Origin of the sequence: Ruegeria sp. 6PALISEP08 (assembly GCF_001238295.1) — a bacterium.
In the GTDB taxonomy this organism is placed as follows: domain Bacteria; phylum Pseudomonadota; class Alphaproteobacteria; order Rhodobacterales; family Rhodobacteraceae; genus Ruegeria.
The window spans coordinates 1-56,348 of the sequence record NZ_LGXZ01000008.1; the positions used below are offsets into that span (position 1 = coordinate 1).

A 56,348-nucleotide genomic window follows, 5' to 3' on the forward strand; every position below is an offset into this window, starting at 1 on the left:
GACTAAGTCCAACAACTCCACCATGCGAAGCGGATCGGCGATTTGTGTTTTCCAATCGTCGAACCTCTGCGCATCTTGAAAATAGGATAGTTCGGCAACAGGCCCTTCACCTGTGAACGCAGCTATTCGGCCAAACGTCCAAGCCGCAGATGCCCCATAGTTCAGTGGTGTCTGCTGCCGTTTCATTTCAGCATACCAATCTGCAATAGGGAGGATACCGGACTCCAACTCCAGAACGGTTGTTACGCCTTGCATCGCCTGCATACGCATGTCGCCCAAGTTCATGCCGTGTGCATGCAAATCGATGAACCCTGGCGCTACAACAAGATCAGTTGCATCGATCTCCACCGAACCTGCCATGGCAAACTCAGAAATGGCGGCTATTTCCCCGTCGTTTATTCCTAGATTTCGGATGGCGTCCAAACCTGTCTCAGGATCGATGACCCGACCGTTCGTTATTACTATATCGTAGGCCTGCGCTGAGCAGGTCGTGGCTATAACCACAAGAATTGAAGAAACGAATGTGCGGTACATGACCTGATCCTCCGTGTCCCCAGCGTAAGGCGATGAAGTATCAGATCAATTCAATATTTTTGCCCAGGTCTGTTTTGTCCGCATTGCGGATGTTCGCAACAATTTGGTGAACCTCTGCATCGATTCCAGACCTACAATGCAAAGTTAAAGGCATGCTGCACTTGCATCCGGCAACTCGCCGTCCAAAGCGTACATCGTCATTTTGCTCATCGAGCACAAAGCGCACGATGAAAAGATGGCCAATCGGTATCGGGCTTCTATTGCGGTTTCCAAACAGCGGCTACTCAATTGCGGTTTGAAATGTTGAGGTAAGTCGTTTGTTCAAACCGTGATGAGGCTCGGCTGAGGAACCGTAGTGCAACTCTGCCAAGGCAGCGATGTCATTGAAAATGACTACGGAGCCGCCCTCTTCATTCGCATAAACCAGTAGTTTTTGGCAAAAGGCATCCAAACCAATTGCCGGAAAGCCCGTCATTGCCACGCCACCGGGTGCTGGTCCGCCAAACAGTAAGAGAACTGCATCCGGCAGTTCCACCCCCAGGTGGGACGCTTCGGCCGCAAAATCGATTTCCCCAAACCAGACAGTATCGTCCTGCTGCATCACAGTCGCCCTGAGACGTTTCACTGCCTCTGTAACGCTGAGCTGAGATCGCAGTTCGATGATGCCATAGTTAGTATTCAATCCGTTGGTCGGCGCTGGTGCTGCATCTAAGTCCTTAAGAACTTCGAGCAACTTGCTCTGAAACGAATTCAACGCCTGGGTGTTATTCAGATCATGCCGAACTTTGATAAACTGAGAGTCTGTATAGACGATCTGCGGGCGACCATCCTGATCGAATGAGAGAACGCGAAAAGGAAGGTCCAGACCTGCTCGTACGTTCTCTTCCAGAATGGGCGTGTTTATCTCTGGATCAGAGAAAATGAGTACACGTGATGCTGGCATTTCTACGCCTTCAGCTTTGGCCAAGCGCGCGTGATCTATTGATGCGATTGGAGTAGCTCCCACTTCGACAACGGCAGTCTCAAGCTCTAAAAAGTTTTTGTCCACCGCAGTCTGGACAGATGACGATTGTGCCAGACCGGATGTCGAAACCGACGCTGTTGTAATCATCGAGAGAACAAAGAAAAACCTCAGCACTTTAACACTTCCTGTTTCATTGTACTTTTCTCAGGGAAACCGCCGCCAGAGCTGCAAAAGCTATCTCGGCCGCAAGATAAAATAGAAGTAGCCCGTTTGGAACTCCATCGATAAGAATGCTTAGCATGCGTCCAACGGCCAGTCCCGACATAAACAAAAACAGAACCCAAAGCGCAGGGCGATGTAATTCTGGTTTCGAAGCGGCCGCCAACCAAAACAACGCGTTTGCCAGGTAAAGACCCATAATCGCTCGGAACACGTGGGTTTGGTTCGTCCCTTCCACCGGAAATCCCAGCAAAACTGGGATCGAACTGCCGGGCATCAGACCGTAAGATAACGCAATTGGCACGAGGCCGACGGTAGCAAGCAGAAGGACCAATCTAGAACTCATGGAGGACTCCTTCTCGTAGTGGTTTCGCTTTTTTGCGAAATTCCTAGTCGGTTTTTTGGGGCATCCGATGATCCGAGCCGGATGCCCAAACAGCACTCAGAAAGGTATATTGTATGCCTCATTAACCTTCTGAGACATGACACCTTCGGTTGATGTCTATTCTTCAACTTAACCTTGGTTGGAAACCAGCTTCCCACTCGGAAGAATTCCTCTAAGGTTTCAAGATGTGCCTTTACCAGACTGGCGCTACTGCTGCTTTCGTTTGACCGAAATAATGCAGCCAGAGTGTTTTGGATGTCGTGCCGGTACATCGCGTGCCATTGCGTCCACGTTTCCGAGGTGCCGCAACGCTCCGTTGTTCAGCAACACGCCTCGCCCAGCATCATAACGGCGCTGTCCAAATCCACTGGCGACGCATTCCCAGTCTTGCTTGGCCGCCTCGTTGCGGAACCTTGGTAGGTCGTGCGGATCATGCCGCCCAGGTGTTGCTGCGACGTGATCGTGTTTCTTCGCATTGCTTTGGTGGGTTAAATGGTGGGTCACTTGTGTTGTGCCAGGTTGCTGGACAGTACCGGTTGTCGGCCTCGGCTTGGGGCGCATGATTGTCACGACGCCTTGTGGTTTCGGATGCCCTGGGACTGCCACGTGAGTTGCCGTAGGTTTTGGTGTCAACTGTGGAACCTGACCAGGAACCGCCGTGGGAACCTGATTGGGGGTTGCGGTTGGGACAAGCGGTGGTGTCGCTGTAGTGCCGCTGGGTTGCGGAACACGGCCGGGCACTGCGACCGGAATCTGGGTTGGTGTTGCAGTCGGGACGAGCGGTGGCACAGCAGTTTGACCGGTGGGCTGAGGTGGGACCTGACCAGGAACTGCGACCGGTATTTGGTTTGGTGTTGCGGTGGGCACAAGTGGCGGCACCGCTGTTGGGCCGGTTGGTTGAGGCGGAACCTGGCCAGGGATAGCTATCGGAACTTGATTGGGAGTTGCAGTCGGAACTTGCGGCGGCACCGCGGTGGGACCAGTAGCCAATGGCGGAACCTGATTTGGAACAGCTGTCGGAACCCGGTTTGGTGTCGCGTTTGGTGCCAGAGGCGGAGTTAGGGTCGGCGCTACTACCGGCGTGGGAACCTGACCGGGAACCGCTATTGGTGTCGCGATAGGAACTTGATTGGGAATCGCGTTCGGGACCGCGCCCGGCGCAAGGACTGGAACAGTAACGGACGTGGGCGTTTGCTGCGTTCCCTTAGGCGGTAACTGATTTGCCACCGGCTGAGTTGGGCCAGTAACTTGATTACCTGCCCCTTGCCCACCAGCCTGCCCGCATCCTTGGCTCGACTGGTGTGGGTTCCCTACGCCTCGGCACCACCCGTAGTGATTTCCGCGGGCAAAGACCTGAGTAGCGGCCAGTTCTGCAATTAGACAAGTTGCGGTAAGTACAGCAATTCGGTTCAGTTTCATAACATCCTCACCAACTTGTTGTCAGAGCAAGATACGCGCCAGGATCGCCAGAGTCGGTCAAAGGACCGTCTCTCAAAGGGACACCGACATATCCGGACAGGAATAGATTTTGCTTAAACTCAATGTCCAAACCCAGACCTGTCGAAGCCAGTGTAGCATTATCAACTTCAAAACTCGCAGGGTCATTGTTCGAGATGTACCCCACGTCGAAAAAGGCAAAGGGCGTTAAGCGATGTATGCTCTGGGAACTGGGGAAGTAGGAATGAGACACTTCGAAAATCGCGGAAATCCCGGAATCACCATCCACTTCGTCAAAACGATATCCGCGCAAAGCATAACGATCACCAAGGAAGTACTCTTCGACTGAGGGCAGCCGGTCTGTTGTGTACTGCCCCCAGATCTCGGTGCGCCAAGCTGTGTTGGGCGACAAGCCCGTTAGAGGGCTTTCGTATCCGACGCCGCCTCGTAGATGCCAGAACGAGGAGTCTCCGTCGTCAAAACTCGCGTCTGTCGTTTCATTGTCATTATCGCCAAAAGATAAGGTTAGCCCCGCTTCCAGAGCTTGTCCCTTTGGATAGTTTTGCCCGTAAAGATATGTAAGGCCAACGACACTCGCGTCACTGGATAGTGGAACGCCACCACTGACTGAGTCCGCTTTTGAAAGGCGATAGTCCAGCAGAAGATACCCATAACGGGCCACATCGCGGATCACGGGGTAACCCATCGCGACTGTGAAGTTCTCGCCGTCAATATCTGTTCTCGCAAAGTCCCCCGAGAGGTCACGTTTTGCGTTTATGTTCCCGTAGAAGATCTCACCGTACAGACCATTGCTGTTCAGCGGCGTGCGATAGGTAAGAGCGCCCCATAAAGAGTGTTCATCGTCTTTGTCCCAATTGTAATTGCCTGATCCTTCAAATCGCAGCAAATCCCCGACGGTCAGCGTTGAATAAAACTCTTGTACGACATAGAAGCTGAGCGCTTCTCCAAGCTCACGCGGAGGGTTGTCGAGTGTCGCACTACCGGCTTGTTTTCGCAGTGGCTCTCCCAATACTCTCAGCCGAGCACCAGCCTGATCCGGATAATCAAGTTCAGTCGACACGTCCAAGTCGGGTATGTCCTCGGCCAACATAACCGCCCGCTCAAATCGCTTGAGAGTTATTGGGTATGCGGTGGTGAGGGGGCGAAAGATCTTTTCTAGGGTTTGGAACGTGCGCGTATCTACGCCTTCAATTTCGATGGTTTGAATGCGCCCTTCATCAACAATTATGCTCTGCCCATCGGGACCGGGCCAGGCCTCAGCCAAGAAGTAACCGTCTTCTCGGTAGATCTGAGTGATCGTTGATGCGACCTCCACCGCTGTGATGCGTCCTGACCGATTGAAGGCCAATTGACCGGCAAAAGTTAACAGCTCATCCGCATCATACACCGTTACGCCGCTGACCGAGTGCTGGGATGCGATGTCCCAGGTTTGGGCAATGCTACTTCTTGGAACTGATGCAGTGGCCACAAGAGAGCAAATGATCGCAAAAACAACTGAGCTGAATACGCGCATTTTTGACAACCTTAAAGTGACTGAGCATGTTGAAGTCCAATGTTATTATGTGGTTCGCATGTGTGAACCTGACGCTACTCGAATGTATTGATGGGTGATGCTTTTAAGAAACACAGTGAACAGAACGCAGATTTACTTAATACGCCGCACATACGACGGCGCTCAATTACACAACCCGGCTTTTCAACAAGTTAGAGTAGAGAACTAGTAGGACAGCCCTCACAATTCCGGTTGCTCAAAAACATAAAGCCGCGATTTCTTGGCATCGTCTGTTAGGACATAGAGAAGCCCTTTGGTCTCATCGAGAGCGATTCCTTCGGGATGTTTAACTTCCTTTTGTTTGCCATCTTCTGTGAATGTCAAACTGATAGACTTTACGGACTTGGACTCTGGATTGTAGACGAAGATTTGACGGCCTTTGTCACTTACAATCCAAAGAGAACGTGAGGACGGGGACCATGCTAGGCCGCTCAAATCCAGTTCATCATCATCTACACGCTCGGAGATAAAACCTGCATCGCGGGCTAAAGGAATGATCTCAACAATTTCGTCTAGCGCTGGTGATACGACCATTAACAACCTTGGTTGTCCTTCAATGCCAATGAAGACCCGCCCCGATTCCGGGTCAACAGTGATACCTTCGGGTCCCTTGTTTAATGGGTTGCCGACGAGTAATTCAGCGGCGGCCGAGTAACCTTTAAGAGATGTGAGAGGTATTGTTGTCAATTGAATGGGTTCGGTTGGGTGAACGACTAGAATTGATCGGTCAGTTTCCTGAAGCAGCAAAATAGACCCGTCTTTTCGTGATGCGACGCCCTCCAGATCTGATCCCGCCAATAATGGCAGCTTGAAAGAGTTTCCTACTGCCCCGTCGATTCCAATTAGGTGCAGTTTAGGTTCAGCGTCGCTTACTGACCACAAGAAGCCTTCGGCGTTGGACAGAGACAATCCGGAAGGCTCCGAGAAGCCTTCCGATTTGTCCGCCACCTTGAATGAGTCGATGAGAGTCAAACCGGGACTTTCGGCGTAGGCGAGCTCGATCCATGCCAGAAATGCAACAGTAGCGCTTGCAAAAGAAGCCAGTGTTCCAAGCTTGGGGAAGCACCGTGAAAACCCAAGTTCCGACCGAAGCAGCTTGTGTTCTGACATTGGATTTTCTCGCGCTTGGACCACATCCCTGTATCAGCGTTCGTATCACAGTCCGGATGCGATGTCCGAAGAATGCATGGTAATCTCTTTACCTGATCCCGCCTGTTGCGATTGAATTGGACAAGATGTGCCTTTGGCGGCACGTAATCTGCTAGAGTAAGCAGGAAGGAAGTGAAGTTGATCAAGACTTTCCCCCTTGTGGCAGGGTTATTTATGGTGCTGTTGCCAAGTGCTGCGTTGTCACAAATCGACCCTGCTACGATGCTAGCAGGGGCTTCGGAATCGGAAATTCTCATCGAACGTCGATGGACGCAATTTCGTGGCCAACAGGAACTGTATTTCTTTATTCTCGATGTAGTAGTCACGATCATTCTGACTGGCTTGATCGTCTATCATCCGGTGAGACGCAAAGCTCGTAGAAGCGTCAGCGACATAGTTATGCCAAGGCTTTTCTTCCTTTATGCGCTTATCGGCATGGCTGTTGGATTCCTGGTTGTTCAACACGGGTCAATGATTGGTTTTGTTATCTTTGGTATCGGCGCGTTGCTTAGGTTCCGCTCCAATCTGGATGATCCTGTCGATACAGTCGAAATGATAATCGTAACGGTTCTTGGTCTTGCGGTCGGTTTGGGCTTGCCGTTGATGGCCACTTTGGTGGCGATTGTGTGTTGGTGCTTCATTTGGCTGGGAGGGCGAAACAAGGGCGTGGAAGTTTCGCTCAAAGCTTCAGATGAAGAGCACTCATTGAAAGTTAGCGGTGCCATTGAAGTCATGGCCGCAGACGCCGGCTGGAAGCTGGTCAGAAAACACCACGTTCCCGGAAAATCTCGCGTTTCATTGCTTTTCATCACCTCGGGTGGACTGACGGAAGCCCGGATCGAAGAGATGATAAATGATCTGGTCCCTGAAAAAGTCGAACTGAAACTCAACCTCTAGTCATTTCACAAGGTCTAAGCGTTTCAACACCGCATTCGGGGATCTGATCTCTTTCGGGAGCGACTTGAAGTTTACCGACCTTTCGAAGTCAGGGCCTCGATATACTGCTATCCCAAACTCTCCGTTCGGCTGGAACGTAACATGAGTGAAGCTGTGAGGTGATCTGGCGCTATCGCCAATAAGCCGCCGCGGACCACCTCCCAAACAAGCTTGAGAGACATAAGCCACACCGTCTTTCCAACCGGGGTAGAAGGCATGATGGTGGCCTGACAGATGCAGAACAACACCGCTTTCCAGATAGATTTTTTCAAGTGTTGGGTCACCGATGATTTCGCGTTCGCGCTGGATCGCGAACGGCCAAAGTGGGAGGTGACTGAAAGTGACAATCGGGTCTCCGTCTGCACCCAGTTCCTGTAGACGGTCCTGCTGGTCACCGGATAGGGGTCCTAGGGTCGTTGCATCCAGCGACGCAAACGTAATGCCCTGCATCTCAAATGCGTAAAAGAACGGGTAGTCATCTGAAACCAGGAAATCGACGTCTGGTTTTCTCGGAGTCCATTCCTCTGCGTATATTTTTCTTTCACGCTCGAACCCACGGTACGCAGAGGCATCATGGTTTCCTGGCGTGACTGCAAATGGAATGCTGGCAGCCTCTAAAGGATCTGATACAGCCTCGTGAAACGCCTTCCACATATCCCTGACCTGTTTGTCGGACAAGTTGGGAATGCGCTGTCCCGCAACCATATCTCCGGTCGAAATAACCAGATCTGGATCAATCTCAATTATGCGCTCAATCGCGTTTTCGACGCGGGCATCGTACCTTACCGAACCATAGCTTCCATTCAGATCCGATATGACGATGACATCCAACGCCGCCGCTTTGCAGGCGAGCAGAGCGGTCCAAATGAACACCGCAATAAGAGCAGAACACCTACGGTTCATAACAGTCCACAGCCTCTACCTCGGTGCCGTTTCTCAAAAAGAATACGACAGGATCCAAGTCGAACATCAAATCGCCATTTGAACAATTGCTCTGGAGGATGGACGTTGCCAGCGCAGTATTTTTGACAACTTGTGCAATCTGACTGTCTGACAACCCAAAGCTTTGCGATAGCCAGTCATAGACCGGGCCTTGGGTTTGAAGGTCACTATTCAATGTAACCAAGCGCCGGTACGTGCTTGGAGAGAAGTGGCGAATTTTCTCCAGCATTTGAGTAGATTTCGCGAAGTTGGCATACTCGACACGCCCGCCAGCATCGTTGTCGTTTAGATTGCTGCGACGGATCAATAACGCGTCGGCGGGAACATCTCCATCGTTTGGCTCATGGTGCTTGGCTTTCTTCTGCTTCAGTTTTCCGTCTTCGACCCAATACCAATAGGGTGTGAAGTCTATGTTTCCCACACGGTCCTGCTGGCTAAAGATGAAGTCGAGGAGAACAATTTCGGTGAGTTCTTGCATCCAAAATGCCATCTGTTGGTCGCTGACATCGGGACCGAGATCCTTGTTGATCATCCGGTCTCTTCGACCTTCTCCGACGCCCTCTGCAATTGCCTCTGACAATGGCCTAGAAGAACGCAAAGCTAAGAAAGCGGGAGTTTCCTGAAAATCGCGGTTCTGACCTTTTCCCCAACCAGATTTGCGGGTGCCGTTGATTTCTGAGCCATATCGATGCCCAGGACTATCAAGCAGAACACCATATATTTGCGTTCGATCTGCGGTGAATAGATCGTCGGTGGGCTGGTATGATTTCGGGTCAGAATCCGCAGCTGCGAAGACCCGCCAGCCTTCATGGTTCATGCGCCCGCCATGAGAGCCACCAGAAATCGCAAGGCCAGGCTCTGCGACCTCGGAAAAATGCGCCTGGGCGTCCATGCTGCGCCAAACGGCGACTGGAACTTTTACAGTCGTGTCGAAATATCTGGAGAAATGATAGTAAAGCAACGACGAGGTGGAAAACGTTCCACTGGTGCCCTTTTGGTTCATGGTGGATTTGAATTTGGCGATCCTGTCCTTGGCCAGCTCTTTTGCCGACTTGCCCTCCTTGCAAGCGTTTCTCTCGAACTCAGAGCGGTTCCCAACGTAGGGTCCTTCCGAAATATCGTAGACTGCCATTCCTGGGCTGGTGCTCCAGGTTTTTGGGCAAATGGCAATTTCGGAAGTATAGAAATCGATGTCGCAATAGGCCGTTTCTTCCTCAAGATCGCTTTTTTGATACGCGCCTGTTGGAACTTTTTCGATCCGAATGCAGCGTTCCGTAACACCATTGGGACTATCAAATGTCATGGCTTCACCGAGAACATCGTCGCTCGCCCACAAGGCAGTGGGTGCAATGAAAGCAAGTGACCCCAGAAGATTGAACCTCATTTGAATAGTCCTCCCGGTATCATTTAGGGCAAATCGCTGCCTGTTGTTCGGTGGAGATTTTCAACTTTGGGTCGACACTGAAGTTGGAAAATTTTGAGTCAATCCACTGGTCGCACCCGCCTGAACAAGGGGCTCCGTTTCGGGCATCATTCCAATATTCCTTGGCCCTTTCTTCTGTCCAACCGCAAAACTGAACGAGCGCCATCGCCGACAATGCACCTGAGGAATGAACGCCCCACATGCAGTGCACCAGAACAGGGCCCTTTCCAGGGTTTTTAATCACCTCGTGTATGGACGCCATGACAGCATCGGGTCGGGAGGATCTGGCGCTCTGATAGTCAAAGGATCCGTTTCCGCAGCTGGTGCGACCGTATTCAGTGTTTTTGCCGAAGTCGGCATAAAACCCTGTTGAAAACCCTTCACTGCACAGAGTTTCGCGTTGACCTTCACTTAGGCCAGTTCGATCCTTGTCGCCGCCCTTGAAACCGGATCGATACAACACTCCGCTTAAGACTGGGCGAAAGAAAGCGACACCATCAATGTCTCCGTCACCACCCTTTGAAAGCATTTGACTGTTGCTTGGACCGCCATTTCGACTGGTCACGTCAGAATTCGCAGCGGTTGCGAGAACACCAATGAATATGAGGGACGCCAAAAACCGCATGCCAAATCCTTTCTATTCTTGAACCTTTAATGCTCAAACTCTTGCGACCTGATAGTTTGTCGGAAAGGCTAGTTCATGACAACCATATCAAGTGGGCAAATAGCTTTCCGCTGTGAAACTTTAAATGGGCCACACGAGATTGATGATAACGACGACTACGAAGTAGGCTAGAACAACTTTCCAGTTCCATTGGTGCTTGTTTTCTTCGTTGATCACGCCAGCCGATTTCAATGCCAGGTTAGTGATGATTAAGGCGACAACGATGACCGCCGCGTGTGCCAGGTCGAATTGCAAGTTTGAGCTCCTTCTTTTGGATTTGGGATTGATGGAATTTTGTCAGCAGTCACTTGATGGCAGCATAGCTACATCTGAGTACCTTCCCTCGGATGTCGTGATCCGAGCACATGCACCAGTATCCTTGTTAAACCAGTACGAGGTCAGACCTTCGCTTCGGATGAGTTCAAATCCGAGACTTTGGATGCCCATTTCAGCTTGGCCCGCTCTTGCCCCTTCAAATGACGAAAGATCGCTAGCGCTGCCTACAGTTGGTGCACTTGCATCCACCGATCCGTCACTCTCGTCGCATGCTGCAAGCGCAGCAGTACACGCCGTGCCGATCACAAATAAGAACTTGGGTTTCATCTGTTTTTCCTAGCTTCTTTGGGAATACATTTCCGGGTTTCTGGTTGATCACCTATTCAATTCCGAAAATTACGTTGTAGCCGACGGAAGAGTTGCTGCGATTGATAACCTCCACAACATGATCACCAGATTGCCAAAGCTGCCCTCGATACTCCTTGTCCGCCGACATTAATCCCAACAGTTCAGAACCATCGGGGTTACGAATAACGTAGTCTAAGGAGCCATTTCGCGGGGCAACGCGGACGTAAAGAAACTGTTCGTTTTTTGCCCCGAGAACATATTGCTGTGACGCTCCGGGCGCGAGTTCACCAACGAGTTCGGCCCCGGTGGAACCAGCATCGAATTTGACACGTTGGCTACCAGTAGACCCGGCGGCGCCTGCCATGGCTCCACCGCCATCATCCATCGCTTCGACAACCGACATCTCGCCGATGCTACCATCCTTGTACGCGATGCAGCGCCAAAGTGTTCCGCCTGCGTCTCGTAGCATGACGAGCGTACCAGCTTCCGAGAACTGAGAGCTTTCAATCGTTCCGGATTGACCGTCTGGTCCACCAACCTGCCGCAAATGGTCGATACACGCGTCGTCGGCTTCTGATATTGCAAAAGCAGCTGTGCCCGCGATTGCGAACATGGGTGTGAGGAGCTTGAGTAAAACGAGTTTCATCAGATGGTTCCCTGTTGGCTTGTCCTTACTGTTTTGTTCCGTACAAAGCGGAACCTCATTTAGCTTCTCGTAACTTTGACAGAAACTCATCGCATGCCTGTGCGCTGCCGACGATCTCGCCTGTCGTTTCAATTCCTTGCAGAGATGCCATCTCGGAATTTACGCGATTGAGGATCTGATCCGCTTGCTCGGCGGTGATAAAGTTCTCGGCTTGTGCTCCTTTCAATGTGGTGCAGACACCGGCGGACAAGCCTGTCGCAACACCGACACCCACCGCGGCCCCGCCACCCAACGTCATAGCCCCAACCACGCCAAGGATGAGCCCGATCACAATTCCCAAGATCACTTTTCCCATGTTTTCCTCCCTTTTGGTGAGACAGAGGTCCGCCTTCATTTCTGGTGTAAACTGCGAGCCCACCAGCAAATGAAAACCAGCGCCAAAATGTTGAGCACCGGTGCAATCGCCGCGAACCATGGCTTGGCGGACTCCGAAACTAAGTCCGCTACAAGTATCCAAGGTAGTCCCAACGGCAGTAGGAACGCTCCGGACAAAGGGTCTCGTTCCTGTCCCAACCAGCCAAATGTGCCCGTCAAGAATGCAACCAACGCCAACAGGTACAGGACCGAGAATACGATGATGGTGGTTCTACAAACCAAGTCGAGCCTCAGAAGACCAAGTGCGACACGCCTGTTTCAGCGCGGCCCCGAAGCCGCTCTACGGTCTGTCGGGCGAGCATCACGACATGCGCTTTCCCATTCTTCGACCTGACGGCGGGCAGTGTCCAGGTTCCAGTATCGAAATCGACTTCATCCCATTCCATGGACGAGACCTCGCCGATCCTTGCAAAGGTCTCCAACTGGATTCGAAGGATCTCGCCGTGCTGCCCCAGTTGATCGAGACCACGGACGTAATTGCGGAGTTCGCGCGTTCCTGGGGTATGCTGACGCGGGTTCCTCTTGGGTAGCGTCACTGCCCCAACGGGATTGGGATGATCCGGAGGCAGCCAGGTGCCGTCAAGGGTGGATATCTTTCGCGTACGCCCACTGGCCACGTTGAACATGGTAGAGAGCACCGAGCGGACTTTCTCCGCTTCGCGCAAGGCGCCAGCGTTGACGATGTTGGATAGGACCGCCTTCGCTACTTCGTGGTCGAACTCCACCGCAGGAAGATCCTCATAGTACGGCAGAACAAACTTGCCCAAGAGGCGTTCATCCTCCTTAGACGACGAAGCGGCTTTGGTCACTCGCGCATAATCCGCGATGTAACGCTTGATCAAATCGCCCATGGTCAGGGCACTAGGAGATTTAGATGTGGCGACAGTTGGCACATTACCTTCAAGCCGCTGAGCTCGCAGCCCCCGCCACGTCTCTCGCGCGTCGGCCGTGGACATAGCGGGGTAGCGGCCAAACTGAAATTCAATCTGTTTCTTGGTGTCAGGATGCTCGAACCGGTAGATCCAGACTTTCCCGGTGCGCTTGCCGTGACGCATCAGCAGACCGGGTCTATCCTTGTCGACGAGTTTGCCGCCAATCGTCAGTTGGCGGTACTCCAAATCAGACACATCAGTCACGCGTTCACCTGCTGCCAATGCAGCTGCCTTTCTAAGGAGCTCGCGCAATTCGCCTCGGACACCCGTGTCCAACGCGGCTTGGATGTGATTTGAAGCACGTTCGCGTGCTGATAGGTTCTTTTCACGCATTGCCGGGCTTCCTAAATAGTTCGGCGATGTCGGGGCCAGCCGTTGCAGTGGCTGATCCCACTAAGAACCTAAGGTTTCTTCCAGGTTTTTTCCAGATTTGGCTGCATTGTCGTGCCCAAACACGCGCAAACACGCACTGCGCGCGCAATACAAATAGCCCCGGGCAACCTCAGTATTTCAGCGGATTAAGTCATATTTTATTGAGGTTTGGAGTGGTGAGCCGTGCAGGATTCGAACCTGCGACCCACTGATTAAAAGTCAGTTGCTCTACCAACTGAGCTAACGGCCCACTCTTTTGCTGGATCTTTTAGATCCGTGGCGCTCTTTAAGGCAATTCCCTGATCAGGTTCAAGCCCTTATTTTACGCCTCGTTTCACCATCACAACTTGTGTTTCCGGCGACCCGATAGGCGGCCTAATTAGGCAGGTGTCGCAGGGGGGTCAACCCCTTTTTTCAGGATTCTGCGCAACAGGGTGGATTCATGTTCTGACCGGGGTTATATCGCCGCTATGCAACAGAGACTCGATACCGGTTTGCCCTTCATGAAGATGCATGGGTTGGGAAATGACTTTGTCATCGTGGACGCGCGCGGCCGCGATTTCCAGATCACCCCGGCTCTCGCAAAAGGAATCGGGCATCGACACTTTGGTGTGGGTTTCGACCAACTGGCCGTAATCGAAAATGGCAAAGCGGACGCGCATCTGGTCTTCTACAATTCCGATGGATCGACCTCGGCCGCCTGTGGCAATGCCACACGCTGCATCGCGCGGTTTCTGATGGATGAGGCTGGAAGCGGGGAGCTAACTTTGACCACCGAACGTGGAACGCTCTACGCGCAAGATGAGGGCGAAGGGCTGACATCGGTCAACATGGGGTCACCCCAGCTGAAATGGGACGAAATCCCATTGGCCGAACAGATGGATACGTTGGAACTGCCGATTGAAGGGGCGCCAACGGCAACCGGCATGGGCAACCCCCATTGCACATTCTTCGTCGAAAACGCCGAGGCGATCCCGCTGGCGGAGTTCGGCGCGCGCTATGAATACCATCCCCTCTATCCTGAAAGGACCAATGTGCAGGTGGCGCAGATTACAGGGCCGGACCGCATCCGAATGCGGGTGTGGGAACGCGGAGTAGGCATCACCCTCGCCTCCGGCTCTTCGTCTTGTGCAACAGCCGTCGCCGCGGCACGGCGCGGGCTAACCGGTCGTAAAGTTCAGATCGACCTGGACGGCGGTACTCTCTGGATCGACTGGCGCGAGGACGGAGTCTGGATGACCGGGCCAACAGCCCATGTCTTTTCGGGCACGCTGACACCGGAATTCTTGAGGTCGCTGGGATGAACCCGCCCAAGTTTACCACTCTGGGCTGCCGCCTGAACGCCTATGAGACCGAGGCGATGAAAGAACTGTCGCAGCAGGCGGGTCTGACGGATGCAGTGGTGGTGAACACATGCGCGGTCACAGCCGAGGCTGTCCGCAAAGCCCGGCAAGAGATTCGCAAGCTGCGGCGCGAAAACCCCCACGCCCGTCTGATCGTCACGGGCTGCGCCGCCCAAACGGAACCCGAGACCTTTGCCCAAATGGACGAGGTCGATGCGGTCATCGGCAATACCGAGAAGATGCAGCCCGACACCTGGAAAGGTATGGCAGCCGATTTCATTGGCGAGACCGAGTCAGTTCAGGTCGACGACATCATGTCAGTCACCGAAACGGCCGGCCACCTGATCGACGGCTTTGGTACACGTTCACGTGCCTATGTGCAGGTCCAAAACGGGTGTGACCACCGCTGTACCTTTTGCATCATTCCCTACGGCCGGGGCAACTCGCGCAGCGTGCCCGCAGGTGTTGTGGTGGATCAGATCAAGAGGCTGGTCGACAAAGGCTATAACGAGGTGGTTTTGACCGGCGTTGACCTGACCTCTTGGGGGGCCGACCTGCCCGCTCAACCCAAACTGGGCGATCTGGTGATGCGCATTCTCAAGCTGGTGCCAGATTTGCCACGCCTGCGGATCAGTTCGATCGACTCGATCGAGGTCGACGAGAACTTGATGCAGGCTATAGCGACCGAGCCACGCCTGATGCCGCACCTGCATCTGTCGCTGCAACACGGGGATGACCTGATCCTGAAGCGGATGAAACGCCGCCACCTGCGCGATGATGCCATCCGATTTACTGAAGACGCGCGGAAACTGCGCCCTGATATGACCTTCGGTGCGGATATCATCGCGGGCTTTCCAACAGAGACCGAAGCGCATTTCGAAAACTCGCTCAAGCTGGTCAATGATTGTGACCTGACATGGCTGCACGTATTCCCGTATTCCAAACGCGACGGCACACCAGCTGCGCGGATCCCACAGCAGATAAATGGGACCGTCATCAAAGACCGCGCCGCCCGACTGCGCGCGGCCGGAGACGCTCAGGTATCCAGGCACCTGTCGGAACAGTTCGGCAAGACCCATCACATCCTGATGGAAAACCCTCATATGGGCCGGACCGAGCAATTCACCGAAGTAACCTTCGACACGCCTCAGCCCGAAGGTCAGATCGTAATCACGGCAATCACCGGACAGACCGCGACCCAGCTTACAGCCTGATCCACCTTCATCTGGCCAAAAATATCTCGGGGATGAATTGGCCGAAGGCCAAGAAGGGGCTGGCCCCTTTGGCCCAACCTCAAACAAAAACCCCCGCAACCTGACGGCGCGGGGGTTTCGATTTCTATCTCCCGAAAAAGATCAATCTTCTTTGCGAAGCTTGCCTTTATGCGGTGCCCAAAGGCGCTTGTTAACCAGATAGAGCAGCACCGAAAGTACGGTCAGGAAGATCACGCCAACAAAGCCAGCGTTCTTGCGCTCCATCATCTTCGGCTCGGCCGCCCACATCAGGAAGGCTGAGACGTCTTCCGACATGTGTTCGACAGAGTTTGAATGTCCGTCAGCAAAGTCGACCTGTTCGTCCGATAGCGGCGGTGCCATCGAAATCCACCCGCCGGGGAAGGCTTTGTTTTCGTAGAGGACAGAGCCTGCCTCTTCTTTCTCTTCACCGGTGTAGCCGTCCAGCAGCGAGGCGATGTACTCGGCACCGCCCATGCCTTTTACCAGTTGATTGATGCCCAGACCGTAAGGCCCGTGGAAGCCCGCGCGGGCCTTGGCCATCAGGCTCAGGTCCGGTGCGCCAACACCGGTATTGGCCGGGAAATGGTCTGTCGGGATTGCCGGGCGGAAGTCGTCCAGCTCAGGGTCGAACACTTCGAAGTTTTCTGCTGCATAAGCGATAACTTCTTCTTCCGAATAGCCCAGCGCTGTCAGATCGCGCAGAGGTACATATTGCAGGCCATGGCAGGCGGCACAGACCTCGGTATAGATCTGCAGGCCGCGCTGCAGCTGATGTTGATCCCAGGTACCGAAGGGGCCTTCGAACGAGAAGGCGAAATCTTCAATATGCTGCTCACCGCCGCCTGCCGCAATGGATGCAGCAGGGGTCAGGGCCAGAGCAAACGCGGCGCCGATTGCAAGTTTCTTGAACATGTTTCCGGTCCCTCTTCTTACTCGGCCGGCGTGGCGTCGGCGTCAGCCTTGCCATAATGCGCGTTGAAGTCTTCTTCGATCGTCTCGGGCTGTGCCAGAGGCTTCTCGATCACACCGAGGATCGGCAGGATCACGAAGAAATAGGCGAACCAGTAGGCGGACGCGATCAGCGAGAAGGTCGCATAGGGCTCTTCCGCAGGCATCGCACCCAGCCACATCAGGGCAAAGAAGTCGATGATCAGCAGGTAGAACCACCATTTGAACATCGGACGGTACTTGCCCGAACGCACGCTCGACGTGTCCAGCCAGGGCGCCAGCGCCATAGCCAGGATCGCACCGAACATCGCGATCACACCAAAGAACTTGGCGTCGACGATGCCGCCGGTGATGAAGCTGGCGAACTGAACAACCCAGACCTCACCGGTGAAGGCCCGCAGGATCGCGTAGAACGGCAGGAAGTACCATTCGGGCACGATATGCGCCGGTGTCACCAGCGGGTTGGCTTCGATGTAGTTGTCCGGGTGGCCCAGATAGTTCGGCATGTAGCCGACGATGGCCCAGAACACGACCAGGATAACGGCCAGCGCGAACAGGTCCTTGATCACGAAATATGGCCAGAACGGCAGCGTGTCTTTCTCGGCCTCGGCTTTCGAGCCACGGCGAACCTCAACACCTGTCGGGTTGTTGTTGCCGGTGGTGTGGAAAGCCCAGATGTGCACGATCACCAGCGCCGCGATAACGAAAGGCAGCAGGTAGTGCAGCGAGAAGAAGCGGTTCAGCGTGGCATTGTCCACCGCGGGTCCGCCCAGCAACCAGGTCTGGATCGCTTCGCCGACAAACGGGATCGCGCCAAACAGGCCGGTGATAACAGTCGCACCCCAGAAGGACATCTGACCCCAGGGCAGAACGTAGCCCATGAAGGCAGTGCCCATCATCATCAGATAGATCAGCATACCGATGATCCACGTGATCTCACGCGGGGCTTTGTACGAACCGTAGAACAGGCCGCGGAAGATATGGATGTAGACCGCAACAAAGAACAGCGAAGCGCCATTCATGTGAATGTAGCGCAGCATATAGCCGCCATTCACGTTGCGCATGATGTGCTCGATGCTGGCGAAGGCCAGATCGACATGTGGGGTATAGTGCATCACCAGAACGATACCGGTGACGATTTGCAGCGCCAGGCAGAAGGCCAGGACGATGCCCCAGATCCACCACCAGTTCAGGTTCTTGGGGGTTGGGATCATCAGGGTGTCATACAGCAGGCCGACGATCGGCAGACGGCTGTTCAGCCACTTCTCGCCGTTTGACTTCGGCTCGTAGTGATCGTGGGGAATTCCGGACATAAACTGGGTCTCCCTTAGCCGAGTTTGATGGTTGTTGCGTCGACCCACTCAACAGGCGGGACAGGCAGGTTCTCAGGCGCGGGGCCTTTACGGATACGACCGGCAAGGTCGTAGTGCGAACCGTGGCAGGGGCAGAACCAGCCACCAAAGTCGCCAGCATCTCCCAGAGGCACACAACCGAGGTGCGTACATACGCCCATCTGAACGATCCAGGCACCTGCCGCTTCGCCTTCGGGCGAAGGCATCACGCGGTTGGCGTCAGTTGCAGGTGCATCCGGATTCAGGTTGAAGTTCCGTGCCAGCGGATCAGGCAGGTTGCCAACGGCTTCCTCGTCCTGCTGCTGCGCGTCGGCAATCTCGGCACCAGTGCGGTGGCGGATAAAGACGGGTTTGCCCAGCCACTTAACGGTCAGCTGTGTACCCGGCTCGACCCCGCTTACATCCGTGCGGATCGACGACAGCGCCTGCACGTCTGCTGACGGGTTCATTTGGTTGATCAGGGGCCATACGGCTGCACCCGTCGCAACGACACCTGCGCCGCCAGCGACGTAATACAGGAAATCTCTGCGGGTGCCTTCGTGGTCTTCTGCGTGGGACACGAGGTTATCTCCGGTTGTCTGGCGCCCGCGGACGGGCAAAAAGCTCGCGCACCGCGTGAAAGCGGCGTCTTAAACGCGCTTACTATCGGGGAGAATAGTGTTCGTCCAGCGTTCATAAACGCGCAATACGCCGCATGTGCCGCTTCATATGGCTACCGGAGCTGTTTTTTTGGTGAATCTCGCGCTCAACTTTGTTCGTGAGCTCGAATCAGGCCAGCTTGATTCGATTGCCAGCGCATGCCCTCAATACGTTCTAACAGGTATGTATTTTTCATTTTGTGCACCACTGATTTGCGCGTTGGATGCTCACAATCAAGCCGGCAGGAACTGGATTGTTTTCAGGAAAATCATATTCCCGAAATAGATGATTTAAATTGCAAATTGTGCACTTTTACTTCGTTGCACTTTTTGCGCGAATACAGGACAGCAGGCAAAACGCGCGAACTCCAGTAAGGAGACCCCCCATGTCAAAAACCCTCCTGGCCACTGCTGTGTTTACATTGGCCCTATCCAATCAGGCCCTTGCCGCAGGTGATCCCGAAAAGGGAAAGGCGATGTATAACCGCTGCTCCTCGTGCCATGCCATCATCAAGGACGGAGAAGTGCTGGTCAAAGGTGGAATCACCGGGCCGAATCTCTATGGCGTTATCGGGCGAGTCGCCGGATCCGAGAACGACTACCGTTATGGTAGTGAACGCTTGCCGGTTGGAATGTTCACCGATGACATGATCCGCGCCGGTGAAGAAGGTTTGGTCTGGACCGAAGAAAACATTGCGGCCTACTCCAAAGACCCGATCGGGTTCATCAAGGACTACCTCGATGACGATACCGCCCGCCCAAACATGAGCGTCAAGCTCAAGAAGGGTGCAGAAGATATCGCCGCGTATCTGGCGACGTTCAGCCAGTAACGCAGGCGCGGCTGCGGATGCCTTAGCCCGGTGGGCGGGTGGCCACCATACTGGGTCGCTCGCCAAATTCCGCAAACCAGGTTGCAAGCGCATCATTGCCCTCGCGCCAACCCCGCGCATCGTGGCGCAGATCCAGATAGCCCAGCGCGCAGCCGACAGCGACCTGCCCCATGTCCAGCGGGCCGGACAAATGCGCCATCCAGCGCTGGTTCAGAACCGCGCAAGCACGATCGATCTTGACCCACTGCGACTCGATCCAGGCGTTCCACTTTTTGTCTTCTGGGCGCAGACGATCCTCGTAAGTCATCAAAAGGGCCGCATCCAGAATCCCATCGGCCAGCGCCTCGAGCGTCAGAACGTCCCAACGACCAGCATTCTCAGGATAAAGCTTTCCGCCGGAACGGGCATCCAGAAATGCGCAGATCACGCGGCTATCGAACAATGTCGGACCATCCGGGCGTTCCAGCGCCGGAACTTTGGTCAAAGGCGCCTTGCTGACCAGCGACTCAGCCGGTGCAATCGGCGTTCCAGCCACCGTCTCCAGCTCAACATCTTCAAGCTGATCTGTTTCATGCAGCAAAACCATGACTTTGCGCACATAGGGCGACGTCAGACTGTGGTAGAGTTTCATCGGCGGACTCCCTGTTTGCGCCGACCTTACAGGAGGTCCGCAAAAACAAAAGACTACACTTTACCGACGGCTAAGCCTTGTGCATCAACTCTTGCAGAGCCGTCAGTTCGGACCCGACCCCCGAGGACGCAACCTGTTCAGATGCCCGGGCGCGCGCATCATCGGTCTTGTTCTGGCTCAACTTCCATGTGCCCTGAATATCCTCGACCTGCATTCGGCATGGCACGATCATCCGCATCATCTTGGTCAGAGCCTCGTCTGACATCTTGCCCGTACCCCATGGCAGTTTAGGCAGCAGGCGCTCTTCAAAGAAAGCCGATTGCCTGTTCAAAAGATCCAACATCTCGTCCTGTGGACGCAGCTCCAGCTGCCCGGTCAAATGCACGGCCACGTAGTTCCAGGTCGGAACCTGATCCTCCACCTCATACCAATCCGGCGAGATATACCCATCTGGCCCTTGCACCGCGATCTTGACGTTTTTCGGCGTGCGCAGCGCCCGCACGATGGGATTTGAGCGTACAAGATGCAGCTCGACCACCCGACCATCATCTGACAAAAGAAACGGCACGTGGCTCAACAGGGGGGCACCAACCGCAGATAATGCCAGCACGCCGAATCCTCGGTCACGTGCAAAATCAATGTGGCGCGCGCGGTCCTCGGCGCGGAAGGCGGGGTTCGGGTGCATGGTGGTCCTCCTGTCAAATCTGTTGCAGACAGGGTCCGATCTATGCAAGGTCCAACTTGTTCTCAGGGCGGGGCGAAATTCCCCACCGGCGGTATGCGGGCGATGATCCGTAAGCCCGCGAGCGGCCCCGCAGTGTCTACGATCCGAAAAGTGGAAACCGGTTTTCGGACAAATTGTAGAAGCACCAAAGGGTGTCAGCAGATCTGGTGAGAAGCCAGAGCCGACGGTTACAGTCCGGATGAAAGAGAACGTGTGAGTAGCGCCGCCCAGCGGCGTGCTTGCCCGTGATCGCCTTGGGTGACGTGTCATACCGTGCTGGCGGTAAAAAGTGAGAATCGATTTTCGCGACCGCCAGCAGGCCACCAAACTGAAAGGAGATCATGATGACACACACCCGCTATGCCTTCATCAAAGCCAACTGGCATTCCGATATCGTCGACCGCGCGTTGGATGGGTTTTTGGAGCTCATTCCCGCCGATCAGGTCGATGTCTTCGATGTCCCCGGCGCGTTCGAAATGCCCCTGCTGGCCCGCGACCTGGCCCAAACCGGCAAATACGCAGCCGTTACCTGTGCCGCTTTTGTCGTCGATGGCGGCATCTACAGGCACGATTTCGTCGCACAGGCCGTCGTCGATGGATTGATGCGCGCTGGAATGGACACGGGTATACCCGTCCTGTCCGTCTCGCTGACGCCGCATCAATATCAGGAGACCGACCACCACAACGCCATCTACCGCGACCATTTCGTTCAGAAAGGGCGCGAAGCGGCTCAGGCCGCGCTGATGATCGCAGACACCCGCGCGAAAGTCGCGCAGGCCGCCTGAGCTTCATCTTTTCCCAAATACTCAAATGCGCCGCCCACCGGGCGGCGTTCACGTCATCAAAGGCCAAATCCGCTTGAGGCCGGGGGCCTTGCCCGCTAATCACAACCCTCAAAGGAGTACACCCCATGTCGATGAACAGCTTTGGACATCTTTTCCGCGTCACCACTTGGGGTGAAAGCCACGGCCCTGCTTTGGGCGCCACGGTCGACGGGTGCCCTCCGGGCGTTGCAATCGACGAAGCCATGATCCAGCACTGGCTGGACAAGCGCAAACCGGGGCAGAACAAGTTCACCACCCAACGGCGCGAACCCGATCAGGTGAAAATCCTCTCGGGCGTGTTTGAGGGCCAGACTACTGGCACACCCGTCCAACTGATGATCGAGAACACCGATCAACGGTCGAAAGACTACGGTGATATCATGGACAAGTTTCGTCCGGGCCACGCCGATATCACTTACTGGCAGAAATACGGGATCCGCGACTATCGCGGTGGCGGGCGCAGTTCGGCGCGGGAAACCGCGTCACGTGTCGCCGCTGGAGGACTGGCACGCGAGGCGATTAAGCAGATTGCGCCCAATGTGCAGATCTCGGGTTACATGACCCAGATCGGACCGCATAAGATTGATCGCGCTAAGTTCGACTGGTCTCAGATCGAACAGAACCCGTTCTGGACGCCCGACGCATCAGCCGCAGAAGATTGGGCCGCGTATCTGGACGACCTGCGTAAGTCCGGCAACTCAGTCGGTGCCGTAGTCGAGGTCGTCGCGCGTGGTGTCCCCGCCGGGATCGGTGCGCCAGTATATGCCAAGTTAGACACTGATCTGGCCGCCTCGATGATGTCCATCAACGCCGTCAAGGGCGTCGAGATTGGCGAAGGCATGGCTGCCGCTGAACTGACAGGCGAAGCCAACGCGGATGAAATCTTCATGGGCCAGAATGGTCCACAATACAGCTCGAACCACTCCGGTGGCATTCTGGGCGGTATCTCGACCGGACAAGACATCGTGGTGCGTTTCGCGGTCAAGCCGACCTCGTCAATCCTGACAACACGAAAGACAATCACGAAATCGGGCGAGGAAACCGAGATCATTACCAAAGGCCGTCATGACCCCTGCGTTGGTATCCGAGCCGTTCCAGTGGGGGAGGCGATGATGGCCTGCGTGATCCTCGACCACCTGCTGCTGCATCGTGGCCAGATCGGAGAGAACCGTGGACGGATCGGCTGATCTGCGCACGCGCCTGCGGGCGGTGGTCGCGCACCGCATGGAAACCGATCCGGCCCATGATCTGGCCCATCTGGATCGTGTTTGGACCAACGCGCAGGCCATCGCGGATAAAAAAACCGATATGTCGGTTTTGCTGGCCGCAAGTTATCTGCATGATCTTGTAAATCTGCCAAAGGACGATCCGGACCGGCATCTGGCCTCTCGCAGATCCGCAGCGATATCAGAGCCTATTTTGGCGGAACTAGGATATAATTCGACCCAGATCCGTGCCATCCAACACGCGATCGAAGCCCATAGCTTCTCGGCCAATATCATCCCAAAAACGGCCGAAGCGCGCATTCTGCGCGATGCAGATCGACTTGACGCCTTGGGTGCCATCGGTATCGCCCGTAACTTTTCCGTCTCCGGTGCTTTGGGGCGCACACTTTATGATCCGGCAGATCCTTTTGCCCAAAACCGGTCTCTGGACGACCTGCATTTCTCACTCGACCATTGGAAGGTCAAGCTGCTGTCCCTGCCCGGTGACATGCTGACCGAGACCGGAAGGCAGATTGCCGAACAACGCACCGAGCGTATGATCCGCTTTCTTAAAGAATTCGCCGAAGAAATCGGCAATTCCCTGCCTCAATCCTGGGTGAATAACTAAACCCAACCGTTGATCTTTGTCCGCCAAAGGCGCAGGTTCGCGCCGATGACAAAACCCTTAACATCGCATCGACCTCTGCTGGCAGTTACGCTGAAACTGGGCGCTCTGTTCCTTTTCACGTCGATGTCCGCCGTGGTCAAAGCGCTATCGGACGAGTTTCCTCCGGGCCAGTTGGTGTTTTTCCGTTCCCTGTTTGCGATTCCTGTCATCATTGTTTGGCTCATCGCGCGTGGAGAGTTGTCCAGAGGCTTTGTGGTCAAGAAACCCATGGGCCATTTCTGGCGCGGTGTTCTGGGAACCGGCGCCATGGGGCTTACTTTCACCGGCCTCAGCTTGCTGCCGTTGCCCGAAGTGACGGCAATTGGTTATGCCACGCCAATCTTCACCCTGATTCTGGCTGCTGTGATGCTGGGAGAACGGATTCGCCTGATCCGCATCGGCGCGGTGGCTCTTGGCCTGTTAGGGGTCCTGATCATGATTTGGCCGCGCCTGGGCAGCACCGAGATGGAGGTCGCCGCCACCGTCGGCGCGCTGTGCGTTTTGGGGGCTACTATCGCTCGGGCTTTTGTTCAGATCCATATCCGGCAATTGGTCAAAGTCGATCATCCTGCAGCAATTGTCTTCTATTTCTCGATGACCGCGACGCTACTGTCGGCGCTGACAGCGTTCTGGGGGTGGTCAATGCCAACGTGGAATCAGGCTCTAATTCTGGTCATGATGGGCCTGATCGGCGGGGTTGCGCAGATTCTGGTCACGTCCTCTTACCGCTTTGGTCAGGCTTCGATGCTGGCACCTTATGACTATGCGACCATGCTGTTTGCGATTGTGATCGGCTATGTCTGGTTTGACGAACTTCCAACGCTTGCAATCCTGATCGGGGCTGCATTGGTAATCGCCGGCAATGTCGTTGTGATCTGGCGTGAACACCAGTTGGGGCTCGAGCGCGGCAAGGCCCGGTCGGTTACGGACCCCAAAGCGTGACTTTACCTTTTGTAATCTTCCCCTAGGTTGGGCCGGACAATCAAAGAGGTTCCCCCATGAGCGACACGCAGGATCACAAGGAAAAGATGCAGAAGGTGCAAGCCAAGCACCGCAAGAAAGTGTCCGAGGCGGTCGACCCCGGTCGCGGTCTGGTTTTGATCAACACCGGCAAGGGCAAAGGCAAATCTTCGGCCGCCTTTGGCGTGGTTATCCGTGCGCTGGGCTGGGGCCAGAAGGTCGCCGTGGTACAATTCATCAAAGGCAAGTGGAAAACAGGCGAGCGCCGCTTCTTTGAGGAACGCGATCTGGTCACATGGCACACGATGGGTGAAGGTTTTACCTGGGATACGCAGGATCGCGAGCGCGACATCGCCGCCGCAAACGCCGCTTTCGACAAGGCGCGCGCCCTGATGTCCAGTGGCGAATACGATCTGGTTGTACTGGATGAGATCAACATCGCCCTTCGCTATGAATACTTGACAGTAGAACAAGTGATCGACGGCCTGAACGCGCGGTCGGACAAGACCAGTGTGTTCCTAACTGGTCGTGATGCCCCACAGGCGCTGCGAGACTATGCTGATCTGGTCACTGAAATGACCGAAGAAAAACACCCGTTCCAGGCGGGGATCAAAGCACAGCGCGGCGTAGACTTTTGATCTGTATCTGACTTAGGCCTTCTGGAGCACGTCAATCAGCCAAAGCGGCTCAGGGTCGTTTCAAGAATCTGTCTAAGCGAGGCACGTGGGGTAAGATCACCAACTTCTGATCTTTCAGGCGGCGTCGCTTCGACATTGTCGCGGCGCGGCTTTTGGCGGTCGACATAGGCGCAATAGTCACTGTCGCAACAGGTGCATCCACACGAAGCCAGTGCGTCATGGCGTGCCATTAATTCATCTAGAGACTCGCGCATTTTAACCTCGTTCTGATCAGACAGAGTCGTTTCCGGAGCGGCGGCAGGCTCTCACCAAGATCATGCTAAGCCTGCAAACCACCCCGAAACTTTGAGCTTGATGGTACATCATCTGGCGCCGCCTGCAACCTGACTGTTTTAGTCGGAATTTTCAAGTCAAAAAACACCCCGAAAATAACTCGGGGTGCTAGACAGGTTCGTACCGGAAATCAGAGCGCGCGATTTTGCGGGTCCAGCGTAACCGACCACAGTTCGGTATCTGCCCGGTCCATCAGGCGAACCGTCATCTGCTCGGTCTCGCCATCGATGTCCACCAGACCAAAGAACTGCAGACCTTCACTGGGCGGCAGGTTTACCCCCTGCCCCTCGGCGGGTGCTTTGACGAATTTGACCTCGGGGCCGAATGTGCCATCCAGCGCGTTTGGACCGAAAGTTCCCGCGTGCAGCGGGCCCGAAACAAACTCCCAAAACGGCTCGAAATCCTGGAATTGAGCTTTGTTAGGGTCATAGTAATGCGCAGCGGTATAATGCACATCCGCCGTGAACCAGACCGTGTTGGTGACGCCAGCCGTTTTGATGAAACGAAGCAGATCAGCGATCTCCAACTCGCGCCCCTTGGCCGGTCCACTATCACCGTTTGAAATCGCCTCTGCTCCGGCCTGTTCTTTCCAATTGTCCCAAACGATCAGCCCAATTGGCATATCCGAGGCAATCACCTTCCAAGTCGCTTGCGAAGACGCCAGCTCTTGCTTGAGCCATGCCAGTTGTTCGATGCCCAGAATGCGGGACTGTTCTGTGATATCATCCTCCATCGACGGTCCGTTCGGACCACGGTAGCTGCGTAGATCAAGGAAGAAGACGTCCAGCATCGGCCCGTACGAGATCTTGCGATACACACGCCCGGGCTCTGCTGGCGTGATGCGCAACGGTGTCATTTCGTGGAAGGCGCGCCCGGCGCGCGATTGCAGAACATGCACCGACTTCTCGGTGTACCGATCATCCGAAATCAGGTCTTTTGCATCAGACCAGTTGTTCACAACCTCATGGTCATCCCACTGGAAGAAGGTCGGGCAAACGGCGTTCATGGCGCGCACATGTTCGTCCATCATATTGTATTTCCACTGAGCGCGGAATTCGTCCAGCGTTTCGGCCACTTTGCGTTTCTCGTCGATCAGGGTCGAGTTCTTCCAGATCAGCTGGCCGTCCTTCTCGACCTCATCCTTCATAGGGCCATCGGCATAGACGGTGTCGCCTGAGTGAATGAAGAAGTCCGGCTTGTGCTGTGCCATGGTTGCGTATGTGCGCATACCTTCATCATCAATACCCCATCCCTGCCCAGCCGTGTCACCGGACCAGGCAAAACGAACGTTGCGGCGTGAAGTCGGTGCGGTGCGGAATTGCCCAATAATAGGCTCTGATACTGTATTGATGTCGCTCAGATCGGCGGCAACGAATCGGTAGAAAATGTCCTGATCTGACGGTAAACCTTCGACCAGGCGCTTGATGGCAAAATCGCTGTTCGGAATGGCATCCATCGGCGCGAGTTTGCGGGCGTCCGCAAAGCTTTCAGTAGTCGAAACTTCCATCATCACGCGAGATGGTCGATCAGTGCGGGTCCAGATCATGCCCGATGTCGTATCGACATCGCCAGATTGAACACCGTGTGTGAACACGGGGCGCGATGCGGCACGGCTGATGGCTGGCATGGCCAGCGATGCAGCAAAGGCGGTACTGCCTGCCAGAAAAGAACGGCGGTTTGGGCGAAAGATCTTGGTCATAGTGGGGCTCTCCTGTCTGATGACCGATTCCTCGATCACGCGATTGGTGCACCAATATGAGCCGCCGGTTTGTAAAACCGGCGGCTCAGTTTCTTGACACTATCATGATGATACCATGACTGGTGTGGAAAACGTCGTCAGGCGGCGACTTCCTGCTCGGGCGCGCTGAGCGAGATAACCAGCACCACAGCCGCACCGTTCAGCCAATAGAATGCAGCATCCAAACCTGAGAAACCCAGAACGCTGGGCGCAAACAGGAAGGTGATCCCGACGATCAAGTCTACGGCCAGATGAAACTTGTAAGGCAGGACACGCCAGATACCCAGATGGTGATCTGTGAGAACTGTGAGAACAAACGCGGCTACGCCAGTGACAACCGAAAGCCACAGAGCCAACGGGTTAGACTGACCCAACCCCAGCAGGAACGGCAACGTCATCAGTGCAATGGCAACCGGGTAATCCAGATAGGCGTGGACAGAGCGGGTAACGAAACGCAGGGACATAAGAGCTTCCTTTTCTCAATCAGTGATGAAAAGAAAGTAGGAAGCCTGACCCGAACGTTGCATTCCTGATCGTTTCAGAAAACATGCAGATCGTTCAGAAAACTCGGCGTATTAATGCGTGGCGCGGTACACCGCCGGTGACAACCCAACCTGTTTCTTGAAAACGCGCGAAAACGCGGCTTCAGAGGCATACCCAACCTCGGCCGCTGCATCCGCCACGTTCCAACGCGCCTCGGTCAGGCCGTGGCAGGCGATCTGCATCCGCCAGTCCGTGAGGTACTGCATCGGTGTTGTCCCCATCTTCTCAGCAAAAAGCTGAGCAAAGGCAGTGCGCGACATACCGGCTTCTCGTGCCAAAGACGCAACGCTCCAATCCTCGGCCGGGGCTTGGTGGAATGCGGTCAGGGCCCGCGAGATGCGCAGATCAGCAAATCCTGCCAACGCGGAATCCTGTGGGCTCTGACGTTCCAGATAGGCCCGGATTGCCTGAGCAAACAGAACTTCGGACAGTTTCAAAGCGATCAGATCCCCGCCAACCCTTGCGCCTGAAACCTCAGAGCCAATCATACGCAGGGTCGATTCCATCCACGACCCGGCCTCTTCGCCATAGTTTTCTAACAGAATATAGGGCGGCAAGCGGTCGATCAGCATGTGCCCTGCGCCCTTTCGTCCGGCTGGGCCAGTGAACGAGAAATGACCGCAGATCAGTTGCGTATCCCGTTCTTCATCATGACCGCCATAAACCAACACACCGTCGCCCGTGTAACCCGCAATCTCCAGCACCTGCTCCAGAGGCAACGCATCCAGCGGCTTGACCTCGGCACATAGCAACGCGTGTGGTGCGCCGTGTGGGATCAATATCAGATCCCCCTGCCTTAGCCGCAGGGTTTCCCCTGTGGTAGAGACGTATACCTTGAGCTCGCCACGCTGCACAAAATGAAACCGGGCCACGTTTTCGAACCCCGGCACCTGAATGCCGAAGGGTGGTGTGAACGATGTGCGGAAGTAAAACGTGCCTCGCAAGGACAGGCGGGTGAGAATATCGCTGAGAAGGTCCAACATGCGCTGAACATACGTGATCCGGGCAATTCGTCCAGATCACCGGACGGATTGCACAATAATTTGCACGTTCTGCAACAAAACCCCCGCCTTGGCGGGGGTAGAACGCTTACGAGCGGACCAGTTTCTCGTAATCTTCCGCGATGTCGCGTGTCAGGTCGCCGACCTCGAATGTGTACTCACCAATCTGCCCAACAGGCGTGACTTCGGCAGCCGTACCGGTCAGCCAGCATTGTTCGAAGTCAGCCATTTCCTCGGGCTTAATGCGGCGTTCGTGCACTGTGATGCCCTTGTCTTTCAGCATCTGGATGACAGTCTGTCGGGTGATGCCATTCAGGAAGCAGTCGGCCAGAGGCGTGTGAACCTCGTCATCTTTGACGAAAAACACGTTCGCGCCGGTGGCCTCGGCCACATATCCGCGCCAATCCATGAACAAAGCGTCCGAGCATCCCTTGGCTTCGGCCTTGTGCTTCGAGATGGTGCAAATCATGTAAAGACCTGCCGCCTTGGCGTGAACCGGGATGGTTTCAGGGCTGGGGCGTTTCCATTCGGCAATGTCCAGCTTTGCGCCCTGCATCTTGGCATCGCCATAGTAAGCCCCCCAAGGCCAGACCGCGACTGCCATGCGCACTGGGTTCTTGGCCGAGGCCACACCCATGTCTTCGCCGGATCCGCGCCAGACCAAGGCACGTATATAAGCGTCTTGCAGACCGCTGGCTTTCAGGACTTCTTCCTTGGCTGCTTCGATTTCATCAATCGAATAGGGCATTGGCATGTCCAGCGCCTCGGCCGAGGCAATCAGGCGCTCGGAATGTTCGCGGCTTTTGAAGATCTTGCCGTTATATGCGCGCTCGCCTTCAAATACGGACGATGCATAGTGCATTGCGTGGGTCAGAATGTGCACAGTGGCGTCGCGCCAGGGCACCAACTTGCCATCCAACCAAATGGTGCCATCACGATCATCATACCCCGCCATGCGAAACCTCCTGAACCGGGTTGAATTTGCGATTGTTGCGCCGATTAAGTCCGATGCGGACATAATATTGCGCAAAAACTGCGAGTCGATACCGCTCTACTCTTGGAATGTCAATAACGCTGACATAAACTAGGCCACGAGTAACGAATGAGGCGTACCATGTCCGACATCCGCCCAGCCCCGCGTTATGGGGGCGAGAGCCTGTTGTTTTTGACCGATGAACAATTACGACAGGGGATCGAGGCCATGTTCTTCGCCTATCGCGGCTTCACCGCGGATCCTGATCGTATCCTCGCGGAATTGGCCTATGGTCGCGCCCACCACCGCGCGATCCACTTCATCAACCGCGCGCCGGGCACTACGGTCAACAACTTGTTAGCTATCCTTGGCGTGACAAAACAGTCTCTAAACAGGGTTTTACGAAGCCTGATCGAAGATGGTCTGGTGGAAAGCCGCGTGGGCACGGTGGACAAACGCGAACGCCACCTATTTCTTACAGAAAAGGGACAGGCGCTGGAAACCACGCTGTCAGATGCTCAGCGCTCAAGAATGCGCGCCGCTTACAAGGATGCCGGCCCCGACGCCGTGACGGGTTTCCGCAAAGTGCTTGAAGCAATGATGGATGCTGATATGCGTCATGCTTATACGAAACTTCGGGATACGACCTCATGAGCGATATGGACGCCCATCTGCTGATTGTTGACGACGACGAGCGCATTCGCGATCTGCTTAAGAAATTCCTGATGCGAAACGGGTTTTTGGTCACCGCAGCGCGGGATGCCGCCCATGCGCGGCGGGTCTTGTCGGGCCTGGATTTCGACATGATTGTCATGGACGTAATGATGCCAGGCGAAGACGGTGTCAGCCTCACAAAATCCCTTCGTGAGACACACAGCACCCCCATCCTTCTATTGACCGCCAAAGGGGAAACCGAACACCGGATTGCGGGGCTTGAGGTCGGGGCGGATGATTATCTGGCGAAACCGTTCGAGCCAAAGGAACTGTTGCTGCGGATCAACGCGATTCTACGCCGGATGCCAGAAACTCCAGCCGAGGAAACGGCGGCAAAGATCCTTTACCTCGGCCCGATCCGCTACGACATTGAGCGGGGCGAAATGTGGCAGGAAGAAGATCCGGTACGGCTGACCGCGACAGAGAGCCAGTTGATGAAGATTTTCTCGGCCCAGCCCGGCGAGCCGATCAGCCGCGCGAAGCTGGTCGAGGATCTGGGGCGCGACAAGGGTCAGGCACAGGAGCGCGCGGTGGACGTTCAGATCACGCGCCTGCGGCGCAAGATCGAACAAGACCCAAAGCAGCCACGCTATTTGCAGACCGTGCGGGGCGCAGGTTATATGCTGGCGCCGGATTGAATGTGCCGCTACGCGGCGTGTTCAGGCCTTCGGCGAGGATATTTTTAGCCCGATGAAGATGGGATTCCAATGACAACTGCCCTTCTGACCCATGCCGATTGTCTGGGCCATATCACTCCTGAGGGCCACCCAGAACGGGTGGCGCGCTTAGAGCATATATTGCACGCCCTGGAGGGGTTGGACCTGAAACGTGTGACGGCTCCGCTGGCGGCTGATGACGATCTGTTGCGGGTGCATCCGGAAGGTTATGTTCGCGATATTCGATCCACACGCCCTTCGGACGGGTTCGCACAGATCGATGGGGATACGTTCATGTCACCGGGCTCGGTCGATGCGGCCTATCGTGCAGCAGGTGCGGTGGTGCGGGCTGTTGATCTGGTGCTGAGTGGCAACGCGTCGAACGCGTTCTGCGCCATTCGCCCACCGGGACACCATGCAGAAACCGAGACAGCCATGGGGTTTTGCCTGTTTGGCAATGCCGCCCTGGCAGCGAAACATGCGCTGGACCATCACGGGCTGAACCGGGTCGCCGTCGTCGATTTCGACGTCCATCACGGTAATGGAACGCAGGATCTGCTGTGGGACGAAGCGCGCGCTCTGGTGATCACCAGCCAACAGATGCCTCTCTGGCCCGGCTCGGGTCGCCGGGACGAGACGGGTGTTCACGACACGGTTTTGAATATCCCCCTGGCACCGGGCAGCAGCGGCACCGAGATGCGCGCAGCGTACGTGTCTCAGGCGTTTCCGCGGTTGCGGGCGTTCAACCCTGACCTGATCATCATTTCCGCCGGATTCGATGCCCATCAGGACGACCCGCTTGCCAATCTGAACTGGTCCACCGGTGACTTTGCGTGGATCACAGCCGAGCTGTGCAAGATTGCCGATGAGGTTTGTGAGGGCCGTATCGTCTCGACTCTGGAAGGCGGGTATGATCTGAACGCATTGGCCGAGGCCACACGCGCCCATGTGGAAGAATTGATGAAGGCAGCACGATGACCGATACCCCAGTTGAGCAGATGACATTCGAGCAGGCCATGAAAGAGCTTGAGGCCGTTGTGGGCCAGCTTGAACGCGGCGATGTGGCGTTGGATCAGTCGATCGCGCTTTATGAGCGCGGAGCGGCCCTGAAGAAACGGTGCGAAGACGAGTTGAAGCGGGCTGAAGAGAAAGTGGCCGCGATCACTCTGGATGCCACAGGGCAACCCACCGGGACCACGCCTGTCGAAGGTCAGTAAATGTTCCCCGAAAGACTGGCGCAGGATGCGGCGCGCATTCAGGATCACTTTGATCTGGTTCTGGGTGCGCTGGACGACATCAACGTAACGCGAGCCATGGCCTATGCCACACAAGGCGGCAAACGGTTGCGCGGGTTTCTGGTGCAGGAAAGCGCGCGTTTGCATGATGTGGATGAGGGCCGCTCGATCTGGCCTGCCACGGGGATCGAAGCGCTGCACGCCTATTCTCTGGTCCATGATGATCTGCCCTGCATGGATGATGACGATCTGCGACGTGGGCGACCCACAGTTCACGTGAAATGGAACGAGGGGATCGGCGTTCTGGCCGGCGACGCGTTGCAGACCCTGGCGTTCGAGTTGTGTACTCGGCCCGAAGTAGGCGATGCTCAAACGCGTGCGGATCTGGCTCTGACGCTGGCTCAGGCCAGCGGAGCACTAGGCATGGTTCTGGGTCAGGCGCTGGACATTGCCGCGGAAACAGCGGCCACGCCTTTGACGCTGGAACAAATCACCCGTTTGCAGGCGGGCAAGACAGGCGCGCTGATCGAATGGTCTGCCTGCGCAGGTGCGCGGTTGGCGCAGGCTGATCCGGCCCCTCTGCGCGACTATGCGCGGGCCCTTGGGCTTGCCTTTCAAATTGCCGATGACATCCTGGACGTCGAGGGTGATGTCGTAAAAGCCGGAAAACGGCTGCAGAAAGACGCAGACGCGGGCAAGGCGACCTTTGTTTCGCTTCTGGGTCTCGAGGCGGCCAAAACCCGCGCGGCAGAGCTGGTTGAAACGGCCTGTGCTGCGTTGGACGGGTACGGTGCGTCAGCAGAAACCTTGAAGGACGCCGCCCGCTTCGTTATTGCCCGGGACAGTTAAGCCAGGAACGCGCCACATGTCTGACCGACCAAATACGCCCTTGCTGGACCTTGTGAACCGCCCCGCGGATCTCAAGCAGTTCTCGGACGCTCAGTTGAATCAGGTGGCGCAAGAATTGCGGGCCGAGACGATCTCGGCCGTGTCCGTCACCGGCGGGCATCTCGGGGCTGGTTTGGGCGTAGTCGAACTGACAACGGCGCTGCACGCTGTGTTCGATACGCCGCGCGACAAGATCATCTGGGACGTCGGTCATCAGTGCTATCCCCACAAGATCCTGACCGAGCGCCGCGACCGTATCCGCACCTTACGGATGAAGGACGGGTTGAGCGGATTTACGAAGCGCAGCGAAAGCCCCTATGACCCCTTTGGCGCGGCACATTCCAGCACCTCGATCAGTGCAGCTCTTGGTTTTGCCGTGGCCCGCGATCTGGGCGGTGTCACACCTGAAGGTCTGGGTGATGCGATTGCCGTGATCGGCGATGGTTCAATGTCCGCAGGCATGGCATTTGAGGCGATGAACAATGCGGGCCATCTGGGTAAGCGACTGATCGTCATTCTGAACGACAATGAGATGAGCATTGCACCACCAGTGGGCGCCTTGTCCAACTATCTGTCCCGTATCTACGCGGAAGAACCGTTCCACGATCTGAAAGCTGCCGCAAAAGGCGCAGTCTCGCTTCTGCCCGAGCCATTCCGCGAAGGTGCCAAACGCGCCAAGGAAATGCTGAAAGGCATGGCCGTCGGCGGTACGTTGTTCGAAGAGCTTGGCTTTTCTTACGTCGGCCCCATCGACGGGCATGATCTGGACCAATTGCTGCCGGTGCTGCGCACCGTCAAGGCGCGGGCGACCGGCCCGATCCTGATCCACGTTCTGACGAAAAAGGGCAAGGGCTATGCTCCTGCCGAGCAAGCCCGCGACAAGGGTCATGCAACGGCAAAGTTCGACGTGGTGACGGGCGAGCAGAAGAAGGCACCGTCCAACGCGCCGTCTTATACGTCAGTCTTTGGCAAGACTTTGGTGGAAGAGGCCGCACGCGATGACAAGATCGTCGCCGTGACCGCCGCCATGCCGGACGGCACCGGACTGAACCTGTTTGCAGAACGCTACCCGTCGCGCTGTTTCGATGTTGCGATTGCCGAGCAGCATGGGGTGACGTTCTCGGCCGCGCTTGCAGCTGGTGGTATGAAACCGTTCTGTACCATGTATTCGACCTTCCTGCAGCGCGGTTACGATCAGGTGGTCCATGATGTGGCGATCCAGCGTTTGCCAGTACGCTTCGCCATTGACCGCGCAGGCTTGGTAGGCGCCGACGGTGCTACCCATGCCGGGTCGTTCGATATTGCGTATTTGGCCAACCTGCCGGGCATGGTCGTCATGGCCGCCGCGGACGAGGCTGAGCTGATGCATATGGTGGCAACAGCCGTTGCATATGATAAAGGCCCCATCGCCTTCCGTTATCCGCGCGGCGAAGGCGTTGGTGTGGACCTTCCCGAACGCGGAGACGTGATTGAGATCGGCAAGGGCCGCATGATCCAGAAGGGCGCGCGCGTGGCATTGCTGTCTTTCGGAACGCGGTTGGCCGAGGTGCAGAAAGCCGCAGAATCCCTCGCGGGCAAAGGCATCACCCCAACCATCGCCGATGCCCGCTTTGCCAAGCCGCTGGACCGCGCGTTGATCCTGGATCTGGCCGCCAACCACGAAGCGCTGATCACCATTGAAGAAGGTGCAATCGGCGGCTTTGGCAGCCATGTCGCGCAGCTTTTGGCGGATGAAGGCGTTTTTGATCAAGGGTTGAAGTACCGTTCGATGGTCTTGCCCGACACCTTCATCGATCAGGCCAGCCCAGCGGACATGTATGCAGTGGCCGGTATGAATTCCGAGCAAATCGAAGCTAAGGTTCTGGACGTTCTGGGCGTGGCATCCATCGGAGAAAAGCGCGCCTGAGCAGAACCAAATTGCCTCAAGCCTTTCTTACCGCAACGAGAACCAGGACTCTTTGGGTTGCTGCCGTTGGAAGAAATTTGGGTTGGCACACCCTTTCAAAATCGTTGACGAACCGAACCGCATTCGTACACGCTCTATAAAGTGTACTGGTCACAAATTGACCAACAAAAGAATTAGAAAACCGATACGAAATTTCATTCATTGATGGGATAGCCAATGGGTCAAAGACATTTTTCTACTGCCATTGTGATGTTGGCGGTTTTTTCATTAACTGCCGCCTGTGACGACGGACCAAGTAAAGAGAAATCAGTTACAAAGGTAAGCTATTCAGGTACTTTCAATACCATCAGTGGCAAGCTGTCTGACGGGAGCGATTTTGACGGCGTCGCCTGGTGGCTTCCGGGCGCCTACAGAGGCAATTTTTGCCTTCAGACTTCAAACGCCGTGTGTTCCGGGAAGTTTTCTGCCAGAGCGTCTCGTGTCATCTCGGGTGAGTTCGAATGTTCCGATATGACCACCGGATCCTACCGAACGGAACGCATCGAAGAAGGCGCCTTTCTGGAACCTGTTCAGGCAACGGGCGTATTGTCCGACGGTCGGACCAGCACCGCAGTTTTTGCACCCCGCCAAGACGGGTCAGGCGAGACTCTCTGCTTCCAATGACGCGAAAGCCAAGGGCATTCCTGGCCGCGTTATTTGTTAAAATGCGATAGGCCAATTTGCTAAGACAACTGGTGCCGCTGAAGGGACTCGAACCCCCGACCCCATCATTACGAATGACGTGCTCTACCAGCTGAGCTACAGCGGCACCGAAATCACCCGCAACTGGTGATAACGGGTGCGATGGCTCGTTTAAACCGTCAGTATGGGGCCTGCAAGCCCACTTGCACGCGTTTTTATGTTGGTATGCACTGACCGTCGCCATCTGTTCAGATCGCGACCGATCCAGCGAAAGGCAATCCCGGACTGTGAAATTTTTGTAACGGTTCCGAAGTCGAATTGACTCAGCTTCATTATTTCAATATTTGATGAAATATGATAAAAGAGATTACCGATCAACTGGCCATCCTTGGCCACCCGCAACGCATCACCGTGTTTCGCATGTTAATGCGACGGTTTCCTGACACTGTTCCCGCAGGCGAACTGGCGGCAGAGCTGGGTGTCAAACCCAGCACCATGTCGAACTATCTGAATGCGTTGCAAAGGTCAGGGCTGGTCAAGCAGGAGCGATCCGGGACGTCTCTGCTCTATTCGATTGAAATGAAGAACGTGCAGCAAATGCTCGATTTCCTGATTGTGGACTGCTGCCGTGGCCGACCTGATCTTTGCATGCCTTCAACCAAGGGAAGTGACACCATGACTGACCGGAAGTTCAATGTGCTGTTCATCTGTGTTGGCAATTCCGCCCGCTCGATCTTTGCTGAATCCCTGCTGCGGGACATCGGCGGTGATCGGTTCAACGTCTATTCCGCCGGAACGCGGCCATTTTCCGAACTGAACCCGTTTGCCGTCCAGGTTCTGCAAGACAAGGGGCATGACACCTCGGTGCTGCGGTCGAAGAATGTATCCGAGTTTTCGGGACCGGACGCGCCTTATCTGGATTTTGTTTTTACGGTCTGCAATCAGGCCGCCAACGAAGAATGCCCGGCGTGGGACGGCCAACCGATCAGTGGACACTGGGGGATGGTTGATCCGGTCAAAACGGACGGCACCGACGCCGAGAAGAGCCTGGCCTTCCAAAACGCTTACGGCGGGCTGAAGCGTCGGATTCAAGCCTTCACATCTTTGCCGGTCGAAAGTCTTGACCGGATCGCACTGCAATCGGCCGTCGACGAAATCGGGCGGGCGCCACTCGAGGACACGAAATGACGACTTATGCACTGAACGGCCTTGGCCGGGTGGGAAAATTGGCCCTGAAGCCTTTGCTGGAACAGGGTGCAAATATTGCCTGGATCAACGATGCCGTCGGTGATCCAGAGATGCACGCGCATCTGCTGGAGTTCGATACAGTGCATGGGCGCTGGGACGCAGAGTTCGGCCATGATGCTGACAGCGTCACAGTAAATGGAACCCGCCTGCCCTTCATAGGTACAAAAGACCTGACCGCACTGCCGCTGGACGGTGTCGACGTGGTGATCGACTGCACCGGCGTATTCAAGACCGAGGCCAAGCTGGCTCCGTACTTTGATGCTGGGGTTAAGAAGGTTGTTGTCTCAGCCCCGGTCAAAGACGGCCCGACGGCCAATATCGTCATGGGTGTGAATGACAGCACCTATGATCCAGCGACCCATAAGATCGTGACAGCAGCGTCCTGCACCACCAACTGTCTGGCGCCTGTCGTCAAAGTGATCCACGAAAATCTGGGCATCCGCCACGGGTCGATGACCACGATTCACGACGTGACCAACACGCAAACGATCGTTGACCGGCCTGCAAAAGACTTGCGGCGCGCGCGATCAGCACTGAATTCTCTGATCCCGACCACCACCGGCTCGGCCACCGCCATCACGCTGATCTATCCGGAACTCAAGGGACGCTTGAACGGTCATGCGGTACGGGTGCCGCTGTTGAACGCCTCATTGACCGATTGCGTGTTCGAAGTGGAGCGCGAAACCACGGTTGAAGAGGTCAACGCCTTCTTCAAAGCCGCCGCCGAGGGTGAGTTGAAGGGCATTCTGGGCTATGAAACCCGCCCCTTGGTTTCGACTGACTATACCAATGACGAACGCTCCTCGATTGTCGATGCACCGTCGACCATGGTTGTGAACGGGACGCAGGTGAAAATCTACGCGTGGTACGATAACGAGATGGGCTATGCGCATCGACTGGTGGATGTCGCATTGATGGTAGGGTCATCGCTGTGACACAGCGGCCCGAAGGACTGTCGGCCTATATCGCGGTTACGGCGGCCTATTGGGCTTTCATGCTGACCGACGGTGCACTCAGGATGTTGGTGCTGCTGCACTTTCACACCATGGGCTTCTCTCCGGTTCAGCTGGCATATCTGTTTGTACTTTATGAGATCGCCGGGATTGTCACCAATCTGTCCGCAGGCTGGATAGCAGCGCGGTTCGGATTGACCTCGACCCTTTATGCGGGGCTGGGGTTGCAGGTGGTGGCGCTGCTCGCGATGACGCAGCTTGACGCGAACTGGACCGTCGCAGCTTCGGTCACCTTTGTGATGATGGTGCAAGGAGCCAGCGGAGTGGCCAAGGATCTGGCCAAGATGTCTTCGAAATCGTCGGTCAAGCTGTTGGCTCCGACCGAAGGCGGCGGTTTATTTCGCTGGGTTGCGGTCCTGACGGGATCGAAAAACGCGGTCAAAGGGCTGGGATTCCTGTTGGGGGCGGCCATGCTGGCAACGCTGGGCTTCATGACGGCAATCCTAGTCATGGCAGCCGTTCTGGCGTTGATCCTGTTCGCAGTTATCCTGTTCATGCCGGCGGGCCTGCCGAAGGGACGCAAAGGCGCAAAATTTTCCGAGGTTTTTTCGAAATCCGCCAATGTGAACTGGTTGTCTGCGGCGCGCGTCTTTCTGTTCGGCGCACGAGATGTCTGGTTTGTGGTTGGCATCCCAGTCTATTTTTACGCGGTCCTGTCAGACGGCACAGAAGAAGGCAATCGGGCCGCGTTCTTCATGATCGGGACATTTATGGCGGTATGGGTCATCCTCTACGGCGCAGTGCAAGCCAGCGCGCCGAAGATATTGCGTGCAAGAGACCGAACCGAAAGTGATCTAATCCGTGCCGCGCGCAGCTGGGCGGCCATCCTATTCTGTGTTCCCGCGGCTCTAACATTGGTTGTTTCGCTGTCAGATAGCCCAGAGACTTGGCTCACCATAACGCTTGTAGTTGGCCTGTTGATCTTCGGTGGCATCTTCGCAGTCAACTCATCACTGCATTCTTATCTGATTCTGGCCTTCACTCGGTCTGAGCGCGTGACGATGGATGTTGGCTTTTACTACATGGCGAATGCGGCGGGTCGGTTGGTTGGAACCGTACTGTCCGGCCTGACTTATCAGGTCGGGGGGTTACCCATGGTTCTCGGTACCGCAACCGTTATGGTTGCCCTTGCCGCGCTGACGTCCGGCAAACTCACAGATCAAACTTACAAGGCGCTTTCATGAGCATTTTCGAACGATATCTCACGATCTGGGTTGCGCTTGCCATGATCGGTGGCGTCCTGATCGGACAAGCCGCGCCGGGCTTGGTGCAACTGGTCGCAGGGGCCGAAGTCGCCAGCGTCAACCTGGTTGTCGCCGTGCTGATCTGGGCGATGGTCTACCCGATGATGGTCAACGTCGATTTCGGCGCAGTCGCCGGGGTTGCCCGCCAGCCACGCGGTTTGATTGTGACACTGGTGGTGAACTGGCTGGTCAAGCCCTTCACCATGGCTCTGCTGGCCGTTCTGTTCTTTGATTATGTCTTCGCGCCCTGGATCGCGCCTGAAGACGCTGCCCAATACACGGCTGGTCTGATCTTGTTGGGGGCCGCACCCTGCACCGCCATGGTGTTCGTCTGGTCACAACTCACCAAGGGCGACGCAACCTACACGCTGGTTCAGGTCTCGGTCAATGATCTGATCATGGTCGTGGCCTTTGCCCCGATCGTAGCCTTTTTGCTTGGCGTCACCGATATTGAGGTTCCATGGCAGACGCTGGTTCTGGCTACGGTTCTTTATGTCGTACTGCCGCTGATTGCCGGACTGATGACCCGGCGTGTTTTAGGCTCTAAACAGTCAATTGAATCCTTCTCGGCCCGGGTGAAGCCATGGTCTGTAATAGGGTTGATCGCGACAGTGGTTATCTTGTTCGGCCTGCAGGGTCAGACGATTTTGGCCAGACCGATGGTCATCGTGCTGATCGCCGTGCCCATTCTGATCCAAAGCTACAGTATTTTTGCCGTCGCCTACGGCGCCGCTTACGTGCTGAGAGTCCCCCATCGGATCGCAGCCCCCTGTGCCATGATCGGGACGTCGAACTTCTTCGAACTGGCTGTGGCCGTTGCGATCAGCTTGTTCGGTCTGAACTCCGGAGCAGCGTTGGCGACCGTTGTGGGGGTTCTGGTCGAAGTACCAGTGATGTTGTCCCTTGTTGCTTTTGCCAACCGCACACGCGCGCGTTTTCCAGAACCAGTAACAAGGTAAACTTGGCGACCCCGGCAGGATTCGAACCTGCAACCTGCCCCTTAGGAGGGAACCGTTCATAGCGCTATTCCTTCTTTGATTTCTTGCTCTTGGGTGTTTGTACAGTGTCCGGTTGTACGTGGTTTGTACGAAAGCGGGCCCTGACATCTGCCTCATCCGTCTCCGCATGGGCGTAAATGCGCATGGGCAAATTGGGGTCAGACCAGCGCCCAGCTTTGGCCGCTGTGACCGGATCGACTCCTTGGCGCACGACCAATTCAGTGAAGAATCCGTGCCTTCCGGCTGGGTGCGCTGACAGGTACGGGATGCCCGCGCTTTTGCAGATCGTTTTCCAGCGCGTGTTGTAGCCTGTGGAGCTTCCGTAACCAAAGACACGGGGCTTCATGAACTTGCCGGTCTTGCGGTTCTTGGGACGCTTGGGCGGCAAAGCCAGGAGTTCGTCCATCATCTGAGGCGACACCGTGATCCAGCTTTCTGGGTGGCCCTTTTGCGCCTTTACCCTGACCTTGTTCTCGGCGGGTCGCAGATCATCAGGCTCAATCGAAACAGCCTGGTCGATCCGTGCCGCCGTCTCGAACATGAACCGGACCAAGGCGGCGTTGTACGGATCGGCGGCCCGACAGAAGGCCTCGATCCATTCCTTGTCAGCAGGCGTACGTTCAACACGACTCAGCTTTCCTCGCCGCTTGTCCTGGGCGATTCGCTCGAACTTGTCGTAAGGCTTCACCCTGATCAGCGGTGTCCCCTCTAATTCGTGTGCGTTGTTGATCACGGCACTCGCTGGCGTCACGATCTCGCGCCACCAAGTGTCCGTCGACGCCTTCGGCTTCAGCTTCGGCCCCAGCCCCTTCAAGAGCGCCCCAGAAATCGCACCCAAAGGCATGTCACCGATCTCTTGAACAATCGGGATGAGTTGCTTGGCGGTCTTCGGGGATGCGTTGTAGATCATGATTGCATCCGAAAACGTCTTGCTCGGCTCGTCGCCCACCACATGGCGACGTATCTGCAACTCAGTTTCGCGGTTTATCCAGTCCCGTGCGCCCGCTTCTGTAGATGCCTTAGTGCTTCGCCGGTATGGGCCTGCGATTGGCCTGCCGTTGTACTCGACCCAGCCCTTTGCCCAGTAGACGCGGCCCCTTTTGTAGATGTGGAGCGGCATGACTGGCCTCCTTCAAATATCGTGTCGATCTGCGCTGGCGTGATCAGCATCGTCCGCCCTAGACGGTAGAATGCGCCCGTGTCATTCGCCCTCTCACGCAAAGTGCGCTCGGAGATATCAATCCCCATGCCAGCCATGACCTCGACCCATTGCGCCGGTGTTTTACCAAGTCCCAGGATTTGCGAGCTGTCTGAGTTGTCGGTCTCTGCCATTTCAGTCGTCCTTGTCCGCTAGGGTTGAACTCAGGGATACGCATAGAATCGCTTGTTTAGTACCTTCTGACGTGTTCAGATGGGTTCAGTCGGGAATATGCGTCATTTTGTGCGATGTTTATACAAAATTGCGCTGCCGTCAATTGGGAAGTCTGAATGGCACATGAAGATGCTGATTTGTTTGCAGAGATTGGTGCACGCCTAGCCATCTCACGTAGCGAAATCGGCGTTTCGCAGGCCGCGATGGCGGAGGCGATTGGCGTCTCGCATCGGGCCTATCACAGCTACGAAAAAGGCAAACGCGGCATCCCTGTCGAAGCATTGGTCAAGATGCACAGCCGATATGAGGTTGACGTTTCCTGGTTGCTGCTCGGTACGAATTCAATCCGCGCCGGTCATGACTTCGAAGCACTGAAAAGGATCGAGACCTCGCTCGATCAGTACCTGGTAGGCGCTGGCATTGGCATCAAAAGTGAGAAGCGCGGGGCTATCGTTGCGCGCTGGTATGAGTCCCATGTCAAGGGGCGGGAAGTAACGGATGATGACGTTCACACTTGGGTCGAATTCGTAAGGGAATAGTCACGTGAAGAAACCAAGCAAAAACTGGCTGATGTTAAAGCGCGCAACGTTAGAACGCGTCCAGCGTGCCGCCATCGACCCGCTGCAACCCCTCTACACTTCGTTTGCCATTCTGAGTGCCATTTATCTGGGTGGGGTAGGCCGTTTTACCTTCTTCTCCGTGCGTGACGGCGATTACTCTTGGTTTGATGCTGCGCAGGTTGTTTCGACGGCCTTGTCTGGATTACTGCTGCCAGTACTTGCGGGGTCAGTCGTCATTTTGTGTTTCGTTTCGAAGAGGATCGAGCAACTTCTCCGCGAGTGTGACCGCCCCTAATTTCACTAGTTTGTCCATTGAACCGCATCGCCTCCGCCAGTCTTCATTTCTTGGGCGGAAGATGGTCGGATTTGGTGGTCGGCCCTGTTGCACGATAGTTTTGGGCTCGTCCCGCTCCCTTTTAGTAAGGAAAGGTTAAACCGCTCGTGGTCGATTTCGTTTCACAAGAAAAACGCAGCAAAATCATGCGAGGAGTAAAGAGCGTCGACACAAAGCCCGAAATGCTTGTGCGGCGCGCCTTGCACCGGCTGGGCTACCGTTTTCGCCTACACAGGAAAGACCTTCCCGGAAGGCCAGACATTGTTTTACCGCGACATAATCTGGTTGTGTTTGTGCATGGATGCTTCTGGCATCAGCACACGGGCTGCAAGGATGGCCGCATACCTAGTAGCAACACGGAGTTTTGGGTGCGAAAGTTCTCAGCGAACCAAGCGCGGGACGCTAAGCACATTGCGGCGCTTAAGGAACTTGGCTGGCGAGTAGAGGTGATTTGGGAGTGTCAGGCTCGCGAACCGGATAGCCTAAGCGCACGGCTTACCGAATTGTTTGCGCGCAATGATTGAATGTGATTCAATGCCTTGATCCTGGGTAGTTTCCCCAGGATTTTGGCTCCGAGAATTTGGATCCTCATGGTCGGCAATGGAGGCCAAGGAATTGGTGCAAAGGAAGTACATCGATCTTTTCGCAGGTTGTGGTGGGCTGTCATTGGGCCTCGAAAAGGCCGGGTTTGATCTCGCCCTCGCGGTAGAGAAATCCGATATGGCTGCTGAGACTTTCTTCCACAATTTTGTGGAGCGGATTTCGAACCCGGAAGATTGGAAACAGTTCTCAGCGTCCTTCACATCAGTTCACGAACAAGCCGCGAAAAAGCTGGTGGTCAAGGAACTCGCGGAAGTCTTGAAAAATAGGCCTCTACTTGAATCCCTGAGGTCCCAAGATATTGATCTCATAGCCGGTGGGCCTCCGTGCCAAGGCTTTTCTCTAGCAGGCAGACGCAACCCCGAGGACATTCGAAACCAACTTCCATGGCAATTCCTTGAGCTAGTGGAGTCCGTTGAACCAAAGGCTGTCTTGATCGAAAACGTATCGGGAATGAGCCAGGATTTCCGCAAACATGGAAGATCGTCCCCTTTCAATGATTTGCGCATCGCTTTAACCGAAACCGGCCCAGGTTACATCGTCCAACCCATGCACCTCAATGCGATGCATTTTGGTGTCCCGCAACATCGCCCGAGAGTTTTCATGGTGGGGGTTCGCGCCGATATTGCCAGACGGCTATCCCTGAGTGTTTCACAGGATACTTGGCGTTCTGAGTATGACCATACTCCAAGCTCCCGCTTTTCCCACCGTCCGTCGCTTGCCCCAACGGCCACCCATTTTGGCGACGCCATCCTGACTGTTTCCACGGCCATTTCAGATTTGGGTAGGCGCGGCTACAACCGTAAGAGGAGCGTGTCAGACTTCGCTCACGAGATGCGAAGTGACACAAGATGGGGTGTTTGCGAATACGAAAACGGTTCGCTCAATAGAAGCCTAGAAAACCATGTATTGAGGCGTCATGCGCCTCATATCGAAGCACGGTTCCGGGTGTATCAGTTTTTTCGAGATCAAGGGGTTCACCCACGGGTCATTGCTGTCCCCAAATCTGAAGAGCTTACGGACGACGGCAAGCGTATCTCGATAATGGCGGCACTCGAACACGCCAGGTTCCCAGCCAAGGCGCCGGACGGCACTGAAATCGCCCAGGACATCTTGGAATTGACTGATCTCGTCATGGGACTTGGCACCAAGAAGCATAGCCAACGCCCCTTGAAGTGGGATGCGCCCAGCCCAACAGTAGTTAGCTTGCCGGATGATTATGTTCACCCGCAAGAGCCCCGCACATTGACAGTTCGCGAACTTGCTCGGTTTCAATCTTTTCCTGACGCTTTTGAGTTCAGGGCTAAGGAAACAACCGGAAGCATGCGACGAAGGTTTGAGGTTCCCCAATATACGCAGGTGGGGAATGCGGTGCCACCAAAGCTGGCCGAAGCTGTTGGGCGTCACATACGGACAATCCTTTCTTTTGCCTAGTAAGGCAGGAAGTGCGCGGGACTGCCAGGTACACGCCAGCTGGCATCCAGCTTCCAGCCAAGCCGCAACTACCAATTTGCCGAACCCGGTCGTGGACGTGGCCTCATGTAGTGACACGGGCGATATCATGATCCAACCGGATCAGTGAACCGCGAAACTGACCGTTCTGGTAAGTGGGTAAGGCGCTTAAGCTTCAATTACAGGTCAGGTGAGCATTTACAGTCGCAGAAGGTCGAAACTTGGCGTGGTCGGGAACAGCGTTTCGACGTTTCTCGGCTGGATCTTGAACAGTGGCCCCTTTTCTACCGTACGGCCTCCGACAGCGCTGATGAGATGATCTACAGTTATGGTTCCCATCTCAAGCAAACGAGGTAGTTCCTTGGCACGCGGACGACCGGTAAATGTCACGTACCTAAAGTGGAAATACTCTTCGCCGTCACGCTTGCTAGGGATTGCAACAATCCAGGCTGAGGCAGGTTGGGTCTTGTCCAACCGCTCCTCAAGTTCGGCTAGTTGCCATGCCACGACGTCGCTCGTCCTTCCCTCGACCGACCTGTGCCTCTCAACCAGAAGCCCTCGCTCCCAGTCTACGGCCAGGTACAGCCCTTGGCCGTTGGGCTGCTTTGCGCTGACGGTGCAATTCAGGCGGCGTTCGTCTCCCGAACCATATCCGAAGGCGTCAAGCAACTCCCGAGAGCTCTTCAGCGCGCTGACTTTCCAATCCGGGACTTTTGCGAACAAGTTAACGCGATTAATATCCTTGGCTTTGCTTCCTCTTCTCGCTGTCAAAACAATGCCTTTGAACTGGGCTTTTTTTGATGAAGTCATTGGGATGCCAAGGTGGGCAAGAAGGGTTTTCCCGACCGCAGTGTCTCCGCGCCCGATGGCCGGTAGTGGTCCCTGATGGGACAGTTCTTTCAAGACGCTCAAAAGCTCTTCTGAGTGTTCGGGGAGGCCATCAGTTATAGGCATCAGAACGCTTCACCCCCAGGGAACCGAAGGCGAGCGCCCTCGTCTGAATCTTCAATGTTCGCGACATCGGCCAAGTATTTCCTGAAGAATGCGGCAGGCTGGTCGTTTTCGAATTTCACAATAGCGCCATCCCTGTAACGGACGACTTCGACTCCCGCCGCGTTCTCTTCCGCTGACTGGTTCAATGAAAGCCCTGCAGCAACTCGGCGGATATCTGCAACAAAATCGAGAACCAGAACCTTGTCCTTTTTTGTGCTAACTCGGAGACCACGACCGAGTTGTTGGAGGAATATCCTCCGACTGTGGGTAACCCGCATGAACGCCACGAGATTTACGTCCGGAACATCTATGCCTTCGTTTAGCATTTCAATGGAAATAAGCATGTCGATCTCACCCATTCGAAAGGCGCTTAGGTTCTTAAAGCGCTGCTCACGGGGGAGCCCGCTGTGCATCAATGCAGCTTTGACGCCTTCAGCCGCGAACAGTGGTCGCAACCTTTCCGCGTGGTCGATGGAGCGACAGAATGCCAAAGCTCGCGGGCCATCCATCTGGTTCATCTTGGAGCAAATCGCCTGAACCATCGCCAAATCCCGCTCGGGAACAAGTAGTCGTTGATTGAGATCTTTTATGGTCAATCCATTTATTGAGGCTCGCGCAATCTCGTCCCAATCAATCCCATCTGTCAGCATGCGATAGTCGACTTCTGCGAGATAGCCCTGTTGCATACCGTCCACGATATCCATCGTGTAAGCAGGCTCACCAAAAAGGTCAGTGACATCCCGATCGTCTCCACGCCAAGGAGTGGCGGTGAGTCCAACCAAGAAATTCGGATCAAGATGATCGATAAGGTTGCTGAAGCTGTCGGAAGGAGCGTGGTGGGCCTCATCAACAATCACAAGCCCGAATCTTTCGGACAACTCGTCCCCGCGTTCAATTGCAGCGTTTAGGGACTGCCAAGTCGCAAAGACTACCCCTCCGGGGTGTGCTGGCCGCTCACCGTCCGTCCACAAATGCGTCGCGCACTCTTTGGGAAGTTGGGACCAACTTGAAAACTCCAGTTGGCGAACAAGGTCGGTCATATGGGCAAGTACGAGGACCTCTTGTTCTGGATTACGATTAAATTCATTCGCAATGAGCTGGTTTGCAACGAGGGATTTGCCTAGGCCAGTGGCCATTAAGACAAGTGCACGTTGCTTTCCCTGACCACGATGAGCCTCAACAGCATCAATTGCCTCTGCCTGATATTCTCGAGGGGTTTTGTGATCGAGAGAGGCAGAAGGCAACTTGTCATAGTATTGTAAGAGGTGGCCGCCATTCCATGCGCGGACGTCAACGCCGGCATCCTTCTGTGCAGCCAGAAACTTGTAAGCGTTGGGATAGAAATCTTGGTTTGATGCAACGATAGCTATCTGTGCTTCGTATTTCCCTAGCGCCCAGACCGCTTCCCGAGCTCCGTTGTCGTCCACCCCACCATTCGACCGAAATTTCGCCTGCAATACCCAGCGCTTCCCACCGGAAACACCCACTACATCCGCGCCGTGGTCGCCAGCACCACCTACAAGGGCCACATCCTTGAAGCCTGCGTGCTTTACTAAGCGCGCAACCATTCGTTCGAAAGCTTGCCATGGGCCGTAGGCTAGCCGTTCCTCGCTGACGAAACCCGGCATTTATTTCGCCCAAGACTCAAGCAATCGTAGAGAAGCCAGGGCACGTGTGAATCTAAGTCGCCAGTCTCGATCCTTGTTGATCGCTGAGGCGCCGTCTTCCACGAGCCACGAGGCATCCTTTAAGCATTCGACGACTTGGGACAACGTTTGTCTCCTTTGGTCTGTCGAAAGTGGCTCATAGGGGCGGTCGAAGAAGTCGCCATCCATTACGATAGAAGGCCAAATCTCCACGAGGTCTTGTAAATAGTCTTCCGAAGCGAAACGGGCAAATTCTCCATTGCGAATGCACTCATCTGCTTGCGCATTGGTCAAAGATTCCGAGCGAAATGCCACACGTCGAATGTGATCGAGCTCATGTGACACAATGTCTTCTAAATCGATGGGTGCGACGTTGGGAAGGTTTTCGTCAAAATGCCGACGGAGTTCCCCAAGAAGCGCAGAAGCCGACTTAGCTGCCTGGGAAATGTCTCCCGAATTTGAGGGGAAGTACTTGTCTCTCAAAAGCCTGCCCACATACGACACTGGGTAGTCCCGAATGGACTGCGAAGCGACCGTTATGGCTTGCTGGGCAACATCTACGATCAAATAGTCTGAGGGCTGAAGGACATTATCTTCAAAATACGGTGAATCGCCATTGTAGTCGAATTGAAGATCGAAACCTTTCGGGGTCACCCTATAGGGGTGCCCACCCAAGTCTGTCTTGTGGCGCAATGCCGTCACCTTAATCAGAATATCGCCCGGTAGCTCTGGGACCTCGTACGTTCTTGAGAGCGCCGGATCGGGGTCTGGCAGCTGAATTTCTTCTGCGCTGTCGTTGTGAGAAGTACCGGCGTCGTCATCAACATCACCTGTCGGCTCTTCGTCATTTCCGGAGCTTGCGGTTTCGTCACCAATTGGGAAGTCCCCAGCGAAGTCGTCGGCGCCGCTACTACCGCCACGCTTGGCTCTTTCAGCTTGAAGAACCAACTCGTACCATTTGTCATCATCTTGAAAGTCGGGATCGCCCGCGTAGAATTTGTCGACGTATTCCTTCACCAGACCAGCGTTCACCCCGGTTCCATCACTTGTCCCTGGGACAAGAGACGACAATCCCGCAGTTCCTTTTCGATAGCCGGTAAACAGACGCGCCATCGGACTGGTATTCTGCGCAAGCCCTAATCGTTTTGCGATTTGTGGCTGCAGTGGTGAATTCCCGCGCACTAGATTCACCACTTTCTTCCATTCCGGGTCCAGTTTATCGAAGGAATCTTTTTGGTGGGAAACCCTCACAAAATCGATTTCCAACTCACCGACAATCCTGCCGCCCCAATGTATGGCATCAATGGGGTACTCCAAGATTGTATCGCCGTCTTCGCCACTAAACGTGAAGAACGATTTATCTAACTCCTGAATCACGCGTCCGTTTCGGATGAGGTCGATGCCAAAGGTTTCCTTGTCGAAGAACCTTTGGATACCTAACCAACCTGTTAGCTTCCTCGAGCGTTTTACGATGTTTTCGCGGTGGCCACATGCGGGGCAATCATCTTCCGCATCTGAAAGCCAGACCCAGCATGTGGAACAAAACTTTCTTGTGTCCAACGTTTCGTCGATCTCAATCCGAGCAGGTACGTTGCCAAAAGCCTTGGTTTCGACAGAACGCTTGGCATCCCAAACACAGTGTTTAGTTGGTGTTACGGCGTCCCCAGAATAGTTGATTTCGATCTCCAGGCGCCGCATTACCCGCCCATAAATCTTGCCAAGTTTCTCACGCGTACGTCGTTTTCCAACCCCCTTGATGAGGGGCATGACTCGATCAACTTCTAACCGGGTAATCTTGATCTCTGTACCATGAGCCTGGTCCTCAAGTTCTTTGTTAGTCTTCGCCCGTAGCTGCACAGGGGCATTGAAAGTCTTTTGTTGTTCCAGATGATCGAAATCGATCACAAGCCCTGTCCAGTCAGGGTCATCTGCGCGGGTGGTCCAAATCTCTGTTTTTCGCCCCATCCGCGCCGTGGAAATGTTGAAGCCCATACCGAAGAGGCCCATCTTCTCCACAGGGTCATTTCCCGAGTAACCCGCACGAACTGCGTCTTGTAGAGTCGCAATAGACATGCCGCTGCCATTATCCCTTACGATCAACTCACCACGACCGGCTTTCAGCTCCTTCTCGCCAGGAACATCCACCCAGATTTTTGGTTCGACAGCAGGTACTCCATCGCGAGCTTGATCAATGAATGCATCGATGGAGTTGTCGATGAGCTCAGCAAGGCACTGCCAAGGGGCGAAATCGATCTGCCCTAACATCCGGAGAACGCGTGGAGAAGGAGTGATGTCCACTGTTGTCATTGATACGCCTCCGTCTGATGGCAACCACTAGAAAGGGAAATTGCTGCGAGCTTGGCTAGTGCAATTCCCTTTTTGCGGGAGCTTCACGCATTTTCGTGTCGCGGGCAAGTAGGCGCCTACGTTAAGGCAAACTTTGAATTGGCGATTGGCAGTACTGTTTTTTACCTAATTGGCTATTTCATGCGCAAACTCGACGAGCGGCCCGAACTCAAACCCATCAGCCGCACGCAGCGCCGCGATGTAGCGAGCGCGGTAGTCGCTGTCAGCCGTCAGTGTTTCGCCGCCTGACCAGTCTAGGAGTATTTCCGGATCATTCGCCGCCGATCCGTCGTTCTACTTCTTGCTTGCAGATTTCTTTGGAGTAGCGTCGATCACAACGATGTCTGAAGCACGTTCTCCGGCAAGAAGCTGGACTTTCCTGATTTCGTTAATCGTATCCAACTTGTCACCTAGCTTCCCATAGTCGATCACAACGAAAATTCCAAAGAACGTTTCGGATGCCTCTTTGTAGTGCTCGAGCTGAGTCTCATAGCCATGTCTGACAGTTCCTGAGTCTCTTTTTAGTTCTACAAGCACCCTTGCTTCGTAGCCCTTCGAGAACTTAAAATCGACTGGCCCGCCTCCCATATTGGTCTCTGGAGACATGTCGATGTTGTTTGCCTTGCAGAACGCATCCGCAATCGCTTGGAACATTAGCTGAGCCGCTCGTTCTTTTTTGGGTTTCCCGTCTACCCAAAGCTCGCGCCAAAGATCGCCGACTTCCACGTGCTGTTTAAAGAGAGCAATTGCTTCATGGACAACTGCCCTGATTGCCTCTGGTCCGGTCGAAAGATCAACTTTGGATGGTGCAGATAGCGCATCAGGATCAGCGAGCAACAATTGTCGATACCTGTAATAACCCAAGGCATCTTCTATTGGATCGTAGTTGCTTGCATTATCCTTCACCGACGCCAGGAAATGATTGAACGCATCAGCGGAAGACAGTGCTGCACCCCGCAGTGCGTGCTTCGTGTCAGTTACAGTCGGCTCTGTGATGCCGGCTAGCAGCTGGCTAACCCTATTCCTAATCTCAGCATTTTTCATCGCAGCTTCGCGAACATCTGACCAATCATTTGCAATCGGGAGGTCCCTCACAATGTCTTTGGGTACCAACAAAAACGGCTTTGAGGTACCTTTGCTGTCCACGAAGTGGGGCAAGCCGATGTCTTGCCTCTCTTCAGAGATCGGTGTTGTTGCCAAAGCATGTGAGTTGCAGAATTCAGAGGTAATCGTGGCCAGCTGAAGGAAGACGACTCGTGTCGTGAAGTCGCTGATCGTGTCAGGTCCGACGCCTTCCTCGAAGAAGCCCATCAAAGAAATCATCTCTGGGTCATTCGCACCCAATGTTATGATTTCCTTCGTCGTTCGCAGGATCATGGATTGGATTTCTTCCGGCCGCGAACTCCCAGAACGCGAAGCGCCCCCGTATCCCAAACCATTCTCCGAGGGCTCCTCTAAATTCAGCAGTCGTCTGGCAGCCAACCAAGCTACATCATCCTCGGCCTGAGAAATGGTTAGGAGGCGGACGATTTTGGAAAAATGATCGCGAAATACTGCAATGGCATCCTTCGCGATCAACGGATGCCCAGACTTCTCCAACAGAACGGGATCGATAAACAACTCAAGATCAACGTTTAGGAACGGGTCGATTAAACCAGCTTTATCGATTTCTGCGGGGTTCACCCCAAAATAACTTGAAAAGAGAATAGGATTAACAATGCGTGCCAACTCTGAAGACCTTTCTGCTCCCCGATAACCAACTTCTCTTCATAGTTGTAGCCTGCTTCTCTCCTACAGTCACGTTGGCAACCTCGACAATCTGACGATCAACGGCGACGACAACCAGTGTCCCGGGATTCCGTCAATGTCCACTTTGGCGCTGAGGCGTGTTGGGACTGCTATTGCAGCGAAGGTTAGCTTCCCGCCGTCTATTCGGAGATCGCTGTCACGAACTCAACTAACGACCCAAATTCAAACCCATCAGCCGCACGCAGTGCCGCGATGTAGCGAGCGCGGTAGTCGCTGTCAGCCGTCAATGTTCCGCCGCCTGACCAGTCGAGGAAAACGTCAGGGTCAATCGTGGCCAGATACTCATCCGCCATGATCCGTGCCCAGCGTCCGTTGCCGTTGGCGAAGGGGTGCACCCAGACCAGTTTATGATGGAAGCGTGCGGTGGCTTCCAGCGGGTCGTAGGTGCCGTTCTCGCGCCAGTATCGGGCGTCATCTAGGCAGGTGCGCATTTCGGTTGAGATATGCCAGACAGGCACGCCGATGTTCTTCTCTGTTTGGCGATAGACACCCGCCCAGTCCCAGACCTGCCCGAACAATCGCTTGTGGACCTCGCGGGCTGCATCGTCGGTCAGGATGTCGAAGGACTTGGGCCGCCGGTCCAACCAGGTCAGCCCCTCGATGATGTTCTCGCCCTCCAGCTCATTCAACTCGCCGCGCGTGGTAATGTGCTTGGCCTTGAGACCAAGCAACTCGTCGGGCGTGAGAGGGGTCGCGCCGGTGGGTTCGTGCAGTTCCAGAGTCACTTCCAGAAATCCCTCGGCATCTCACGCGCGATTTCGCCTGCCAGTTCCTCGATCATCTCTTCCTGGCCGCGCAAACCTTCGGTCTGCTCTTCCAAGGCCATATGCGCGCGGGTGCGTTGAATGATGCGTTTGGCCTTCTTGCGAGCCTGGGCCATGATGATTTCCTCGACAGGTCCTTCGCGCGGGATGATCGCGTAGACCAGCTTGCCACCCATGGCCTCAGCCATCTTGTCCAGCTGGTTCAGGGAGATTGCTCCAGCCTTTTCGTTCTGGATGGAGCTGTAGACGCTGTTGCGGGACACGCCCAACCGCTCGGCCAACGCGGGTGCGCTCATGCCGATTGCTTCCTGGAAAGTCGCAATCCAACCACCCAGTGGCTTCGCGAAGGCTTGGGCCATCCGGACAGCTTGATTGATCTTGCTTTCAGCCTGCCGCTGTTTTGTACGTGAGACGGACATTTGCCAACCTGTAGCTTTGCATCTATGACTGTTTTGTAATACAAAGATATGGCAGTATTTTGTAATTTGCAATACCATAGCATTGCAAACTGGTGAAATTCGCCACGCCACAGCTTGGCATACCTGCCCATCAAGCTTTACCGATCACGTTCTCGACGGCGCTTGCCGGTGCTAGCACATTCTCCCCTACCTTAAGTTCCTTCGCATCCACGCCAAGCTCCTGGATCAAATACCCATCGCGCCGCTTGCGAATGTTCCGCATATAGCCGTTCCCTCCGGCGTCAACAAAAAGGCAGCGGATGTTCTGGTAGTCTCCCCAGACACCCGCAACGGCAATGAGCGGAACGCCTTCGGGCAGGCGGCCCACCTTTTCAAAGTCGCGATAGTCGATGCTATAGTCGCGGGCCTGATGGTAGCTCATGGTGAAGTGGTCGTGTGCAAAACTCATCGGATTTCCTTCCTCGTTAATGTCCCAGACCATGGGTATGGCCCCGCTCGATCTGCGATTCGTTCAGTTCTGTCTCAGCCTCTCTTCGGCGGCCTTCGCTAAGCTCAAGCTCTCGTTCAACTTCGCGTCCAGCGCGTTGTAGGTGGCCTCTTCGCTCAGCAAGCCACGCAACGCCTGCATTGACGCGATCTGCGAGCGTATGAGCAACGTCGCGCAACCCGCGATACCATCCAACTGGGCTAGCAGCCTCTTCGTCGAGCGTGCTTCCAAACCGCTCAATTCCGCGGCTGAGGTTTCGCAGGCCGTCACCAACCGCTCGACGCAAGCGAGCAAGTCGCGCTCCAAGGCTGTCAGGGGTGTCGTCATTCATTTCTCCTCGATCTTGATGCAGATAACCGGCGTACCCGCCATCGTGCAGGTCTTCAGCTCGGTCCTGTCGGGGTCCAGCGTCAGCCAGGTCTCTTCCCCCTGGTCGATCCGCGTCAGGCCCAGCTCTGCTATCTCCGCGCGCGTCAGCAGCACCGTCCAGAACCAGCTCGCGGCCATCATCGAGGCGATCCCCGTCACGATCAGTCCCGAGATCAGCCAGGGCGAGATCGTCAGCCAGCGCCTGATCTGTTCGGTCCGCGTCTCGAACAAGCTCCTGTTCTGATTCAGGAAGTGGCGCGTATCGCTCTCGATGGTACGCCGCGCGTCGCTCGCAATGGCCGTCAAATCGGTCCTGAAGCTCTCCAGCTGGGAGGACATCGAGGCGGCGTAGTCCTGGCGTATCGTGTCCAGCTCCGCGTTCAGCTTCTCGCTCAGCCGGGTCGGCTTGCCAGTCTTCATGGAAAATCTCTCCTTTCAGGCGCCAGCGTTCGCCGGTCTCGGGGTCTTGCGCGGTCAGATAGGCCTTGCCGACGCGGGGCAGATCGAAGCCCGCATCGGCGAGGGCATCGAGCATGCTGGCGCGATCCTCGATCAGACCCATCGAAATCTGATCGAGGATCCACGCATGCAGCTCGTCGCGACCCTGGGCGCGGGTCGGGGCCTCGATGGTGTCACGCACCTCCTGCGCGCGCTCCATCTCCATCGGATCGGCCCAGCCATGGCGCTGATTCATCAGGTCGCGCAGGCTGTCATATGCGTCCTGGTAGCCCGGTGGGGCGATGTTCAGGCTGCGGCCACTGGTCAGCTCCAGGCGCGGGTTACAGAAGTGCAGCTCGACGCGGCTCTCGTGGCTATGGCGGACCCAGAGCATATCATATTGCTCGCCGTCCAGCCCGGCGAAGGCCAACTGCTCGAAGGCGTCCATGACCTCGGCCTGCTGCGTCTCGGTGGGGGCGTCTTCGGCGGCAAAGCTGATCACGCCCGCCCGGTAGGTCCACTGGTGGCGGCTGGCGTCGATCAGGGCCTCAGTGCGGGTTGGGTCACCGCGTAGCACCTCGGGCAACGGGTCGCGCGTCACCGTAAGCGGCTGGCCGTCGGCATCGCGGATCAGGTCGCGATTGCCGTCATAGGCCAGCACGCGCTCGGCCACGAGGTAGCCGACCGGCCCCGCGCCCGCGCCCTTGCCGTTGGGAAAGAACTTGATCAGCACCGCCGCGCCTCGTCGAGGAGCTGGGCAAGCTGGCGTTCGATCACCAACAGGCGGCGCGCAACCGTCAGGCTGTCGAGGTCGGTGCAACCCACCAGCATCGCCCGGTTCAGCCAACGCGCGATCTGGTTGAGGTTGCCGCCGATACGCCCCACGGCAAGCACCAGCGCCGGATCGACGCGCGGCACGGGCTTCCGACGGCGCGCCTCGGTCAGGCTGAGCGCCTCACGCAGGAGCGTTGCGGCGGGCAGGCCTGCGGCCTCGGCCTTGGCGCGCAGCTCGGCCTTCTCGGCCGCCGTGCATCGGAAGACGAAGGTCTCCGTCAGTGGCTCCTTTGCGCGGGCTTTTCCCGCGCCGGTGGGGTTCGAAGGGGAGGCTTGCCGCCCCTCGCAAGGTCCCGGGTCATCCGCGCCAGCGTATGACATGGGTCGCCTTGCTGTTTGCGCTTCGGTCGGATCGGTGGCGCTCATGATCCGAGGCCCGCCGCCTGTATTTGCGCCTGTGTCACCAGCTTCGCGGCCAGCAATGCGTCGACCTGGCCCGGGGAAATGTGACGGCACAGCGGGTGGCGGTCCGTGACCCAGCCAGCCAAGCCTGCCAGCATCTCGGCCTGTTTCGCCTTCGTTTCTTCGCGGCTCTTGGCGATGTCCTCGACATAGGCCCGCCACCGCCCGGACTTGAACCAGTTGTCGGAGAAACAGACCTTCGACCGGGTGAACCCGGCGCTCTCGGTTGCGTAGGCCTTCACAGCCTGCAACAGTTCCTCGACCTCTGTCCCATCATCCAAGGCCTCCCTGATCCGCCTGAGACAGTCCGCCTTCCCCCGCACCCGATCCGGTGGATAGGCCGCTAACACCTTCTCAGCCTCTTCATCCTCCGCCACCACGCGCTCGCGCGTAGGAGGTTTCAGGGTGGTTTTAGGATGGTTTGGGGGCCGCTGTGGCCCCGGTACCCCGGCCACTGTGGCCCCCGTTCCGGGTCCAGTCTGGACGGGGTCCACTGTGGCCCCCGTCTCGATATCGGGCTCGGCGGTCAGTTCCAGCGCCTCAACCATCGCCAGGTCGATCCGGTACACGACCGTGAAACCGTTCTTGCACCCGCGCGCGCCGGTCTCGACCAGGATGCCTTCCTTCAGGAAGTCCCGGATCGTCCGTTTCACCGTGCTCTCCCCCAGCTCGGTGTGCCGCTGGATCGTTCCCTTGGAGCACCAGATACCCGACCCATCGTCGCTCGCCTTGTCGGCCAGGAACATGATGATCTGCTTACGCGTGGCGCTTCCGAATTTCCGCTCGGCACACGCGTTTGCCACCCGCCAGCTCATCGGACCGCCCCAAAAGGCGCACGGACGTGCGAATTTTGTACAGGATTTGTACGAGAATTCCGCCGTTTCGGCAGAATTCGATGCGAAAGCTCACGGGACTTTCTGCAAGCTTCTGCACAACGCCCTGTAAATAAGCCATATTTTTCAGGTGTTTTTGGTGACCCCGGCAGGATTCGAACCTGCAACCTGCCCCTTAGGAGGGGGCTGCTCTATCCAGTTGAGCCACGGGGCCGCGCTGCGCCTTCTGTAACCGGGATTTTTCGGGTTGTCATCGCCTTTGCACAATTGTTGTACACCCCGACCTGTT

Annotated in this window: 59 protein-coding genes, 3 tRNA genes and 1 riboswitch; of the genes, 23 read left to right on the top strand and 39 right to left on the bottom strand. The window is 55.7% G+C overall.

Annotation, left to right across the window (positions count from 1 at the left end; genetic code table 11):
• The 6 genes from ALB80_RS12920 to ALB80_RS12940 all read right to left on the bottom strand — a co-directional run.
• The coding region (locus tag ALB80_RS12920; RefSeq protein ID WP_157054206.1) for an amidohydrolase family protein at nt 1–534 on the bottom strand (534 nt) is incomplete at its 3' end.
• Nucleotides 535–814: 280 nt separating this feature from the next.
• Nucleotides 815–1,672 carry a DUF302 domain-containing protein gene (locus ALB80_RS12925; RefSeq protein WP_050604500.1) on the bottom strand — a complete coding sequence of 286 codons (858 nt, stop codon included), beginning with the start codon at nt 1,670–1,672 and terminating at the stop codon, nt 815–817.
• 16 nt (nt 1,673–1,688) lie between these two features.
• On the bottom strand, nt 1,689–2,063 hold the full coding sequence (locus ALB80_RS12930) for a DUF4345 domain-containing protein (protein ID WP_050604501.1): 375 nt from the start codon (nt 2,061–2,063) through the stop codon (nt 1,689–1,691).
• 246 nt (nt 2,064–2,309) lie between these two features.
• Complete coding sequence (locus ALB80_RS22200; protein ID WP_157054207.1) at nt 2,310–2,606, bottom strand: hypothetical protein; 297 nt, start codon at nt 2,604–2,606, stop codon at nt 2,310–2,312.
• Between the two features lie 922 nt (nt 2,607–3,528).
• The gene (locus ALB80_RS12935; RefSeq protein ID WP_050604502.1) at nt 3,529–5,073 is read right to left on the bottom strand and encodes a ShlB/FhaC/HecB family hemolysin secretion/activation protein; all 1,545 of its coding nucleotides are present in this window, start codon (nt 5,071–5,073) and stop codon (nt 3,529–3,531) included.
• Nucleotides 5,074–5,292: 219 nt separating this feature from the next.
• Entirely contained in the window at nt 5,293–6,222 is a 930-nt protein-coding gene (locus tag ALB80_RS12940) for an SdiA-regulated domain-containing protein (protein ID WP_050604503.1), read from the bottom strand.
• A gap of 177 nt (nt 6,223–6,399) precedes the next feature.
• Between ALB80_RS12940 and ALB80_RS12945 the strand changes: the two genes are divergently transcribed.
• Entirely contained in the window at nt 6,400–7,158 is a 759-nt protein-coding gene (locus tag ALB80_RS12945; protein WP_157054208.1) for a hypothetical protein, read from the top strand.
• On the opposite strand, the gene ALB80_RS12950 is transcribed toward ALB80_RS12945, so the two are convergent.
• From ALB80_RS12950 to ALB80_RS12985, 9 genes are all read right to left on the bottom strand, one after another.
• Nucleotides 7,159–8,100, bottom strand: coding sequence for a metallophosphoesterase (locus tag ALB80_RS12950; protein WP_050604505.1), 942 nt, complete (start codon nt 8,098–8,100; stop codon nt 7,159–7,161). It lies immediately after the preceding gene.
• Entirely contained in the window at nt 8,090–9,523 is a 1,434-nt protein-coding gene (locus ALB80_RS12955) for a hypothetical protein (protein WP_050604506.1), read from the bottom strand. The genes ALB80_RS12950 and ALB80_RS12955 overlap by 11 nt, the downstream gene beginning before the upstream one ends.
• 19 nt (nt 9,524–9,542) lie before the next feature.
• A complete protein-coding gene (locus ALB80_RS12960; RefSeq protein WP_050604507.1) occupies nt 9,543–10,187 on the bottom strand; it encodes a hypothetical protein in 645 nt (214 codons plus the stop codon).
• 120 nt (nt 10,188–10,307) lie between these two features.
• Nucleotides 10,308–10,481, bottom strand: a complete 174-nt coding sequence (locus tag ALB80_RS22205; protein ID WP_157054209.1) for a hypothetical protein — start codon at nt 10,479–10,481, stop codon at nt 10,308–10,310.
• A 42-nt stretch (nt 10,482–10,523) separates the two neighbouring features.
• Nucleotides 10,524–10,829 (bottom strand): hypothetical protein, encoded by a 306-nt coding sequence (locus tag ALB80_RS22495; protein ID WP_050604508.1) that lies wholly within the window; start codon nt 10,827–10,829, stop codon nt 10,524–10,526.
• A gap of 52 nt (nt 10,830–10,881) precedes the next feature.
• On the bottom strand, nt 10,882–11,496 hold the full coding sequence (locus tag ALB80_RS12970; protein ID WP_157054210.1) for a hypothetical protein: 615 nt from the start codon (nt 11,494–11,496) through the stop codon (nt 10,882–10,884).
• A gap of 55 nt (nt 11,497–11,551) precedes the next feature.
• Nucleotides 11,552–11,971, bottom strand: a complete 420-nt coding sequence (locus ALB80_RS12975; protein WP_050604510.1) for a hypothetical protein — start codon at nt 11,969–11,971, stop codon at nt 11,552–11,554.
• A 190-nt stretch (nt 11,972–12,161) separates the two neighbouring features.
• Nucleotides 12,162–13,196, bottom strand: a complete 1,035-nt coding sequence (locus ALB80_RS12980; protein ID WP_050604511.1) for an integrase arm-type DNA-binding domain-containing protein — start codon at nt 13,194–13,196, stop codon at nt 12,162–12,164.
• Nucleotides 13,197–13,409: 213 nt separating this feature from the next.
• A tRNA-Lys gene (locus ALB80_RS12985) sits at nt 13,410–13,485 on the bottom strand.
• A 220-nt stretch (nt 13,486–13,705) separates the two neighbouring features.
• Here ALB80_RS12985 and dapF point away from each other — a divergent pair.
• Complete coding sequence (gene dapF, locus ALB80_RS12990) at nt 13,706–14,539, top strand: diaminopimelate epimerase (protein WP_050604687.1); 834 nt, start codon at nt 13,706–13,708, stop codon at nt 14,537–14,539.
• Complete coding sequence (gene mtaB, locus ALB80_RS12995) at nt 14,536–15,792, top strand: tRNA (N(6)-L-threonylcarbamoyladenosine(37)-C(2))-methylthiotransferase MtaB (RefSeq protein ID WP_050604512.1); 1,257 nt, start codon at nt 14,536–14,538, stop codon at nt 15,790–15,792. Before dapF ends, mtaB begins: the two co-directional genes overlap by 4 nt.
• A gap of 141 nt (nt 15,793–15,933) precedes the next feature.
• Here mtaB and ALB80_RS13000 read toward each other — a convergent pair whose 3' ends face one another.
• The 3 genes from ALB80_RS13000 to petA are packed head-to-tail and all read right to left on the bottom strand — an operon-like array spanning nt 15,934 to nt 18,673.
• Nucleotides 15,934–16,725 carry a cytochrome c1 gene (locus ALB80_RS13000; RefSeq protein WP_050604513.1) on the bottom strand — a complete coding sequence of 264 codons (792 nt, stop codon included), beginning with the start codon at nt 16,723–16,725 and terminating at the stop codon, nt 15,934–15,936.
• Between the two features lie 17 nt (nt 16,726–16,742).
• A complete protein-coding gene (petB, locus tag ALB80_RS13005; protein ID WP_050604514.1) occupies nt 16,743–18,074 on the bottom strand; it encodes a cytochrome b in 1,332 nt (443 codons plus the stop codon).
• A gap of 14 nt (nt 18,075–18,088) precedes the next feature.
• Entirely contained in the window at nt 18,089–18,673 is a 585-nt protein-coding gene (gene petA / locus ALB80_RS13010) for a ubiquinol-cytochrome c reductase iron-sulfur subunit (protein ID WP_050604515.1), read from the bottom strand.
• Between the two features lie 464 nt (nt 18,674–19,137).
• On the opposite strand from petA, the gene ALB80_RS13015 reads away from it, so the two are divergent.
• Complete coding sequence (locus ALB80_RS13015; RefSeq protein WP_050604516.1) at nt 19,138–19,581, top strand: cytochrome c family protein; 444 nt, start codon at nt 19,138–19,140, stop codon at nt 19,579–19,581.
• 22 nt (nt 19,582–19,603) lie between these two features.
• On the opposite strand, the gene ALB80_RS13020 is transcribed toward ALB80_RS13015, so the two are convergent.
• Both ALB80_RS13020 and ALB80_RS13025 read right to left on the bottom strand, forming a co-directional pair.
• Nucleotides 19,604–20,212, bottom strand: coding sequence for a glutathione S-transferase (locus ALB80_RS13020; RefSeq protein ID WP_050604517.1), 609 nt, complete (start codon nt 20,210–20,212; stop codon nt 19,604–19,606).
• Between the two features lie 70 nt (nt 20,213–20,282).
• The gene (locus tag ALB80_RS13025) at nt 20,283–20,897 is read right to left on the bottom strand and encodes an FMN-binding negative transcriptional regulator (protein ID WP_050604518.1); all 615 of its coding nucleotides are present in this window, start codon (nt 20,895–20,897) and stop codon (nt 20,283–20,285) included.
• A gap of 54 nt (nt 20,898–20,951) precedes the next feature.
• Nucleotides 20,952–21,151, top strand: a riboswitch (FMN riboswitch).
• A gap of 129 nt (nt 21,152–21,280) precedes the next feature.
• Between ALB80_RS13025 and ALB80_RS13035 the strand changes: the two genes are divergently transcribed.
• The 5 genes from ALB80_RS13035 (at nt 21,281) to cobO (ending at nt 25,230) form a co-directional block, all read left to right on the top strand.
• Entirely contained in the window at nt 21,281–21,721 is a 441-nt protein-coding gene (locus ALB80_RS13035) for a 6,7-dimethyl-8-ribityllumazine synthase (protein WP_050604688.1), read from the top strand.
• Between the two features lie 125 nt (nt 21,722–21,846).
• The gene (gene aroC, locus ALB80_RS13040; RefSeq protein ID WP_050604520.1) at nt 21,847–22,947 is read left to right on the top strand and encodes a chorismate synthase; all 1,101 of its coding nucleotides are present in this window, start codon (nt 21,847–21,849) and stop codon (nt 22,945–22,947) included.
• On the top strand, nt 22,931–23,593 hold the full coding sequence (locus ALB80_RS13045; protein ID WP_050604521.1) for an HD domain-containing protein: 663 nt from the start codon (nt 22,931–22,933) through the stop codon (nt 23,591–23,593). Before aroC ends, ALB80_RS13045 begins: the two co-directional genes overlap by 17 nt.
• Before the next feature lie 45 nt (nt 23,594–23,638).
• Nucleotides 23,639–24,574: a DMT family transporter gene (locus tag ALB80_RS13050; protein WP_050604522.1), complete on the top strand. Its 936-nt coding sequence runs from the start codon at nt 23,639–23,641 to the stop codon at nt 24,572–24,574.
• A gap of 56 nt (nt 24,575–24,630) precedes the next feature.
• Nucleotides 24,631–25,230: a cob(I)yrinic acid a,c-diamide adenosyltransferase gene (cobO, locus tag ALB80_RS13055; RefSeq protein ID WP_050604523.1), complete on the top strand. Its 600-nt coding sequence runs from the start codon at nt 24,631–24,633 to the stop codon at nt 25,228–25,230.
• A gap of 35 nt (nt 25,231–25,265) precedes the next feature.
• Here cobO and ALB80_RS13060 read toward each other — a convergent pair whose 3' ends face one another.
• The 5 genes from ALB80_RS13060 to ALB80_RS13080 form a co-directional block, all read right to left on the bottom strand.
• Nucleotides 25,266–25,484, bottom strand: coding sequence for a hypothetical protein (locus tag ALB80_RS13060; RefSeq protein WP_157054211.1), 219 nt, complete (start codon nt 25,482–25,484; stop codon nt 25,266–25,268).
• Between the two features lie 209 nt (nt 25,485–25,693).
• The gene (locus ALB80_RS13065) at nt 25,694–27,262 is read right to left on the bottom strand and encodes an alkaline phosphatase (protein ID WP_050604525.1); all 1,569 of its coding nucleotides are present in this window, start codon (nt 27,260–27,262) and stop codon (nt 25,694–25,696) included.
• Between the two features lie 137 nt (nt 27,263–27,399).
• On the bottom strand, nt 27,400–27,765 hold the full coding sequence (locus ALB80_RS13070; RefSeq protein ID WP_050604526.1) for a hypothetical protein: 366 nt from the start codon (nt 27,763–27,765) through the stop codon (nt 27,400–27,402).
• A gap of 111 nt (nt 27,766–27,876) precedes the next feature.
• The gene (locus ALB80_RS13075) at nt 27,877–28,827 is read right to left on the bottom strand and encodes an AraC family transcriptional regulator (protein WP_050604527.1); all 951 of its coding nucleotides are present in this window, start codon (nt 28,825–28,827) and stop codon (nt 27,877–27,879) included.
• 106 nt (nt 28,828–28,933) lie between these two features.
• On the bottom strand, nt 28,934–29,800 hold the full coding sequence (locus ALB80_RS13080; RefSeq protein ID WP_050604528.1) for a branched-chain amino acid aminotransferase: 867 nt from the start codon (nt 29,798–29,800) through the stop codon (nt 28,934–28,936).
• 159 nt (nt 29,801–29,959) lie between these two features.
• On the opposite strand from ALB80_RS13080, the gene ALB80_RS13085 reads away from it, so the two are divergent.
• From ALB80_RS13085 to dxs, 6 genes are all read left to right on the top strand, one after another.
• Complete coding sequence (locus ALB80_RS13085) at nt 29,960–30,472, top strand: MarR family winged helix-turn-helix transcriptional regulator (protein WP_050604529.1); 513 nt, start codon at nt 29,960–29,962, stop codon at nt 30,470–30,472.
• The gene (locus ALB80_RS13090; RefSeq protein WP_050604530.1) at nt 30,469–31,170 is read left to right on the top strand and encodes a response regulator; all 702 of its coding nucleotides are present in this window, start codon (nt 30,469–30,471) and stop codon (nt 31,168–31,170) included. Before ALB80_RS13085 ends, ALB80_RS13090 begins: the two co-directional genes overlap by 4 nt.
• 69 nt (nt 31,171–31,239) lie before the next feature.
• A complete protein-coding gene (locus ALB80_RS13095) occupies nt 31,240–32,166 on the top strand; it encodes a histone deacetylase family protein (RefSeq protein WP_050604531.1) in 927 nt (308 codons plus the stop codon).
• On the top strand, nt 32,163–32,405 hold the full coding sequence (locus tag ALB80_RS13100) for an exodeoxyribonuclease VII small subunit (RefSeq protein ID WP_050604532.1): 243 nt from the start codon (nt 32,163–32,165) through the stop codon (nt 32,403–32,405). The genes ALB80_RS13095 and ALB80_RS13100 overlap by 4 nt, the downstream gene beginning before the upstream one ends.
• Complete coding sequence (locus ALB80_RS13105) at nt 32,406–33,272, top strand: polyprenyl synthetase family protein (RefSeq protein WP_050604533.1); 867 nt, start codon at nt 32,406–32,408, stop codon at nt 33,270–33,272. It abuts the gene before it with no gap.
• Between the two features lie 16 nt (nt 33,273–33,288).
• Nucleotides 33,289–35,217, top strand: a complete 1,929-nt coding sequence (gene dxs, locus ALB80_RS13110) for a 1-deoxy-D-xylulose-5-phosphate synthase (RefSeq protein WP_050604534.1) — start codon at nt 33,289–33,291, stop codon at nt 35,215–35,217.
• Between the two features lie 732 nt (nt 35,218–35,949).
• Here dxs and ALB80_RS13120 read toward each other — a convergent pair.
• A tRNA-Thr gene (locus ALB80_RS13120) sits at nt 35,950–36,025 on the bottom strand.
• Between the two features lie 227 nt (nt 36,026–36,252).
• Between ALB80_RS13120 and ALB80_RS13125 the strand changes: the two genes are divergently transcribed.
• Genes ALB80_RS13125 through arsB form a run of 4 tightly spaced genes read left to right on the top strand, consistent with a single transcriptional unit; the run spans nt 36,253 to nt 40,362 of the window.
• Nucleotides 36,253–37,086 carry a MarR family transcriptional regulator gene (locus tag ALB80_RS13125; RefSeq protein ID WP_050604536.1) on the top strand — a complete coding sequence of 278 codons (834 nt, stop codon included), beginning with the start codon at nt 36,253–36,255 and terminating at the stop codon, nt 37,084–37,086.
• On the top strand, nt 37,083–38,081 hold the full coding sequence (locus tag ALB80_RS13130; RefSeq protein ID WP_050604537.1) for an ArsJ-associated glyceraldehyde-3-phosphate dehydrogenase: 999 nt from the start codon (nt 37,083–37,085) through the stop codon (nt 38,079–38,081). Before ALB80_RS13125 ends, ALB80_RS13130 begins: the two co-directional genes overlap by 4 nt.
• Nucleotides 38,078–39,343: an organoarsenical effux MFS transporter ArsJ gene (gene arsJ, locus ALB80_RS13135; protein ID WP_050604538.1), complete on the top strand. Its 1,266-nt coding sequence runs from the start codon at nt 38,078–38,080 to the stop codon at nt 39,341–39,343. Before ALB80_RS13130 ends, arsJ begins: the two co-directional genes overlap by 4 nt.
• Nucleotides 39,340–40,362 carry an ACR3 family arsenite efflux transporter gene (arsB, locus tag ALB80_RS13140; protein WP_050604539.1) on the top strand — a complete coding sequence of 341 codons (1,023 nt, stop codon included), beginning with the start codon at nt 39,340–39,342 and terminating at the stop codon, nt 40,360–40,362. The genes arsJ and arsB overlap by 4 nt, the downstream gene beginning before the upstream one ends.
• 64 nt (nt 40,363–40,426) lie before the next feature.
• On the opposite strand, the gene ALB80_RS13145 is transcribed toward arsB, so the two are convergent.
• Nucleotides 40,427–41,311, bottom strand: coding sequence for a tyrosine-type recombinase/integrase (locus tag ALB80_RS13145; RefSeq protein ID WP_253276879.1), 885 nt, complete (start codon nt 41,309–41,311; stop codon nt 40,427–40,429).
• Nucleotides 41,312–41,385: 74 nt separating this feature from the next.
• Nucleotides 41,386–41,733: a hypothetical protein gene (locus tag ALB80_RS22690; RefSeq protein ID WP_253276880.1), complete on the bottom strand. Its 348-nt coding sequence runs from the start codon at nt 41,731–41,733 to the stop codon at nt 41,386–41,388.
• 156 nt (nt 41,734–41,889) lie between these two features.
• Between ALB80_RS22690 and ALB80_RS13150 the strand changes: the two genes are divergently transcribed.
• From ALB80_RS13150 to ALB80_RS13165, 4 genes are all read left to right on the top strand, one after another.
• Nucleotides 41,890–42,312 carry a helix-turn-helix domain-containing protein gene (locus ALB80_RS13150; RefSeq protein WP_050604541.1) on the top strand — a complete coding sequence of 141 codons (423 nt, stop codon included), beginning with the start codon at nt 41,890–41,892 and terminating at the stop codon, nt 42,310–42,312.
• Between the two features lie 4 nt (nt 42,313–42,316).
• On the top strand, nt 42,317–42,628 hold the full coding sequence (locus tag ALB80_RS13155) for a hypothetical protein (protein WP_157054212.1): 312 nt from the start codon (nt 42,317–42,319) through the stop codon (nt 42,626–42,628).
• A 146-nt stretch (nt 42,629–42,774) separates the two neighbouring features.
• Nucleotides 42,775–43,191, top strand: a complete 417-nt coding sequence (locus ALB80_RS13160; RefSeq protein WP_050604543.1) for a DNA mismatch endonuclease Vsr — start codon at nt 42,775–42,777, stop codon at nt 43,189–43,191.
• Between the two features lie 76 nt (nt 43,192–43,267).
• Entirely contained in the window at nt 43,268–44,701 is a 1,434-nt protein-coding gene (locus ALB80_RS13165; RefSeq protein ID WP_050604544.1) for a DNA cytosine methyltransferase, read from the top strand.
• A gap of 216 nt (nt 44,702–44,917) precedes the next feature.
• On the opposite strand, the gene ALB80_RS13170 is transcribed toward ALB80_RS13165, so the two are convergent.
• The 11 genes from ALB80_RS13170 to ALB80_RS13230 all read right to left on the bottom strand — a co-directional run bounded on the left by ALB80_RS13170 (nt 44,918) and on the right by ALB80_RS13230 (nt 56,273).
• The gene (locus tag ALB80_RS13170) at nt 44,918–45,631 is read right to left on the bottom strand and encodes an MvaI/BcnI family restriction endonuclease (RefSeq protein WP_172677891.1); all 714 of its coding nucleotides are present in this window, start codon (nt 45,629–45,631) and stop codon (nt 44,918–44,920) included.
• A 41-nt stretch (nt 45,632–45,672) separates the two neighbouring features.
• Entirely contained in the window at nt 45,673–47,340 is a 1,668-nt protein-coding gene (locus ALB80_RS13175) for a DEAD/DEAH box helicase family protein (RefSeq protein WP_050604546.1), read from the bottom strand.
• On the bottom strand, nt 47,341–49,665 hold the full coding sequence (locus ALB80_RS13180; protein ID WP_050604547.1) for an ATP-binding protein: 2,325 nt from the start codon (nt 49,663–49,665) through the stop codon (nt 47,341–47,343). It abuts the gene before it with no gap.
• A gap of 333 nt (nt 49,666–49,998) precedes the next feature.
• A complete protein-coding gene (locus tag ALB80_RS13185) occupies nt 49,999–51,432 on the bottom strand; it encodes a hypothetical protein (RefSeq protein WP_050604548.1) in 1,434 nt (477 codons plus the stop codon).
• A 200-nt stretch (nt 51,433–51,632) separates the two neighbouring features.
• The gene (locus tag ALB80_RS13190) at nt 51,633–52,238 is read right to left on the bottom strand and encodes a mobile mystery protein B (protein WP_253276881.1); all 606 of its coding nucleotides are present in this window, start codon (nt 52,236–52,238) and stop codon (nt 51,633–51,635) included.
• Entirely contained in the window at nt 52,235–52,696 is a 462-nt protein-coding gene (locus tag ALB80_RS13195) for a mobile mystery protein A (protein ID WP_050604549.1), read from the bottom strand. The genes ALB80_RS13190 and ALB80_RS13195 overlap by 4 nt, the downstream gene beginning before the upstream one ends.
• A gap of 130 nt (nt 52,697–52,826) precedes the next feature.
• Nucleotides 52,827–53,144 carry a hypothetical protein gene (locus tag ALB80_RS13200; protein ID WP_050604690.1) on the bottom strand — a complete coding sequence of 106 codons (318 nt, stop codon included), beginning with the start codon at nt 53,142–53,144 and terminating at the stop codon, nt 52,827–52,829.
• A gap of 16 nt (nt 53,145–53,160) precedes the next feature.
• Nucleotides 53,161–54,723 carry a relaxase/mobilization nuclease domain-containing protein gene (locus ALB80_RS21880; RefSeq protein WP_083445306.1) on the bottom strand — a complete coding sequence of 521 codons (1,563 nt, stop codon included), beginning with the start codon at nt 54,721–54,723 and terminating at the stop codon, nt 53,161–53,163.
• A complete protein-coding gene (mobC, locus tag ALB80_RS22695) occupies nt 54,717–55,190 on the bottom strand; it encodes a plasmid mobilization relaxosome protein MobC (RefSeq protein WP_253276882.1) in 474 nt (157 codons plus the stop codon). Before mobC ends, ALB80_RS21880 begins: the two co-directional genes overlap by 7 nt.
• Nucleotides 55,187–55,879 (bottom strand): hypothetical protein, encoded by a 693-nt coding sequence (locus ALB80_RS13225; RefSeq protein ID WP_253276883.1) that lies wholly within the window; start codon nt 55,877–55,879, stop codon nt 55,187–55,189. The genes mobC and ALB80_RS13225 overlap by 4 nt, the downstream gene beginning before the upstream one ends.
• A 317-nt stretch (nt 55,880–56,196) precedes the next feature.
• Nucleotides 56,197–56,273: transfer RNA gene (locus ALB80_RS13230), tRNA-Arg, on the bottom strand.
• Nucleotides 56,274–56,348 lie beyond the last annotated feature (75 nt).

Bases quoted from the DNA above. Each gene is read 5' to 3' on its own strand.
- ALB80_RS22690 (WP_253276880.1), bottom strand. From the start codon at position 41,733: ATGGCAGAGACCGACAACTCAGACAGCTCGCAAATCCTGGGACTTGGT.
- ALB80_RS13195 (WP_050604549.1), bottom strand. From the start codon at position 52,696: ATGTCCGTCTCACGTACAAAACAGCGGCAGGCTGAAAGCAAGATCAAT.
- ALB80_RS13075 (WP_050604527.1), bottom strand. From the start codon at position 28,827: ATGTTGGACCTTCTCAGCGATATTCTCACCCGCCTGTCCTTGCGAGGC.
- cobO (WP_050604523.1), top strand. From the start codon at position 24,631: ATGAGCGACACGCAGGATCACAAGGAAAAGATGCAGAAGGTGCAAGCC.
- dapF (WP_050604687.1), top strand. From the start codon at position 13,706: ATGCAACAGAGACTCGATACCGGTTTGCCCTTCATGAAGATGCATGGG.
- ALB80_RS13065 (WP_050604525.1), bottom strand. From the start codon at position 27,262: ATGACCAAGATCTTTCGCCCAAACCGCCGTTCTTTTCTGGCAGGCAGT.
- ALB80_RS13200 (WP_050604690.1), bottom strand. From the start codon at position 53,144: ATGAGTTTTGCACACGACCACTTCACCATGAGCTACCATCAGGCCCGC.
- arsB (WP_050604539.1), top strand. From the start codon at position 39,340: ATGAGCATTTTCGAACGATATCTCACGATCTGGGTTGCGCTTGCCATG.
- ALB80_RS13175 (WP_050604546.1), bottom strand. From the start codon at position 47,340: ATGCCGGGTTTCGTCAGCGAGGAACGGCTAGCCTACGGCCCATGGCAA.
- ALB80_RS13105 (WP_050604533.1), top strand. From the start codon at position 32,406: ATGTTCCCCGAAAGACTGGCGCAGGATGCGGCGCGCATTCAGGATCAC.
- mobC (WP_253276882.1), bottom strand. From the start codon at position 55,190: ATGAGCGCCACCGATCCGACCGAAGCGCAAACAGCAAGGCGACCCATG.
- ALB80_RS12970 (WP_157054210.1), bottom strand. From the start codon at position 11,496: ATGAAACTCGTTTTACTCAAGCTCCTCACACCCATGTTCGCAATCGCG.
- ALB80_RS13070 (WP_050604526.1), bottom strand. From the start codon at position 27,765: ATGTCCCTGCGTTTCGTTACCCGCTCTGTCCACGCCTATCTGGATTAC.
- ALB80_RS13145 (WP_253276879.1), bottom strand. From the start codon at position 41,311: ATGATCTACAACGCATCCCCGAAGACCGCCAAGCAACTCATCCCGATT.
- ALB80_RS13020 (WP_050604517.1), bottom strand. From the start codon at position 20,212: ATGAAACTCTACCACAGTCTGACGTCGCCCTATGTGCGCAAAGTCATG.
- ALB80_RS13165 (WP_050604544.1), top strand. From the start codon at position 43,268: ATGGAGGCCAAGGAATTGGTGCAAAGGAAGTACATCGATCTTTTCGCA.
- ALB80_RS12960 (WP_050604507.1), bottom strand. From the start codon at position 10,187: ATGCGGTTTTTGGCGTCCCTCATATTCATTGGTGTTCTCGCAACCGCT.
- petB (WP_050604514.1), bottom strand. From the start codon at position 18,074: ATGTCCGGAATTCCCCACGATCACTACGAGCCGAAGTCAAACGGCGAG.
- ALB80_RS13000 (WP_050604513.1), bottom strand. From the start codon at position 16,725: ATGTTCAAGAAACTTGCAATCGGCGCCGCGTTTGCTCTGGCCCTGACC.
- ALB80_RS13150 (WP_050604541.1), top strand. From the start codon at position 41,890: ATGGCACATGAAGATGCTGATTTGTTTGCAGAGATTGGTGCACGCCTA.
- ALB80_RS22495 (WP_050604508.1), bottom strand. From the start codon at position 10,829: ATGAAACCCAAGTTCTTATTTGTGATCGGCACGGCGTGTACTGCTGCG.
- ALB80_RS13060 (WP_157054211.1), bottom strand. From the start codon at position 25,484: ATGCGCGAGTCTCTAGATGAATTAATGGCACGCCATGACGCACTGGCT.
- ALB80_RS12930 (WP_050604501.1), bottom strand. From the start codon at position 2,063: ATGAGTTCTAGATTGGTCCTTCTGCTTGCTACCGTCGGCCTCGTGCCA.
- ALB80_RS12940 (WP_050604503.1), bottom strand. From the start codon at position 6,222: ATGTCAGAACACAAGCTGCTTCGGTCGGAACTTGGGTTTTCACGGTGC.
- ALB80_RS12975 (WP_050604510.1), bottom strand. From the start codon at position 11,971: ATGGTTCGCGGCGATTGCACCGGTGCTCAACATTTTGGCGCTGGTTTT.
- ALB80_RS13125 (WP_050604536.1), top strand. From the start codon at position 36,253: ATGATAAAAGAGATTACCGATCAACTGGCCATCCTTGGCCACCCGCAA.
- ALB80_RS12935 (WP_050604502.1), bottom strand. From the start codon at position 5,073: ATGCGCGTATTCAGCTCAGTTGTTTTTGCGATCATTTGCTCTCTTGTG.
- ALB80_RS13130 (WP_050604537.1), top strand. From the start codon at position 37,083: ATGACGACTTATGCACTGAACGGCCTTGGCCGGGTGGGAAAATTGGCC.
- dxs (WP_050604534.1), top strand. From the start codon at position 33,289: ATGTCTGACCGACCAAATACGCCCTTGCTGGACCTTGTGAACCGCCCC.
- ALB80_RS13080 (WP_050604528.1), bottom strand. From the start codon at position 29,800: ATGGCGGGGTATGATGATCGTGATGGCACCATTTGGTTGGATGGCAAG.
- ALB80_RS12950 (WP_050604505.1), bottom strand. From the start codon at position 8,100: ATGAACCGTAGGTGTTCTGCTCTTATTGCGGTGTTCATTTGGACCGCT.
- ALB80_RS13025 (WP_050604518.1), bottom strand. From the start codon at position 20,897: ATGCACCCGAACCCCGCCTTCCGCGCCGAGGACCGCGCGCGCCACATT.
- mtaB (WP_050604512.1), top strand. From the start codon at position 14,536: ATGAACCCGCCCAAGTTTACCACTCTGGGCTGCCGCCTGAACGCCTAT.
- ALB80_RS13050 (WP_050604522.1), top strand. From the start codon at position 23,639: ATGACAAAACCCTTAACATCGCATCGACCTCTGCTGGCAGTTACGCTG.
- ALB80_RS13035 (WP_050604688.1), top strand. From the start codon at position 21,281: ATGACACACACCCGCTATGCCTTCATCAAAGCCAACTGGCATTCCGAT.
- ALB80_RS13095 (WP_050604531.1), top strand. From the start codon at position 31,240: ATGACAACTGCCCTTCTGACCCATGCCGATTGTCTGGGCCATATCACT.
- ALB80_RS13090 (WP_050604530.1), top strand. From the start codon at position 30,469: ATGAGCGATATGGACGCCCATCTGCTGATTGTTGACGACGACGAGCGC.
- aroC (WP_050604520.1), top strand. From the start codon at position 21,847: ATGTCGATGAACAGCTTTGGACATCTTTTCCGCGTCACCACTTGGGGT.
- ALB80_RS12980 (WP_050604511.1), bottom strand. From the start codon at position 13,196: ATGCGTGAAAAGAACCTATCAGCACGCGAACGTGCTTCAAATCACATC.
- ALB80_RS13180 (WP_050604547.1), bottom strand. From the start codon at position 49,665: ATGACAACAGTGGACATCACTCCTTCTCCACGCGTTCTCCGGATGTTA.
- ALB80_RS13015 (WP_050604516.1), top strand. From the start codon at position 19,138: ATGTCAAAAACCCTCCTGGCCACTGCTGTGTTTACATTGGCCCTATCC.
- ALB80_RS13085 (WP_050604529.1), top strand. From the start codon at position 29,960: ATGTCCGACATCCGCCCAGCCCCGCGTTATGGGGGCGAGAGCCTGTTG.
- ALB80_RS13100 (WP_050604532.1), top strand. From the start codon at position 32,163: ATGACCGATACCCCAGTTGAGCAGATGACATTCGAGCAGGCCATGAAA.
- ALB80_RS12955 (WP_050604506.1), bottom strand. From the start codon at position 9,523: ATGAGGTTCAATCTTCTGGGGTCACTTGCTTTCATTGCACCCACTGCC.